At 61.1% G+C, this 42,377-nt stretch carries 38 protein-coding genes and 1 pseudogene; 8 read left to right on the forward strand and 31 right to left on the reverse strand.

The annotated features are described in order from the left end of the window. Positions 1 to 111: 111 nt before the first annotated feature. Positions 112 to 4,005: a phosphoribosylformylglycinamidine synthase gene (gene purL / locus OKB81_RS05400; RefSeq protein ID WP_160837388.1), complete on the reverse strand. Its 3,894-nt coding sequence runs from the start codon at positions 4,003 to 4,005 to the stop codon at positions 112 to 114. A gap of 149 nt (positions 4,006 to 4,154) precedes the next feature. Here purL and mltF point away from each other — a divergent pair, with 149 nt between their 5' ends. Beyond that, complete coding sequence (gene mltF / locus OKB81_RS05405; RefSeq protein ID WP_270805143.1) at positions 4,155 to 5,648, forward strand: membrane-bound lytic murein transglycosylase MltF; 1,494 nt, start codon at positions 4,155 to 4,157, stop codon at positions 5,646 to 5,648. 322 nt (positions 5,649 to 5,970) lie between these two features. On the opposite strand, the gene OKB81_RS05410 is transcribed toward mltF, so the two are convergent. The 21 genes and pseudogenes from OKB81_RS05410 to ubiT form a co-directional block, all read right to left on the reverse strand. Further along, positions 5,971 to 6,201, reverse strand: a complete 231-nt coding sequence (locus tag OKB81_RS05410; protein ID WP_270805145.1) for a zinc ribbon domain-containing protein — start codon at positions 6,199 to 6,201, stop codon at positions 5,971 to 5,973. Positions 6,202 to 6,325: 124 nt separating this feature from the next. After that, positions 6,326 to 7,822, reverse strand: coding sequence for a ribosome biogenesis GTPase Der (gene der / locus OKB81_RS05415; protein WP_010675045.1), 1,497 nt, complete (start codon positions 7,820 to 7,822; stop codon positions 6,326 to 6,328). Positions 7,823 to 7,896: 74 nt separating this feature from the next. Continuing rightward, entirely contained in the window at positions 7,897 to 9,081 is a 1,185-nt protein-coding gene (gene bamB / locus OKB81_RS05420) for an outer membrane protein assembly factor BamB (protein WP_270805147.1), read from the reverse strand. Beyond that, complete coding sequence (locus OKB81_RS05425) at positions 9,074 to 9,724, reverse strand: YfgM family protein (RefSeq protein WP_202041366.1); 651 nt, start codon at positions 9,722 to 9,724, stop codon at positions 9,074 to 9,076. The genes bamB and OKB81_RS05425 overlap by 8 nt, the downstream gene beginning before the upstream one ends. A 3-nt stretch (positions 9,725 to 9,727) precedes the next feature. Further along, positions 9,728 to 11,005 carry a histidine--tRNA ligase gene (hisS, locus tag OKB81_RS05430; RefSeq protein WP_039038721.1) on the reverse strand — a complete coding sequence of 426 codons (1,278 nt, stop codon included), beginning with the start codon at positions 11,003 to 11,005 and terminating at the stop codon, positions 9,728 to 9,730. 138 nt (positions 11,006 to 11,143) lie between these two features. Continuing rightward, positions 11,144 to 12,274, reverse strand: a complete 1,131-nt coding sequence (gene ispG, locus OKB81_RS05435; protein WP_010675049.1) for a flavodoxin-dependent (E)-4-hydroxy-3-methylbut-2-enyl-diphosphate synthase — start codon at positions 12,272 to 12,274, stop codon at positions 11,144 to 11,146. Between the two features lie 10 nt (positions 12,275 to 12,284). Next, a complete protein-coding gene (locus OKB81_RS05440) occupies positions 12,285 to 13,205 on the reverse strand; it encodes a RodZ domain-containing protein (protein WP_104454297.1) in 921 nt (306 codons plus the stop codon). Further along, a pseudogene (gene tapF / locus OKB81_RS05445) lies at positions 13,195 to 13,434 on the reverse strand (PilW family type IVa pilus biogenesis/stability lipoprotein TapF); the annotation flags it as partial. The pseudogene tapF and the gene OKB81_RS05440, both read right to left, overlap by 11 nt. Before the next feature lie 121 nt (positions 13,435 to 13,555). Next, positions 13,556 to 14,659, reverse strand: a complete 1,104-nt coding sequence (locus OKB81_RS05450) for a bifunctional tRNA (adenosine(37)-C2)-methyltransferase TrmG/ribosomal RNA large subunit methyltransferase RlmN (RefSeq protein ID WP_270667796.1) — start codon at positions 14,657 to 14,659, stop codon at positions 13,556 to 13,558. A gap of 167 nt (positions 14,660 to 14,826) precedes the next feature. Then, positions 14,827 to 15,255: a nucleoside-diphosphate kinase gene (gene ndk, locus OKB81_RS05455; RefSeq protein ID WP_270667798.1), complete on the reverse strand. Its 429-nt coding sequence runs from the start codon at positions 15,253 to 15,255 to the stop codon at positions 14,827 to 14,829. 277 nt (positions 15,256 to 15,532) lie between these two features. Beyond that, entirely contained in the window at positions 15,533 to 16,816 is a 1,284-nt protein-coding gene (gene pepB, locus OKB81_RS05460) for an aminopeptidase PepB (RefSeq protein ID WP_160837384.1), read from the reverse strand. Then, positions 16,813 to 18,114 carry an aminopeptidase PepB gene (gene pepB / locus OKB81_RS05465; protein ID WP_109112004.1) on the reverse strand — a complete coding sequence of 434 codons (1,302 nt, stop codon included), beginning with the start codon at positions 18,112 to 18,114 and terminating at the stop codon, positions 16,813 to 16,815. Before pepB (OKB81_RS05465) ends, pepB (OKB81_RS05460) begins: the two co-directional genes overlap by 4 nt. 157 nt (positions 18,115 to 18,271) lie before the next feature. Further along, positions 18,272 to 18,610 (reverse strand): ISC system 2Fe-2S type ferredoxin, encoded by a 339-nt coding sequence (fdx, locus tag OKB81_RS05470; RefSeq protein ID WP_005299781.1) that lies wholly within the window; start codon positions 18,608 to 18,610, stop codon positions 18,272 to 18,274. A 1-nt stretch (position 18,611) separates the two neighbouring features. Next, positions 18,612 to 20,459 carry a Fe-S protein assembly chaperone HscA gene (gene hscA / locus OKB81_RS05475; protein WP_270662725.1) on the reverse strand — a complete coding sequence of 616 codons (1,848 nt, stop codon included), beginning with the start codon at positions 20,457 to 20,459 and terminating at the stop codon, positions 18,612 to 18,614. Positions 20,460 to 20,487: 28 nt separating this feature from the next. Then, positions 20,488 to 21,006: a co-chaperone HscB gene (gene hscB / locus OKB81_RS05480; RefSeq protein WP_010675057.1), complete on the reverse strand. Its 519-nt coding sequence runs from the start codon at positions 21,004 to 21,006 to the stop codon at positions 20,488 to 20,490. A 190-nt stretch (positions 21,007 to 21,196) separates the two neighbouring features. Then, on the reverse strand, positions 21,197 to 21,520 hold the full coding sequence (gene iscA / locus OKB81_RS05485; RefSeq protein ID WP_010675058.1) for an iron-sulfur cluster assembly protein IscA: 324 nt from the start codon (positions 21,518 to 21,520) through the stop codon (positions 21,197 to 21,199). A gap of 15 nt (positions 21,521 to 21,535) precedes the next feature. Continuing rightward, complete coding sequence (gene iscU, locus OKB81_RS05490; RefSeq protein ID WP_010675059.1) at positions 21,536 to 21,919, reverse strand: Fe-S cluster assembly scaffold IscU; 384 nt, start codon at positions 21,917 to 21,919, stop codon at positions 21,536 to 21,538. A gap of 54 nt (positions 21,920 to 21,973) precedes the next feature. Next, a complete protein-coding gene (locus OKB81_RS05495; RefSeq protein ID WP_010675060.1) occupies positions 21,974 to 23,188 on the reverse strand; it encodes an IscS subfamily cysteine desulfurase in 1,215 nt (404 codons plus the stop codon). A 52-nt stretch (positions 23,189 to 23,240) separates the two neighbouring features. Next, positions 23,241 to 23,744 (reverse strand): Fe-S cluster assembly transcriptional regulator IscR, encoded by a 504-nt coding sequence (iscR, locus tag OKB81_RS05500; RefSeq protein ID WP_025327241.1) that lies wholly within the window; start codon positions 23,742 to 23,744, stop codon positions 23,241 to 23,243. Between the two features lie 93 nt (positions 23,745 to 23,837). After that, the gene (trmJ, locus tag OKB81_RS05505) at positions 23,838 to 24,572 is read right to left on the reverse strand and encodes a tRNA (cytosine(32)/uridine(32)-2'-O)-methyltransferase TrmJ (protein ID WP_103857942.1); all 735 of its coding nucleotides are present in this window, start codon (positions 24,570 to 24,572) and stop codon (positions 23,838 to 23,840) included. 190 nt (positions 24,573 to 24,762) lie between these two features. Next, positions 24,763 to 25,275, reverse strand: coding sequence for a ubiquinone anaerobic biosynthesis accessory factor UbiT (gene ubiT, locus OKB81_RS05510; RefSeq protein WP_160837380.1), 513 nt, complete (start codon positions 25,273 to 25,275; stop codon positions 24,763 to 24,765). A 189-nt stretch (positions 25,276 to 25,464) separates the two neighbouring features. Between ubiT and ubiU the strand changes: the two genes are divergently transcribed. Next, positions 25,465 to 26,460 carry a ubiquinone anaerobic biosynthesis protein UbiU gene (ubiU, locus tag OKB81_RS05515; RefSeq protein WP_128271750.1) on the forward strand — a complete coding sequence of 332 codons (996 nt, stop codon included), beginning with the start codon at positions 25,465 to 25,467 and terminating at the stop codon, positions 26,458 to 26,460. A 12-nt stretch (positions 26,461 to 26,472) separates the two neighbouring features. Continuing rightward, entirely contained in the window at positions 26,473 to 27,345 is an 873-nt protein-coding gene (locus tag OKB81_RS05520; RefSeq protein WP_270667801.1) for a U32 family peptidase, read from the forward strand. Between the two features lie 75 nt (positions 27,346 to 27,420). On the opposite strand, the gene nlpI is transcribed toward OKB81_RS05520, so the two are convergent. The 7 genes from nlpI to queA all read right to left on the reverse strand — a co-directional run bounded on the left by nlpI (position 27,421) and on the right by queA (position 34,450). Beyond that, positions 27,421 to 28,353: a lipoprotein NlpI gene (nlpI, locus tag OKB81_RS05525; protein ID WP_333562672.1), complete on the reverse strand. Its 933-nt coding sequence runs from the start codon at positions 28,351 to 28,353 to the stop codon at positions 27,421 to 27,423. A gap of 90 nt (positions 28,354 to 28,443) precedes the next feature. Then, entirely contained in the window at positions 28,444 to 28,812 is a 369-nt protein-coding gene (locus OKB81_RS05530) for a rhodanese-like domain-containing protein (protein ID WP_039038735.1), read from the reverse strand. A gap of 100 nt (positions 28,813 to 28,912) precedes the next feature. Beyond that, positions 28,913 to 29,860 carry a protein translocase subunit SecF gene (secF, locus tag OKB81_RS05535; RefSeq protein ID WP_010675068.1) on the reverse strand — a complete coding sequence of 316 codons (948 nt, stop codon included), beginning with the start codon at positions 29,858 to 29,860 and terminating at the stop codon, positions 28,913 to 28,915. Between the two features lie 9 nt (positions 29,861 to 29,869). After that, positions 29,870 to 31,723 (reverse strand): protein translocase subunit SecD, encoded by a 1,854-nt coding sequence (gene secD / locus OKB81_RS05540; protein WP_160837375.1) that lies wholly within the window; start codon positions 31,721 to 31,723, stop codon positions 29,870 to 29,872. An 18-nt stretch (positions 31,724 to 31,741) separates the two neighbouring features. Continuing rightward, positions 31,742 to 32,077, reverse strand: coding sequence for a preprotein translocase subunit YajC (yajC, locus tag OKB81_RS05545; RefSeq protein ID WP_010675070.1), 336 nt, complete (start codon positions 32,075 to 32,077; stop codon positions 31,742 to 31,744). Between the two features lie 50 nt (positions 32,078 to 32,127). Continuing rightward, on the reverse strand, positions 32,128 to 33,264 hold the full coding sequence (gene tgt / locus OKB81_RS05550) for a tRNA guanosine(34) transglycosylase Tgt (protein ID WP_010675071.1): 1,137 nt from the start codon (positions 33,262 to 33,264) through the stop codon (positions 32,128 to 32,130). A gap of 118 nt (positions 33,265 to 33,382) precedes the next feature. Then, complete coding sequence (queA, locus tag OKB81_RS05555) at positions 33,383 to 34,450, reverse strand: tRNA preQ1(34) S-adenosylmethionine ribosyltransferase-isomerase QueA (RefSeq protein ID WP_160837373.1); 1,068 nt, start codon at positions 34,448 to 34,450, stop codon at positions 33,383 to 33,385. Positions 34,451 to 34,661: 211 nt separating this feature from the next. Here queA and OKB81_RS05560 point away from each other — a divergent pair, with 211 nt between their 5' ends. From OKB81_RS05560 to ahpF, 3 genes are all read left to right on the forward strand, one after another. After that, positions 34,662 to 35,108, forward strand: a complete 447-nt coding sequence (locus tag OKB81_RS05560) for a CBS domain-containing protein (protein ID WP_221365551.1) — start codon at positions 34,662 to 34,664, stop codon at positions 35,106 to 35,108. A gap of 629 nt (positions 35,109 to 35,737) precedes the next feature. Next, positions 35,738 to 36,304, forward strand: coding sequence for an alkyl hydroperoxide reductase subunit C (ahpC, locus tag OKB81_RS05565; RefSeq protein WP_010675074.1), 567 nt, complete (start codon positions 35,738 to 35,740; stop codon positions 36,302 to 36,304). Positions 36,305 to 36,446: 142 nt separating this feature from the next. Further along, positions 36,447 to 38,033, forward strand: coding sequence for an alkyl hydroperoxide reductase subunit F (gene ahpF / locus OKB81_RS05570; protein WP_042016663.1), 1,587 nt, complete (start codon positions 36,447 to 36,449; stop codon positions 38,031 to 38,033). Positions 38,034 to 38,104: 71 nt separating this feature from the next. Here ahpF and OKB81_RS05575 read toward each other — a convergent pair whose 3' ends face one another. Then, positions 38,105 to 39,424 carry an MFS transporter gene (locus tag OKB81_RS05575; RefSeq protein ID WP_160837369.1) on the reverse strand — a complete coding sequence of 440 codons (1,320 nt, stop codon included), beginning with the start codon at positions 39,422 to 39,424 and terminating at the stop codon, positions 38,105 to 38,107. Positions 39,425 to 39,540: 116 nt separating this feature from the next. Between OKB81_RS05575 and OKB81_RS05580 the strand changes: the two genes are divergently transcribed. After that, positions 39,541 to 39,786: a hypothetical protein gene (locus OKB81_RS05580; RefSeq protein ID WP_041215012.1), complete on the forward strand. Its 246-nt coding sequence runs from the start codon at positions 39,541 to 39,543 to the stop codon at positions 39,784 to 39,786. A gap of 124 nt (positions 39,787 to 39,910) precedes the next feature. Here the strand turns inward: OKB81_RS05580 and OKB81_RS05585 are convergent, their stop codons facing one another. Then, positions 39,911 to 40,660 (reverse strand): class I SAM-dependent methyltransferase, encoded by a 750-nt coding sequence (locus OKB81_RS05585; RefSeq protein WP_270667803.1) that lies wholly within the window; start codon positions 40,658 to 40,660, stop codon positions 39,911 to 39,913. Positions 40,661 to 40,888: 228 nt separating this feature from the next. On the opposite strand from OKB81_RS05585, the gene OKB81_RS05590 reads away from it, so the two are divergent. After that, entirely contained in the window at positions 40,889 to 41,374 is a 486-nt protein-coding gene (locus OKB81_RS05590) for a VOC family protein (RefSeq protein ID WP_160837367.1), read from the forward strand. Positions 41,375 to 42,377 lie beyond the last annotated feature (1,003 nt).

Below are 42,377 nucleotides of genomic sequence, written 5' to 3' on the forward strand. Positions count from 1 at the left end.
CCGAAACCCAACAAGGAGTTTCGGATTCTTACACAGCCTGAGGATCGGTCAATGGATCCTTAACTGATCGGCATTAGCCACAAGGGCCGTTTTTTGGTTTCTTGCTGGCGCTTAACCCAGGCGAACCCGAGCATTGCGGAACATGCGCATCCAGGCGCCATCCTCACCCCAGTTGTCCGGGTGCCAGGAGTTGGCCACGGTGCGGAACACCCGCTCCGGGTGCGGCATCATGATGGTGGCGCGACCGTCCGCACTGGTCACCGCGGTGATACCGTCAGGGGAGCCGTTGGGGTTGGCCGGGTATTGCGCGGTGACGTTGCCGCGGTTGTCCACGAAACGCAGCCCCACCAGACCGCTTTGTTGCAGCGCAGCCAGGTGAGCGGCATCGCGCACTTCCACGCGCCCTTCCCCGTGGGAGACGGCAATCGGCATCACGGAGCCCGCCATCCCGGCGAAGAAGGCGGACGGGGAGTCCTGCACTTCCACCAGGCTGAAGCGCGCCTCGAAGCGCTCGGAGCGGTTGCGCACGAAGCGCGGCCAGAGATCGGCCCCCGGGATGAGGTCACGCAGGTTGGACATCATCTGGCAGCCGTTGCACACCCCCAGGGAGAGGGTATCGCCGCGCTCGAAGAAGCGCTGGAACTGCTCACGGGCGTTGTCGTTGAACAGGATGGACTTGGCCCAGCCTTCACCCGCCCCCAGCACGTCGCCGTAGGAGAAGCCGCCACAGGCCACCAGGGTCTGGAAATCTTCCAGCTTGATGCGCCCCTCGAGGATGTCGCTCATGTGCACGTCGACAGCGGTGAAGCCGGCGCGGTCAAAGGCGGCCGCCATCTCCACGTGGGAGTTGACCCCCTGCTCGCGCAGCACCGCCAGACGGGGAGAAACCCCGCGAGCGATATAGGGCGCGGCCACGTCGTCGGACGGGTTGTAGGTGAGCCTGGCCTGCAGACCCGGATCGGTGGCGTCCTGGCGGGCGGCATGCTCCTGATCGGCGCACTCCGGGTTGTCCCGCAGGCGCTGCATCTGCCAGCTGGTCTCGCCCCAGATGGTGCGAAGGGCGGTGCGGCTGGCGCGATAAACCTCGCTGCCGGCACGCTGGAACAGGATGAGGTCGTCTTCGCGCACCGTGCCCAGCACGTGGGAGCAGGCTGCCAGACCGTGACCGGCCAGCAGGGTCAGCACCGCTTCCTTGTCTTCGCGACGAACCTGGATGACGGCACCCAGCTCCTCGTTGAACAGGGCCGGCAGCAGGTCGCCACCCACGCGATCGAGCTGGATGTCAAGGCCGCAGTGACCGGCAAACGCCATCTCGGTCAGGGTGACGAAGAGGCCGCCGTCGGAGCGGTCGTGGTAGGCAATCAGCTTGCGATCCGCCACCAGCGCCTGGATGGCGTTGAAGAAGCCCTTGAGCTGAACCGGGTTGTCCAGATCCGGGGCGCTTTGCCCAAGCTGGCGGTAAACCTGGGCCAGGGCTGAGGCGCCGAGGCGCTGCTTGCCGTTGCCAAGGTCGATGAGGATAAGGTCGGTCTCACCGAGATCGGTGCGCAGTTGCGGGGTCACGGTATTGCGCACGTCCTCGACCCGGGCAAACGCCGAGATAAGCAGGGAGAGCGGCGAGGTGACGCTGCACTCTTCCCCGTCCTGCTGCCAGCGGGTCTTCATGGACATGGAGTCCTTGCCCACCGGGATGGTGATGCCAAGGGTCGGGCAGAGCTCTTCGCCCACCGCTTTCACGGCTTCGTAGAGACCCGCATCTTCCCCCGGGTGGCCGGCTGCGGACATCCAGTTGGCGGAGAGCTTGACCCGCTTGAGGGAGCCGATATTGGCCGGTGCCAGGTTGGTCAAGGCCTCGGCCACCGCCATGCGGGCGGAGGCGGCATGAGAGAGCAGCGCCACCGGGGTGCGCTCGCCCATGGACATGGCTTCACCGTGGTAGCTGTCGTAGGTCGCGGCGGTAACGGCGCAGTCAGCCACCGGGATCTGCCAGGGGCCGACCATCTGATCGCGGTTGACCAGGCCCGTTACAGTGCGATCGCCGATGGTGATGAGGAAGGACTTCTCCGCCACGGTGGGCAGACGCAGCACGCGCTCGGCGGCGTCGCTGAGGGTGATGCCGTCCAGTTGCAGCGCCTTGCCCTGGGCGGGCAGGCTCTGCACGTCGCGGTGCATCTTGGGCGCCTTGCCAAGCAGCACGTCCAGCGGCAGATCGATGGGCTGGTTGTCAAAGTGATCATCAGAGAGAGTGAGATGCTTCTCTTCGGTGGCGGTGCCGATGACGGCATAGGGGGCGCGTTCGCGCTCGCACAGGGCCTTGAACAGAGGCAGCTTGTCTTGGGCCACGGCCAGCACATAGCGCTCCTGGGATTCGTTGCACCAGACTTCCAGCGGGCTCATGCCCGGCTCGTCGTTCGGGATGGCACGCAGGTCGAAGCGACCACCGCGATCCCCGTCGCTCACCAGCTCCGGCATGGCGTTGGAGAGACCACCGGCGCCCACGTCGTGGATGAAGACGATGGGGTTGTCGTCCCCCAGTTGCCAGCAGCGGTCGATCACTTCCTGGCAACGACGCTCCATCTCGGGGTTGTCACGCTGCACGGAGGCGAAGTCGAGATCTTCGGCAGACTGACCGGACGCCATGGAGGAGGCGGCTCCGCCACCCAGGCCGATGTTCATGGCCGGACCACCCAGCACGATGAGGGCCGCCCCCACCGGGATCTCCCCTTTCTGAACGTGCTCGCTGCGGATGTTGCCGATGCCACCCGCCAGCATGATGGGCTTGTGGTAGCCGCGCACCTCGACGCCGTTGTGGCTCGGCACCTGCTCTTCGAAGGTACGGAAGTAACCCAGGATGGCAGGGCGACCGAATTCGTTGTTGAAGGCGGCGCCGCCAAGGGGACCTTCCTGCATGATGTCAAAGGCACTGACGATGCGGCTCGGCTTGCCGAAGTCCTGCTCCCAGGGCTGCTCGAAACCAGGGATGCGCAGGTTGGAGACGGAGAAGCCCACCAGGCCCGCCTTGGGCTTGGCACCGCGGCCTGTCGCACCCTCGTCGCGGATTTCGCCGCCGGAGCCGGTGGCGGCACCCGGGAAGGGAGAGATGGCGGTCGGGTGGTTGTGTGTCTCCACCTTCATCAGGATGTCGACGCGCTCCTGGTGATACTGGTACTCACCATTGGCGGGGCTCGGGAAGAAGCGGCCACCCTGGCTGCCTTCCATCACCGCGGCGTTGTCTTTGTAGGCAGACAGGACATGATCCGGCGTCTGCTCGAAGGTGTTCTTGATCATCTTGAACAGCGACTTGGGCTGCTGCTTGCCGTCGATGGTCCAGTCGGCGTTGAAGATCTTGTGACGGCAGTGCTCAGAGTTCGCCTGGGCAAACATGTAGAGCTCGATGTCGTTGGGATTGCGACCCAGCCGGGTGAAGTTGGTCACCAGGTAATCTATTTCGTCATCGGCCAGGGCCAGACCCAGGGTCACGTTGGCCTCTTCCAGGGCGGCGCGACCACCACCCAGCACATCTACCTGGGTAAAGGGGCGCGGCTCGTGGTGAGCAAACAGGGCGGCGGCCTCGTTCATCTCGGCAAAGACCACTTCCATCATGCGATCGTGCAGCAGGGCCGCGATCTCGCTGCGCTGGGCCACGCTCAGCTCACCCTTGGCCTGCACGTAATAGGCAATGCCGCGCTCCAGCCGCTTGACCTGTTTCAGGCCGCAGTTATGGGCGATGTCGGTTGCTTTGGAAGACCAGGGGGAGATAGTGCCGGGGCGGGGGGTAACGAGGAACAGCTGACCGCTGGGGGTGTGTTCCGGGATGGTCGGGCCGTAGCGCAGAAGCTGGCCCAAGGTCGCTCGCTCGGGGGGCGACAGCGGGCTCGTCAGCTCGGCAAAATGCACGTATTCCGCATAGACGCTTGCTATCTCTACTCCTCTCTGTGCGCAGCTCTGCAGCAGCTTGTGGACACGAAACTCAGACAGTGCTGGGGCACCACGCAAGATTTCCATATACCTTTCTCACCAAGTTTTAGAGTGTGGGGGGATTTGAGACGCGCGTATTATAGGGATCAGGCCCATCCTGAACAAACGTTTTTCTCATCTCGCGCGGTGTGACTCCCTTCATACTCTCTGGTATAAAGGTGCCTCTTTTTTGACAAATGCCGATTTTTTCAACAAGGGTACTCACCTACTTGCGCTGCATTTTTCGACTGTTCATCGGGATGATGTTGACGCTGGCCCTGGCCGGTTGCGACTTCTACCACCCCTCCAGCCAACTGGAGCAGATCCGCCAGCGAGGCGAGATCCGGGTTGGCACCCTCTATGGCCCCACTTCCTATTACCAGCGTGACGACACCGCACTGGGGTTCGACTACGAGCTGGCGCAGCTTTACGCAGACTGGCTGGGGGTCAAGCTGACCATAGTACCGGCCTACAGCACCGCCGAGCTGGTCGAGCAACTGCAAAAGGGCAAGCTGGATCTCGCCGCCGCCGCCATCGTCGTGACCCCGGAGCGGCGCAAGTTGTTCCGCTTCGGCCCCGGCTTCTACCAGGTCTCCCCCAAGCTGGTCTATCGCAACGGCTCCCCCAGGCCCAAGAACCTCGGTGACATCAAGGGCAGCATAGTGGTGCCGGCGGGCTCCACCGGCGAGGACCTGATGAAGGAGCTGGCCAAGCAGTACCCCAACCTGAAGTGGAGCACCAATCGGGATGCGGACGTGGAAGAGCTGCTCAAGCAGGTGGCCGACGGCAAGGTGGACTACACGGTGGTGCAGGACACCATACTGGCCCGTACCCAGCGCTACTACCCCGAACTCACCGATGGCTTGACCCTCGCCAGCAAGCAGACCGTGGCCTGGGCCATGACCAAGCTGCCCGACGACAGCCTCTACGCCAGCATCATCGACTTCTTCGGTCAGCGCTTCATGGATGGCGCCATCGCCAAGCTCGACGAGAAGTACTTCGGCCACGTGCAGAACTTCGACTTCGTCGACACCCGTACCTTCCTGCAACGGGCCAAGAGCCTGCTGCCCAAGTACCAGGCGCTGTTCCAGACCCACGCCAAGGATATCGACTGGCGGCTGCTGGCCGCCATCAGCTATCAGGAATCCCACTGGGATCCCCAGGCACGCTCCTACACCGGGGTGCGCGGCATGATGATGCTCACCGGCCCGACCGCCAAGGCGATGGGGGTAAACGATCGCACCCACCCGGAAGAGAGCATCAAAGGGGGCGCCCGCTACCTGCAGGAGATGATGGCGAAGGTGCCCGACTCGGTCCCGGCGGACGAGAAAGTGTGGTTTGCCCTCACCGCCTACAACATCGGCTACGGCCACATGATGGATGCCCGCCGCCTGACCAAGGAGCTGGGCAAGAATCCGGACGCCTGGAGCGACGTGAAAGAGGTGCTGCCCCTGTTGCAGCAGTCACGCTGGCATCGCAAGGTGCGCTATGGCTATGCCCGTGGCGGCGAGGCGCGCAACTATGTCAACAACGTGCGCCAGTACTACCAGAGCCTGCTCTGGCTCGACAACGAACAGCAGAAGGCCCATCGTCGGGAGGAGCTGGACGAGGACGACAGCAGCGAGCCGGACGTGCCGGCGCAGCGTCCGGCCATCATCGCCGAAGTGGTCAAACAGATCATCACCCCCTAGCCTCGCCGGGGGTGTGTTTTCCTGCCCTGTTCTCTGTTACCATCCTTGGGTATACGAGGGGCGCTGGAGCGAACTTATTGCAATGTATTCATTGCGTTGCAGTTCCTGCCAAGGGCCCTTTCGGCCCCACGCAAGACCAGGGAGGAGAACAGGATGCGAGCACGCAGAAGAGCCATGTTGGCCCGAAAAACCAAATGTGCCTGGAGCCCGAGACGCAAGCTCAAGCTGGCCGACATGAAACGCAAGATCTGGCACAGAAACCGCTCCTTCACGCTGCTGATAGCGGAGCACACAGTATAAACCCGGCATCAGCCGGGTTTTTTTATGCCTTGTCAGGCTGCGCTTCAAACAGAACGGTGCGCTTGGAGGCCAGGGTGTTGCAGTGGTTGCAAAAATAATCCACCGCGCCGCAAGCCCGAAGCCGCTCCAGCTCCTGCCCGCAGGCAGGACACAGGGCCCGGATGCGATAATGGGCCTGACACTGGCCACACGTCGTCTCGCGGCTGCGGCTGTCCAGTTCACCCTGACAGGCAGGGCAGGTCAGCGTGTTCATTCTCTTCTCGACTCCTCTGTTACGTCACTGTGCACCGGCGTCACTCGCAGCCCCTCCCCCGGTTTGTCTGCCCTGAGGAGGGCCACCAATAAAAACGGCTGCCGGTAAGGGCAGCCGCAGGGCTTTATTTCTTCGCTTTGGCCTTGAGCAGGCGCTTGCGCTGGCGTTCCTGGCTCAGGGTCAGGGTGTTCTTCTTGCCCTCGAACGGGTTGACCGACTCCTGGAACTCCACCCGGATCGGGGTCCCCATGATCTTCAACGACTTGCGGAAGTAGTTGATGAGGTAGCGCTTGTAGGAGTCAGGCAGGTCGTTCAACTGGTTGCCGTGGATCACGATGCGCGGCGGGTTGTAACCACCGGCGTGGGCATACTTCAGCTTGACCCGGCGACCGTTCACCATGGGCGGCTGGTGATCTTCCTGGGCCATCTGCATGATGCGGGTCAGCATGGCGGTGCTGGTGCGGCGAGTCGCGGACTCGTAAGCCTCGTTGATGGATTCGAACAGGTGACCGACGCCACTGCCGTGCAAGGCGGAGATGAAGTGCACCCGGGCGAAGTCGATGAAGCCCAGGCGTCTGTCCAGCTCGTTCTTGACGTCCTCTTTCACCTTCTGATCCAGGCCGTCCCACTTGTTGACCACCAGTACCACGGAGCGGCCGCTGTTGAGCACGAAGCCGAGGATGCTCAAGTCCTGATCCGTGATGGTCTCCCGGGCGTCAATGACCAGCAGGCAGACGTTGGCATCTTCAATCGCCTTGAGCGTCTTGATGACGGAGAACTTCTCCACCGTCTCGTGCACCTTGCCACGGCGACGCACGCCGGCGGTGTCGATGACCACGTATTTCTGATCGTCGCGCTCCATGGGGATGTAGACGGAGTCGCGGGTGGTACCCGGCATGTCGTAGACGATGACCCGATCTTCACCCAGCATGCGGTTGGTCAGGGTCGACTTGCCGACGTTGGGACGACCGACGATGGCGAACTTGATGGGCAGGTCGGCGAACGGCGTCTCCTTGGTGTCTTCCCGGGTGTCGAGCTCACCGGCAGCCACCATGCGCAGCAGGGCCTCTTCGTCGAACTCCTCCAGCTCCTCTTCCTCTTGTGCCTCGGTGGCAGAGCCGACCAGGGTCTCGAGGTGAGGGGCCAGGGCCAGCTCCAGCAGGCTCAGTACGCCACGGCCGTGGGCGGCCGCCATCTGGTAGACCTCGCCCAGGGCCAGACCGTAGAACTCGGACACCGCGGAATCGCCGTCGATGCCGTCGGTCTTGTTGGCCACCAGAAACACCTTCTTGTGGGTCTTGCGCAGGTGCTCGGCGATGGCCTGATCCGCCGCAGTCAGACCGGCGCGCGCATCCACCATGAAGAGCACCACATCGGCCTCTTCGATGGCCAGCAGGGACTGCTCAGCCATCTTCAGCTCGATCCCCTCCTCGGTGCCATCGATACCGCCGGTATCGACCACGATAAATTCCAGCTCGCCCAGCTTCGCCTGGCCATATTTGCGGTCCCGGGTCAGGCCGGGGAAGTCGGCAACCAGGGCATCCCGGGTACGGGTCAGGCGGTTAAACAGGGTGGATTTCCCCACGTTGGGGCGGCCCACCAGGGCAACTACAGGAGTCATAAAAGCCTCATTCTCAAGACGACAAAGGCTCCGGGTCCGAAGACCAGGAGCCGGATATTCACATTATCGGACGATCAAGGACGCTTGAGGGCGTACAACTTGCCGTCACGGCTCTGCACATACAGGGTGTCACCCTCCACCAGCGGAGCGGCATAGAGACCACTGCTGTCGAGCTGCTGCATGGCCTTGATGGTCCCGTCGGTACGGTCCAGCCAATACAGGTAACCTTCCACATCGCCGACCACCACATAGTCACCCAGGATGACGGGGGCGGTCACGGTGCGGTTTTCCAGCTGGGTGTTGGACCACAGCTCGAGACCGTTGCGACGATCGACCGCAAACAGATGGCTGCGGCTGTCGGTCAGCACGATGGCATTGCCGGTCACCGCCATGTCGCGATAACCGGAATACTTGCGCTTCCACACTTCGTCGCCGCTCATCAGCTTGCGCGCCATCAACTGGCCGTTGTAGGCGATGGCGTAGAGCTCATCACCGGCAATCAGCGGGCTGGTATCGACGTCCACCATCCGATCCAGCTCGGTGGCGCCGCGCGGGTCAGCCACCTTGGATTGACGCACCGGCTGGCCGTTGCTCAGCAGGGCGATGCCAACCTTGCCATCGGCGCGGCCATAGATGACGGCACCGTTGGTGATGATGGGGGCGCCGGCACTGCGCAGGGTCAGGGGCGGCTGCTCTTCGGACAGGGTCCACTGCAGCTTGCCCTCGTCGGTATCGAGCGCCACCAGGCGACCGGAGGTGGTCAGCACCACCACGCGGCCATCCTCGACGGCGGGGCTCGCCACCACTTCCCCCGGCACCGTGGTCTGCCACAGCACTTCGCCGTTGGCCTCGTTCAGGGCGTAGACCACCCCGTTTTCGGACCCGAGGAACAGCTTGCCGTAGCGGGAAACCAGGCCGCCGGAGAGACGGGCACTGCGCTTGTCGGCGTTGATGGGCAGATCTGCCAGATCCACGCTCCACAGCTCCTTGCCGCTCTCGCGCTCGAAGGCGGTCACATCGCCATCGCGGGCCGCTGCATAGATGCGGTCCTCTTCCACCACCGGCTTGAGCTGGGAGTAGAAGTCGCCGATGCCATCCCCAACCGAGGAGGACCATGCCGTATCGGCAGTGAACGCGGACTCGACCTTGGGCAGGGGTGCCATGGGGTTGAGATCTTCTTCCGAACTGAACAGGGAGCAGCCCTGCAAGGCGAAGGAGACAGCCACCCCCAGCGCCATTCGCTTGTACAGATTACGCATCCGGAGCCTCGCCCGCAGTGACGGCTGGCAGCGCCAGATCATCCATCTTCAGCTTGAGTTCGGCGCTGCTCTGCAGGCCGCCGGCATCCGCCGCCGCCTGATAGGCATCGCGCGCTTCTTCGGCCTTGCCCTGCTTTTGCAGGATGTCGCCGCGCACTTCCGCCACCTGGGCCTTGAAGGCGTCGTTGTTGATCTTGCCAAGCTGGGCCAGGGCCTCGTCTGCCTTGCCCTGATCGCTCAGGACCCGGGCCAGACGCAGGGCGGCGATGGGCTTGATGCTGTCGTCGCCACTGGCGGCCACCTGGGTCAGCTGCTCGGCAGCCAAATCCAGCTTGCCCGCCTTGACGGCGGCCGCAGCCAGTTGCAGAGCGGCCAGCTCGGCATAGGCGTCACCCTTGTGAGCGGTAATGAAGCTCTTTGCCAGCTCCAGGGCGGCGTCGTCCCCCTTGGCGAGCTGGGCGGTCATCTCGTTGTAAGCCTGGGAGGCGGCTTCCTGGTTGTTCTGCTGCATCTCGTTGTAGTAGCGCCAGCCAAAGAGGCCGACCAAACCGATCACGGTCCCGGCGATCACCGAGGTACCGTTCTCTTTCCACCAGCTCTTGATGACCTCAACCTGTTGTTCTTCAGTGGTATACACTTCCACAGCTTACTCTCCTTTCGCTGCCAGCAGGGCGATGGCGGCATCGACCGAGACGGTCTGTTGCTCGGCCTGGCCACGCAGATATTTGATGGTGATCTCCCCGCTTTGCACCTCGGTCTCCCCAAGGATCAGGGCAATGGCCGCGCCGCTCTTGTCGGCACGCTTGAGTTGTTTCTTGAAGTTGCCGCCGCCGCAGTGGCTCATGAGGCGCAAGTCCGGCAGGGCATCGCGCAGGCGCTCTGCCAGGGCAAAGCCAGCCTGTTCAGTCCCCTCACCCACCATGCAGAGATAGACATCCACCGCCGGGCGGATGTCAGCATTGAGCTCGAGGGTTTCAAGCATCAGCACCAGACGCTCCATGCCCATGGCGAAACCCACTGCCGGGGTCGGCTGGCCACCGAGCTGCTCCACTAGGCCGTCGTAGCGACCACCGGCACAGACGGTGCCCTGGGCCCCCAGGCTGTTGGTCACCCACTCGAACACGGTCAGGTTGTAGTAGTCGAGGCCGCGCACAAGACGCTCGTTCACCTCGAACTGGATGCCGGCCGCCGTGAGCAGGCGCTTGAGCCCTTCGAAGTGAGCCAGGCTCTCTTCGCCCAGGTGGTCGAACAAACGGGGAGCACCTGCCAGGATGGCCTGCACTTTTTCGTCTTTGGAGTCGAGCACCCGCAGGGGGTTGCTGTACATGCGGCGCTGGCTCTCTTCGTCCAGCTCGCTCTTGTACTGTTCCAGATAGGCGACCAGGGCATCGCGATAGGCGGCACGTTCGCTGCTCTGGCCGAGGGTGTTGAGCTGCAAGGTGACGTGATCGCTGATGCCGAACAGACGCCACAGGCGGTGAGTCAGCATGATGAGCTCGGCATCGATGTCCGGCCCGTTGATGCCGAACAGCTCGACCCCGAACTGGTGGAACTGGCGATAGCGACCTTTCTGGGGACGCTCGTGACGGAACATGGGGCCCATGTACCACATCCGGCGTTCCTGGTTGTAAAGCAGACCGTGCTCGATGCCGGCACGCACGCAACTGGCGGTCCCTTCCGGACGCAGGCTCAGGCTGTCGCCGTTGCGGTCTTCAAAGGTGTACATCTCTTTTTCGACCACGTCGGTCACTTCACCGATGGCACGCTTGAACAGATGGGTCTGCTCGACGATGGGCATGCGCACTTCGCTGTAGCCATAGCTGGCCACGACCTGGCGCAGGATCTGTTCTACTTTCTGCCATACCGGGCTCTGCTCCGGCAGGCAATCATTCATACCGCGAATAGCTTGGATCTGTTTTGCCACGTTGATACTCGAGAAAAAGAGGTAAAATTTGGCCGCATTATAGGGATTTTCGACCCCGAGGTAAAATCGGGTGCCCGGATGCGGGATGTAAAATCAACAACCTAAAGCCGGGGCCACCCCAGGTGGCCCCGTCATGGTTCAACCTTTGTCCACCTGGATCTGGTTGGCCGGATCCAGCATGGCGGCCCGGGCACGGATGCGACGCTCCAGGGTCGGGATCAAATCCTTGTTGTCGAGCCGGTCGACCCGCTGGCCCCCCTCGTAGAAGGCACTCTTGTTGGCGGCCCCCGCAAGGCCGAGATCGGAAACCAGCGCCTCCCCCGGACCGTTCACCACACAGCCGATGATGGAGACATCCATCGGGGTGATGATGTCTTCGAGCCGCTCTTCCAGGGCGTTGACCGTGCCGATGACGTCGAACTCCTGACGGGAGCAGGAGGGACAGGCGATGAAGTTGATGCCGCGGGAACGGATGCGCAGGGATTTGAGGATGTCGAAGCCCACCTTCACCTCTTCCACCGGATCGGCGGCCAGGGAGATGCGCAGGGTGTCGCCAATCCCCTCGCTCAGCAACATGCCAAGGCCGATGGCGGACTTGACCGCGCCGGCGCGAAAACCGCCCGCTTCCGTGATGCCCAGATGCAGGGGTTGATCGATCTGCTTGGCCAGCAGGCGATAGGCACCGACTGCCAGGAAGACATCGGACGCCTTCACGCTCACCTTGAAGTTCTGGAAGTCGAGGCGATCCAGGTAATCCACGTGGCGCATGGCGGACTCCAGCAGCGCCTCCGGGGTCGGTTCGCCATATTTCTCCTGGAGATCACGCTCAAGGGAACCGCCGTTGACACCGATGCGGATGGGGATGTTGTAGTGACGGGCGCAATCCACCACCGCACGCACCCGCTCTTCGTTGCCGATGTTGCCCGGGTTGATGCGCAGGCAGTCGGCCCCGTACTCGGCCACTTTGAGGGCGATGCGGTAGTCGAAGTGAATGTCGGCCACGATGGGGATGCGGGTCTGCTGCTTGATGAGCTTGAACGCTTCCGCCGCCTCCATGGTGGGGACGGAGACCCGGACGATGTCGGCGCCGACCCGCTCGATCCGCTGGATCTGCTCGACGGTAGCGGCCACGTCCGTGGTCTTGGTGTTGGTCATGGTCTGTACCGTGATGGGGGCATCGCCCCCAACCGGCACGTTGCCGACCATGATCTGTCTGGATTTGCGACGAACGATGGGTGATTCGTGTGCGGGCTTTTCGTGAACAGACATGGCGGACTGATTACTCCTGCGGCAGTGAGAAGCGGGCAGTCCGGCCGTTGTTGTAACGGCTCATGTCGAAGGACTTGCCCTGATATTCGAGATTGACCGCCATGGGCGCGCCAATGATGAATCTGAGTGGCTCGGGTCCTTCCAGCACAAGCTCGTCGTTCGCCTTCTTCAGACCACTGAACAGGGTCTTGCCGTTGGCATCCTTGACATCCAGCCAGCAATCGGCGGTGAAGCTCATCTTGAGCTGGGGCGCCTTGGCGGGCTCGGTGGTCGTGCTCTCGGCAGTCGAGACCGCACCGGAAACGTCCGTCGGGACGGCTGCGCTGGCATCCGTAGCGACCACAGGCAGGGTTGCGGTGGCACCGCTCACCACAACCTGGGTGGACACGGCATCGGACGCTACGGGCAGCACGGGCTCGGCGACCTCCACGGCGGGGGCAACATTCGCTTCCGGCGTATTGACGGTCGCGCTCATCTCGGTCGCCGCCAGGGCGTCGTCACCGGCAGAGCGGCGCGCCGTGCTCTGCCACCACCAGGCGACGGAGAGCCCGATCAGCACCAGGATCACCAGCCAGGTCACCACCTTGAGCCGGCTGTCATTGGCCTGCTGGCGGGAGCGACGGGAGAAGCTCTGCATGTCGATGTTGTCGGGGGGAGTCAGCCCCAGCTTTTCGTAGGCGGCGAGGATGGTCTCCTCGGGGATGCCCACGAGCTTGGCATAGGCCCGCAGATAGCCACGAATGAAGGTATGGGACGTGTGCTTGTCATAGGTATCCGCTTCGATGGCGGCGATCAGGGTCAGACGAAGGTGAATGCGGGACGCAACCTGTTCCCGGGTCCAGCCGAGCTGTTCACGGGCGTTGCGCAGCAGCTGGCCTGGGCCCGCTGCCTGGGAGTCGTCTTGGAAATCGTGTGGCTGTTCAGTAGTCATTGGCTAAGTAACGCTTGGCTTGTTGCGAAGTGGGATATTGCCTTACCAGCTCAGTCCCGAATTGGTGAAGTAATGCCGGTTTGTCCATGGCCTGGGCCAGCCGCAGCCGGAGCCAGAGGCTCTCCTCGTTCTCCTCTGCCACATCGGCAAAGCGCGCGAGGTAAGACTGGACATCAGGAAGCTTGCCATCTTTCATGGAAAGCTCGGCCATGTCCAGCAATAACCTAGGGAAAGGGAAGGTGCTAACAAGTCACTTGGCACAAAAACACACCATTCTAAATTATTGATATTAAATGGCTAAACTTTTTAGTTTTGGCACATAGGGTACTTATTCGCACCTTCCTTAGGAGTTAAACCATTTTGACGGAAATCCCATCCTGTTGCATCCGATTTTTCATGGTGCGCTTGGTGCGGTCGATCACCTCTCCCACCAGCTGCCCACAGGCGGCGTCGATGTCGTCACCACGGGTCTTGCGCACGATGACGGTCAGGCCGTATTCCATCAACACCTTGGAGAAACGGTCGATACGGCTGTTGCTCGGCTTGCCAAACGGGTTGCCCGGGAAGGGGTTGAACGGGATCAGGTTGATCTTGCAAGGAGTTTCCTTGAGAACCTTGGCCAGCTCATGGGCATGCTGCATGTCGTCGTTGATGTGATCGAGCAGCACATACTCCACGGTCACCCGGCCGCCGTTGGCGTTGGACTTGGCCAGATAGCGGCGTACCCCGGCAAGGAAGGACTCGATGTTGTACTTGTCGTTGATCGGCATGATCTCGGAACGCAACTGGTCATTCGGCGCATGCAGAGAGATGGCCAGGGCCACGTCGATCTGGTCGCCCAGCATGTCCAGCGCCGGCACCACACCGGAGGTGGAGAGAGTGACGCGGCGCTTGGAGATGCTGAAGCCGAAGTCATCCATCATCAGCTTCATGGCAGGTACCACGTTGGCGAGGTTGAGCAGCGGCTCACCCATGCCCATCATCACCACGTTGGTGATGGGGCGCTTGCCACCCACCACTTTGGCGGCACGCCATATCTGACCGATGATCTCGGAGACTTTCAGGTTGCGGTTGAACCCTTGCTGGGCGGTGGAGCAGAAGGTGCACGCCAGGGCGCAGCCCACCTGGGAGGAGACGCACAGGGTCGCGCGGTCCGCTTCCGGAATGTAGACGGTCTCCACCTCCTGATCGCCCACCTGCAGCGCCCATTTGATGGTGCCATCGGCGGAGCGCTGTTCACGGCTGATCTCGGGGGCACGGATCTCGGCAATGGCCTTGAGCCGCTCGCGCAGCGCCTTGTTGACGTTGCTCATCTGATCGAAATCATCACAACCGAAGTGATAGATCCACTTCATTATCTGGTCTGCCCGGAACGGCTTCTCGCCCAACTCGACGAAGAAGGCACGCATGGCATCCCGGTCGAGATCCAGCAGGTTGGTTTTTGTTTCGCTCATCAGGGGCCTCAGCTCACACACTTCATAAATTATCGGCTGACCTACGTCAGGGGGCGGCATTGTACAAATAATGGGTCTAGCTTTCCACCTGGAGAATAAGTGGATATTGGTAGGATGACCAAAAAACAAAAGGGAGCCGAAGCTCCCTTGGTCACCAGCAGACAACATCAGCCGCGCGGGCAGATCTCGTCGTCGGAGAAGAAGTAGGCGATTTCACGGGCGGCAGAGGCCGGGGCATCGGAGCCGTGGACGACGTTGCGATCGATGCTCTCGGCGTAGCAGGCGCGCAGGGTGCCGGCCAGGGCCTCTTTCGGGTTGGTGGCGCCCATGATTTCACGGTGACGACGGATGGCGTCTTCACCTTCCAGCACCTGTACCATGACGGGGCCAGAGGTCATGAAGCCGACCAGACCATCATAAAACGGCTTGCCCTGGTGCTCGGCGTAGAAACCGGCGGCCTGTTCGCTGGTCAGGTGCAGCATCTTGGCGGCGATGACTTTCAGGCCGGCGCTTTCGAAGCGGCTGTAAATGGCACCAATCAGGTTCTTGCTGACCGCATCCGGCTTGACGATGGAGAAGGTACGTTCGATAGCCATTGAGTTCTTTCCTTAACTACAGAGTTTTATTGTAGGAATCCATGTTCGGCGGCGATTATACGTAAACAAAAAACGAAATAACATACAAAAAATCAACTTTTTGTTAAACAAAAGAATCCTTGAAACAACATGGTGACTCATCTTGTGCCAGGGCAGAGAGAAAAAATGTGCGCTTGCGCACGATCGGCATGCTAATGCCTCAAAACCGTATCAATTGCTCAGCAAAGCAGCACTGGAAAGGGCACCCTGAGGTGCCCTTGTGATGCCGTTCACTGACTCAGCGCGTCTCCGCCATCAGGGTATGGGCGATGGTGCGCATCCCCAGGGTATTGGCCCCGGGCGCCCACAGACTGTCGCCGTTTTCGCTGAAGCAGGCGGCGAGATCGACATGCAGCCAGCCTCTTCCCTCATCAGGGACAAAGCGGGAGAGGAAGCCTGCCGCATTGGAGGCCCCCCCCGGTCCGCCGCCCGGCACGGGGCGGCTGTTGGCGGTGTCGGCATAGTGGGACGGGCACTGCTGGCGATGCCAGGGCTCCAGCGGCAGCGGCCATGCTGGCTCCTGCTCCGCATCCGAATAGGCCATGGCGCGGCTCACCAGCCCCTTGTCCAGTCCAAACAGGGCGTTGTAACGCCCCCCCAGCGCCATCACGGCCGCCCCGGTGAGGGTGGCAGCGTCGATGATGAGCGGCGCACCAGACTCGCCGGCCAGTTGCAAGCCGTCGGCCAGGATCAGACGCCCTTCGGCGTCGGTATTGACCACCTCCACCGTGGTGCCGTTCTTGTAGGTAAGGATGTCACCCAGCTTGTAGGCATGGCCGGATACCAGGTTCTCGGCGCAGCAGAGGATGAGCTTCACCCGCTTGTCGAGGCCACGCAGAATGGCCAGCGCCAGCGCGCCGGTGACGATGGCGGCACCGCCCATGTCGTGTTTCATGGTCAGCATGCCCTGGGAGGTCTTCATGGAGTAGCCGCCGGAATCGAAGGTGATCCCCTTGCCCACCAGGGCGGCAGCTACCGGCGCCTTGGGATCCTTGCCCGGATTGAAATCCAGCTCCAGCATCACGGGCTCGCGGTCACTGCCACGACCCACTTGATAGAGACCGACCCAGCCCGCCTGTTGCAGCGCCTCTCCCTTGAGGATGCGATGGCTGATCCGGTCCGGTGCCAGCTCGGTGAGGAAGGCAGCGGCTTCGACCGCCAACTCCAGCGGCCCCAGCTGCTCCGGAGTGGCGTTGGTCATCTCCCGCACCCAACGCCCGCACAGCCAGCGCGCCTCCAGCTCCTCCCTGTCCTCCTCGGACGAAGTGGCCCACTGCAACCCCACTTCCGCCTTGGGCGTCTGCATCCCCTGGGCAAAGGCCCACTGCTGCTCCCGCTCCCAGTGGCCAGCCAGGACCACCTGCTGGATCCCCTGGCTGCACAGGCGCCGCGCCGCCTGCTGGATATCCAGCAAGGGAGTGGCGCTCACCAGATGGATCACCATGCCGTCGGCACGGTGGGAGAGCAGTGCCCCCTCCCCCCACTCGGCCGGTGCAAACTCTCGGCTCAACCAGACGTTCATGCGCACACCTCCTGCAGCCAGCGGGCAATCGTGCGAAGACCATGGCCCTTGGCCCCGGTCGCCCAGAGCTCATTGCCCGACTTCTGATAGGAAGCGGCCAGGTCCAGGTGCACCCAGCCCTTGCCTTCGTCACGGACGAAGCGCGACAGGAACGCCGCTGCCGTGGTGGCGCCGGCAGTACCTTCTGCGGACGCCACGTTGCCCAGCTCGGCAAAGGCCGAGGTGAGCTGGCCTGCGTGCCAGGGTTCGAGCGGCAGCGGCCAGGCCTTCTCGTTTTCGGCGTTGGCGGCCGCCAGCGCGCGCACCTGCTCCGCCTCATCAAGGGCAAACACGGCATTGTAGTCGCGGCCCAGCGCGGTCTTGGCGGCGCCGGTCAGGGTGGCAGCGTCGAGGATGTAGGCAGCCCCGCTTTCGCTCGCAGCCAGCAGGCCGTCTGCCAGCACCAAGCGACCTTCCGCATCGGTGTTCTGGATCTCGACCGAGATGCCGTTGCGATAGGTGAGGATGTCGCCGAGCTTGAAGGCGTGGCCGGAGACCAGGTTCTCGGCGCAGCAGAGGATGAGCTTAACCCGCTTGTTCAGGCCACGGCTGATGGCCAGTGCCAGGGCGCCGGTCACCATGGCGGCGCCGCCCATGTCGGACTTCATCGGCAGCATGTTGTCGGAGGACTTCATGGAGTAGCCGCCGGAATCGAAGGTGATCCCCTTGCCCACCAGCGCCGCGACCACAGGGGCGTTGGCATCCCCGGTCGGGTTGTAGTCGAGCTCCAGCAGCACCGGCTCGCGCTCACTGCCACGGCCCACCGACCAGATCCCGATATGACCCGATTCACGCAAGGCCTCGCCAGCGGTGATGCGGGCGGTCACCTTGTCACCGCCGAGGCTGCGAATGAGCAGCAGAGCGGACTCCGCCAGGCTCATGGGGTAGATGGCTTCCGGGCAGCCGTTGGTCACCTCGCGCACCCAGTGGGTCGCTTTGAGCAAGGCGGCGAGTTCGGCCGCTTCCTGCTCGCTCTGTTCACCAAAATCGAGCTCGCGAACCCCCTTGGCGGCATAGAAGCCCTGGGCAAAGGCGTAACGACGCTCCCCATTCCACCCCTCGCCCACCAGCTTGATGCGCTTGATGCCGCTCGACTCGAGGCGTCTGGCACCGCGCTGGATGGCGCGCAGCGCCTCCTTCTCCTGGCCAGCGGCCAGATGGAGATGGGCCTCGTCCCCGTTGAAACTGAGCAGGGCACCCTCGCCCCACTGGGCGGCGGCAGCCTGGGACGACAACCTTACGTTCATCATGTCAGCCATGTTCTCTTGCTTCCTTTTTATTGGCACTTTCATCAACGAATAGGGAAATCACGGGCACAAAAAAGGCCGCTCCCTCAAGGGTCACGGCCTTCACCATATCATTACTGCACCATGAGATGCTGCACGCGCAATTCACTCATGTGTAATTAAGGGGTCATCAGTGGCGCTCGGACGCCAGATTCAGGGTGTACTTGGGCAGTTCCACCACCAGATCCTCGTCCGCCAGTCTGGCCTGGCAGCTGAGACGGGATTCCGGCTCCAGCCCCCACGCCTTGTCCAGCATGTCGTCTTCCAGCTCGTCGCTCGGCTCGAGGGAGTCGAACCCTTCCCGCACCACGCAGTGGCAGGTGGTGCAGGCACAGGACTTCTCGCAAGCGTGCTCGATCTCGATGCCATTGCGCAGCGCGATATCCAGAATGGTTTCACCGGTCGCACCTTCGAGGGCCGCGCCGTCCGGACAGAGCTCGGGATGGGGCAGAATAATCAGTTTTGGCATATCACACCTTGTTGACGTTTTGTCCGGTCAGCACCTTGCGGATGGAGGCATCCATCCGGCGGGCTGCAAATTCGCCACTGGCAGCATCCGCTGCCTCGATGGCCTCTTTGATCTGGTTGGTGGTGCCCGTGCTGCGCATGGTCAGCAGATGGGCGATGGCGGCATCCAGCTCGGCCCGCTCGGCGGGGCTCAATAAGGCCTCGCCATCGGCGGCCAGCGCGGCGTTGAGACTCTCGACCACCCGGTCGGCCTCGACCTGTTGCTCCGCCAACATGCGGGCGTCCATGTCCTGCTGGGCATTGGCGATGGAGGCGCTCAGCATGTTGAGGATGTCATCTTCCCCCAGCCCGTAGGAGGGCTTGACCTGGATCTCGGCCTGCACGCCGGAGGATTTCTCCATGGCGCTGACCGACAGTAGACCGTCCGCATCCACCTGGAAGGTGACGCGAATGTGGGCGGCGCCGGCCGCCATGGGCGGAATGCCGGTCAGGGTGAAGCGGGCCAGGGAGCGGCAATCCGCCACCAGCTCGCGCTCCCCCTGCACCACATGGATGGCCATCGCGGTCTGGCCATCCTTGAAGGTGGTGAACTCCTGGGCGCGGGCCACCGGAATGGTGGTATTGCGCGGGATCACCTTCTCAGCAAGGCCGCCCATGGTCTCTAACCCTAAGGAAAGCGGGATGACGTCCAGCAGCAGCATCTCGGCATCAGGCTTGTTGCCCACCAGGATGTCGGCTTGGATGGCGGCACCGATGGCCACCACCTTGTCAGGGTCGATGCTGGTCAATGGCGTGCGGCCGAAGAACTCACCCACCCGCTCGCGCACCAGCGGCACCCGGGTCGAGCCGCCGACCATCACCACTTCCAGTACCTCTTCCTGCTCGAGACCCGCATCGCGCAGGGCGCGCCGACAGGCCTGCAGGGTGCGTTTGACCAGGGGCTGGATCAGCTCGTCAAACTGGCTGCGGGTGACGGTACCCTGCCAGCCGGCAAAGGCGCAGACAACGGCATCGGCATCGGTGAGGCCGTGCTTGATGCTGGCCGCCGCATCCAGCAACTCGCGCTGGGTACGGGCATCGAGTTGACCGGATAACCCGGCTTGCTCTTTGAGCCAGTCCGCCAGCAGATGGTCGAAATCGTCACCACCGAGTGCCGAGTCGCCACCGGTGGCCATCACCTCAAACACCCCGCGATGCAGGCGCAGGATGGAGATATCGAAGGTTCCGCCACCCAGGTCATAGACGGCGATCACCCCTTCCTGGCCTGAGTCGAGGCCATAGGCGATGGCGGCCGCCGTGGGTTCGTTGAGCAACCGCAGTACGTGCAGACCGGCCAGTCTGGCCGCGTCCTTGGTACCCTGACGCTGGGCATCGTCAAAATAGGCTGGCACCGTGATGACCACGCCCTCGAGGTCTCCCCCGAGGGACGCGGCACCGCGCTCGGCCAGTTTTTTCAGGATCTCGGCCGAGACCTGCACCGGATTGACCAGCCCCTGGCGGGTCCGCAACTGGGGCATGCCCGTCTCGGTAGCCACGAACTCGTAAGTCTGCTGGCGGGTATCGATGTCGGTCAGCGCCTTGCCCATCATCCGCTTGACCGAGACGATGGTGTTGTGGGGATCGAGGGCCGCCTCACGTTTGGCATCGAAGCCAACCCGGATGGTATCGGCCTGGTAATGGACCACGGAAGGCAGCAGATCACGCCCCTGCTCGTCACAGAGGGTGTCGGCCTGGCCGCTGCGCACGGCGGCGACCAAGGAGTTGGTGGTGCCAAGATCGATGCCGACGGCACGTTTATGCTGGTGAGGTGCGGCGCTCTGGCCTGGCTCGGCAATTTGCAGTAATGCCATGGGTAATCACAATTCCTGCGTTAGAGGGTCAAGACTCGAACAGCGAGTCTTCGAATCGTTCCAGCTCCTCGAGGAGCTTGTCGACAAATTTGAGCTTGCGAACGCAATCCGCCGCCTGCAGATCCTCACCCCTGGTGAGAGAGTCGGTCAGCCGTTGCATCAACGCCTGGTGATCATGCCTGATCTCCTGGCGAAAATCCTTGATGGCCCCCTCAGGGTCGGCGTCGCCCTTGAGATCAGCCAGCCGCTCTCGCCACTCCAGCTGTTGCATCAGAAAGGCAGGATCTTGTAGTGTCTGCTGCTCGCCGCGAATATCGGTGCCCCGCAAGGAGAGCAGATACTCGGCTCGGCGCAAGGGGGCCTTGAGGGTGGTAAAGGCATCGTTGATCTGGGCAGCACGCTGCACGGCAGCAAGCTGCTCCCGCTCGGGGGCAGTCGCAAAACGATCGGGATGGAACTGGGTCTGCAGCTGACGATAGGTGTCAGCCAGTTGGCGAGTATCGAGCTCGAAGCCCTCAGCCAGCCCGAACAGCTCGAAATGATTCATCCTTCGTCCTCAGACAATAGCGCTGGGAGTGCAACCACACTCGTCTTGAAATTGAAAGCAGTGGCATGGACTGGCGTCCACACCACTGTGTTGATGAGCAAGGTGTTGATCACAAGAGACTCGCCGCAACAGGGCTCACCCTTGGGGCTACGAGGCGTTGCAAACATGGGCGATCTGTCAATCGAACCACTTACACGCTGAAGCTTTCGCCACAACCACATTCGCCCTTGGCATTCGGGTTGTTGAACTGGAAGCCCTCGTTGAGGCCTTCCTTCACGAAGTCCAGCTCGGTGCCATCCAGGTGGATCAGGCTCTTGGCATCCACGATGATCTTGACGCCTTTCTGCTCAAATACCTGATCCTCGGCAGCCAGCTCATCCACGAACTCGAGCACATAGGCAAGGCCAGAACAGCCGGTCGTCTTGACGCCGAGGCGCAGGCCGATGCCCTTGCCCCGGTTGATCATGAAGGAGGAAACCCGCGCCGCTGCGGCATCTGTCATGGTTATGGCCATACTGCTCTCCGGACCTTAAAGACCTTTCTTCTGCTTGTAATCGGCGATGGCGGCCTTGATGGCATCCTCCGCCAGAATGGAGCAGTGGATCTTCACCGGCGGCAGCGCCAGCTCTTCGGCGATGTCGGTGTTCTTGATACCGGCCGCTTCGTCCAGGGTCTTGCCCTTGACCCACTCGGTCACCAGGGAGCTGGAGGCGATAGCGGAACCACAGCCGTAGGTCTTGAACTTGGCATCTTCGATGATGCCATCGTCGCTGATCTTCAGTTGCAGCTTCATGACGTCACCACAGGCCGGTGCACCGACCATGCCGGTGGCGACGCTGGGATCGTTCTTGTCAAAACCACCGACGTTGCGGGGATTCTCGTAGTGGTCGATTACTTTTTCACTGTAAGCCATATCTAACTCCTGCTAATTCCGTTGTTCACCAAACCCTTGCCATGCTGGCAAGGATCAGTGATGTGCCCATTCGACCGTGTTCAGATCGACGCCATCCTTGAACATCTCCCACAGGGGGGACATCTCGCGCAGACGACCGATGGAGTCGCAGATGAGCTTGATTGCGTAGTCGATCTCTTCTTCGGTGGTGAAGCGACCGATGCTGAAACGGATGGAGCTGTGTGCCAGCTCGTCGTTCAGGCCCAGGGCGCGCAGCACGTAGGAAGGTTCCAGGCTGGCCGAGGTACAGGCAGAACCGGAAGAGACCGCCAGATCCTTCAGTGCCATGATGAGGGATTCCCCTTCCACATAGGCGAAGCTGACGTTCAGGTTACCCGGTACACGCTGATCCAGATCCCCGTTGATATAGACTTCTTCGATGTTCTTGATGCCATCCCACAGACGCTGGCGCAGGGCCATGATGTGCTGGCTCTCGCTCGCCATCTCTTCCTTGGCGATGCGGAAGGCTTCCCCCATGCCGACGATCTGGTGGGTTGCCAGGGTGCCGGAGCGCATGCCGCGCTCGTGACCACCGCCGTGCATCTGGGCTTCCAGACGAACACGGGGCTTGCGGCGCACATACAGGGCGCCAATGCCTTTCGGGCCGTATACCTTGTGGGCGGACATGGAGAGCAGATCAACCTTGAGTGCTTCCACGTCGACCGGGATCTTGCCCACGCTCTGGACGGCGTCCACGTGCAGCAGGATCTTGCGGGAACGGCACAGCTCGCCGATGGCAGCGATGTCTTGCACCACCCCGATCTCGTTGTTGGCGTGCATGATGCTGACCAAGATGGTGTCATCACGCAGGGCGCCTTCGATCTGCTCAAGGGTGAACAGGCCGTTGGGCATGGGCTCGAGGTAGGTCACCTCATAGCCTTCCCGCTCCAGTTGGCGGCAGGTATCCAGCACAGCTTTGTGCTCGGTCTTGGAGGTGACGATGTGCTTGCCCTTGCCGGCGTAGAAATGGGCGATGCCCTTGATGGCCAGGTTGTTGGACTCGGTCGCACCGGAGGTAAAGACGATCTCGCGCGGGTCCGCGCCGATCAGCTCTGCCACTTGATTACGGGCCAGATCCACCGCCTCTTCGGCCTGCCAGCCGAAACGGTGGGAACGGGAGGCTGGGTTGCCGAACAGGCCGTCCATGGTGAGGCACTGCATCATTTTTTCTGCGACACGCGGGTCCACCGGACAGGTTGCCGAATAATCAAGGTAAATAGGCAGTTTCATCTTTTTCTCCGTTACGACGGTGTCACACAGCGACTCGTCGTGGAAAGCACGTTTATAGTTGGACTTTCAAGCTCACATCACCGCGTTCGGCCCGATCAACCAGGGACAACACGGTCTTCATTTGTTCATCTTGCTTGCCGGCGATACGGCGCACATCGGCCTGACCAACCAGCTCGGCCAGGGTGATATCCCCCAGGAAACTGGAGATGCGTTCGCTCAGATCCCGCCACAAGGAGTGGGTCAGGCACTGGGTACCACCGTGGCAGCCCCCTTTGCCGAGGCACTTGGTCGCATCGACCGATTCATCGACCGCGGTGATCACCTGACCGACCGAGATCTCGCCAGGGGCCAGACCGAGGCGATAGCCGCCACCGGGGCCACGTACGCTGCTCACCAGACCATGCTTGCGCAGACGGGCAAACAGTTGTTCCAGATAGGACAAGGAGATGCCCTGGCGCTCTGAAATATCAGCCAGGGGCACGGGCCCCTGCTCTGCATGCAACGCCACGTCGAGCATGGCTGTCACCGCGTAACGTCCTTTTGAGGTCAGTCTCATATGCCTTACCGTTTGCGAACCAATCAATATGTGGCATATGGTCACATACCCGACTAAATCAGTCAAGTATATGCTTGAGTAAATCAGTCGGGATTAATCCTGTGCCCTGGACTTCTGGACAGAGGTGAGAATGCCCCGCAGGATGTTCAACTCCACCGCTTCGGGTCTGGCCCGGTTGAATAGACGACGCAGTTTGCTCATCACATGGCCTGGATGGTCATCGGCAATGAATCCCGTCTTTTGCAACGTCTGCTCCAGATGCTGATAAAACCCTTCCAGTTGCTGGGCGCTGGGGTACTCGACCCGCTCATCCTCCGGGGCCGAATGCTCCTGGTTCTGTACTTCCAGCCAGCGCATCCGCACCTCGTAACAAAGGGTCTGCACTGCCATGGCCAGATTGAGGGAGCTGTATTCTGGATTGGCGGGAATGGCCACATGGAAGTGGCATTTTTGCAGTTCGTCATTGGTGAGGCCGGTGCGTTCACGGCCAAACACCAGCGCGACCGGGTGCTCCATGCCCTCGGCAACCAGCTTCTCGCCCGCTTCACGGGGATCCAGCATGGGCCAGCTCAAGGTGCGGGAACGGGCACTGGTGCCGATGACCAGACCACAGTTGGCAATGGCTTCATCCAGGGTCGGCACGATACGGGCGCGAGCCAGGATATCGCTGGCCCCCGCCGCCAGGGCGACGGCCTCCTCATCCGGCTGGGCCTGGGGATCGACCAGCACCAGTTGAGTCAGCCCCATGGTCTTCATGGCCCGCGCCGCGGATCCCATGTTGCCGGTGTGAGAGGTGTTTACCAACACGATACGAATCTGATCCAACATGCCCAGTCAATCTTCAGTCAAAAATGGCGCGCAATTGTAACATAACCAATCGCTATTTTGGCACCGCTTCCGACCAGGCATTTCTGCACAAACAGACAGATGATACATCCCCACCCTGCGTGGTCACGCTGACAGTGGGGTACTGCGGCTCAAGTTCACTTGTTCCGCAGCACTCGGGCAAGAAAACGGCTCAGCTCATTGTCGCGGCAGTGGGCACGTGCGTCTCGCGGGCCCGCTCGATAAAGGTCGCCAGATCCATCAGGGGGTATTTCATCAATCCCAGCCCGTCCAGATCCAGGCTGTCCATCAGATTTTTCACCTCCAGGCCCAACTCTGTATCCCCCTCTATCTTCAGTCGGCGCTGGAAGAAGAGGGAATCCGGGTCTTCACGGCGCCCGGCGATCAGAATAAGATCCTGGCTATTGCCGCTGAAACAGACATCGGCGCGCTCACACTTCCTCGCCACTACCAATTTGCCCTCCTGCTCGCTGATAAACCAGCATAGCCCCAGATCGCTGACTTCCACTTTCAGCCACTTGCCCGCAAGAAACGCAAATTCCCCCTCTTCGATGGCCTCCCGGAACACCCTGCCCAGCAGGGCCTCCATCAGGTTTTGTTGCAAAGGGAAGGGCACCAGCTTGAGGGGGTGGCGCAAGAGACGGGGTGCCTGTTCGACCAGGCGACGTTGCAGATGTTGAAACACGATAAACTCCCAGTTTTTTGCGCATTCAAGCACAGCCCCTTCGGCAAGATCCTGTTGAAAATCAAACTTGTGCCCACTTACCTCAAGAAGGGTAAAGCCACCTAAAGCTGCCTCAGGTCAAAAAGCGGGAGGGCAAGCATGAATACAATCGGGCCACTTTTGCATTTTTGCCCTCTCGGAGCGTACCCGATGGAATTACTCTGCCCGGCAGGCAGCCTGCCGGCACTGAAGACAGCCGTGGATAACGGGGCCGATGCGGTCTACATCGGCTTCAAGGATGACACCAATGCCCGCCACTTCGCCGGGCTCAACTTCACCGACAGCAAGCTGGAAAGAGCGGTTGACTATGTCCACCAGCATGGCCGCAAGCTGCACATCGCCATCAATACCTTTGCCCACCCGGGCTCCGATGCCCGTTGGAAGCAGGCCGTGGACAAAGGGGTGGCGCTCGGTGCCGATGCCCTGATCATCGCCGATCTCGCCGTGCTCGATTATGCCAGCCGCCGCCATCCCGACATGGAGCTACATGTCTCGGTCCAGGCCAGCGCCACCAACGCCGCTGCCATCCGCTTCTACCAGCAGCACTTCAACGTCGGCCGGGTGGTGCTGCCGAGGGTGCTCTCCATGCATCAGGTGAAGCAGCTTGCCCGCGAGACCGACGTCGGCCTCGAGGTGTTCGCCTTCGGCAGCCTCTGCATCATGGCGGAGGGGCGCTGCTACCTCTCCTCCTACATGACAGGCGAGAGCCCCAACACCGTCGGCGCCTGTTCACCGGCCAAGTTCGTGCGCTGGGAAGAGACCCCGAGCGGCCTCGAATCCCGCCTCAACGAGGTGCTGATCGATCGTTACGGCCCGGGGGAAAACGCCGGCTACCCGACCCTGTGCAAGGGGCGCTTCGAGGTGGATGGCCAGACCTATCACGCGCTGGAGGAGCCCACCAGCCTCAACACCCTCGGCCTCCTGCCCGAGCTGTTCCAGACCGGCATCCAGTCGGTCAAGATCGAGGGACGCCAGCGCAGCCCCGCCTATGTGGAGCAGGTGACCCGGGTCTGGCGCGCCGCCATCGACGCCTATCAGGCCAACCCCGAGGCCTATCAAGTCAAGGCTGAGTGGGATGCCCAGCTCGCCCGCGTCTCCGAGGGGAGCCAGACCACCCTCGGTGCCTATCATCGCCAGTGGCAATAAGGAGCACTGCTCATGAAATTCTCTCTCGGCCCCCTGCTCTTCTACTGGCCCAAGGCCGACACCCAGGCCTTCTATCAGGCGGCGGCCGCCAGCCAGGCCGACATCGTCTATCTGGGGGAAACCGTCTGCAGCAAGCGGCGCGAACTGAAAGTGGATGACTGGATTGCCCTCGCCCGTCAGGTGGCAGGCTCCGGCAAGCAGGCGGTACTCTCCACGCTGGCGCTGATCTCAGCTCCCTCCGAGCTCAAGGAGGTAAAGCGGCTGGTCGACAACGGCGAGCTGATGATCGAGGCCAACGATCTGGGGGCGGTCCAGCTCGCCAGTGAAGCCGGGCTGCCGTACGTCTGCGGCCCCGCCATCAACGCCTACAACGCCGACGTGCTGCGCATGCTGCTTAAACAGGGGATGCAGCGCTGGGTGATGCCGGTGGAGCTCTCCCGTGACTGGCTGATGCAGCTCAATCAGGATCTGGGCAGGGAGCGCCAGCAGTTCGAGGTGGAGGTGTTCGCCTATGGTCATCTGCCGCTCGCCTACTCGGCACGCTGCTTCACCGCCCGCTCCCTCGACCGGCCCAAGGACAACTGCGAACTAGCCTGCATCGACTACCCCACCGGGCGACTTGCCAGCAGTCGCGAGGGGCAGAAGGTGTTCAACCTCAACGGCATCCAGACCCAGTCCGGTTACTGCTACAACCTGGGTAACGAGCTCAAGGGGATGGAGGGTCTGGTGGATGTGGTGCGCCTCTCGCCCGAAGGCATGGAGACCCTGACGATGCTGGAGCGCTTCAAGGCCAACGAACAGGGGATGGCCCCCCTGCCCCTGCAGCAGGAGCGGGACTGCAACGGTTACTGGCGCCAGATCCCCGGCATGAGCCTGGTGGAGTAGCGGTACACCCCGTGTCACCAGACAGCAAAAAGGCCTCGTCAAGAGGCCTTTTTCATGGGGTTCAAACCCGTTTAGTCACGCTTTGCCGCTCTTGCCCTGGGCTACGGGTGGCTGGGGCTTGCGCGCCATCAGTTCCAGCTCCAGCAAGGCATAGCGATGCTCGATGAAGTCATAGACGTTGTTGGCCAGCGCCAGCTTGAAGTAGCTGATGGCTTCCTTGCGGTTACCCTTGGCCAGCTCGAACTTGCCGAGGTAGAAGTAGGTCTCGCACAGGCGCTCGGCGAGCTCCCTGTTGTCCTTGACCCCTTTCACCACGTTGCTCATCAACTGGGTGGCATTGATGTCGCCCGTATAGAGGCGCACCAGATCCCAGTTCCAGGCGTCGTCGTCATACTTGTTGAGCCGCTCGCGCATCCGGCTCATGGCCGCCGGTCCGTTGAGCTTCTGCTCGGCCAGATAGAGCCAGATCACCCGATAAGGGTCTTCTGGTTGCGCCTCGTAGAAGCGCTTCATATCCGCCGCGGCAAGCTCGGGGCGATTGCCGTAATAGAGCGCGATTCCCCGGTTGAGATAGGCGTAGTCGTAATCCGGGGCGAGCTCCAGGGCGGAGTCGAACGCCTCATAGGCCTCGTCGTAGTTCTGCTGTTGAACCAGATAGACACCGATGAAGTTGTAGGCCTCGGCAAAATCCGGCTTCTCCCGCAGGGCGCGGTTGAAGTCGAGTCGCGCCAGGGAACGCAAGCCCACCCGGTCAAACACCACGGCACGCTCATAGAAGAGTTCTGCCCGCTGTTCGGTCGTCAATTCCATTTCACTGAGCATCTGCCCGAGTCGCGCCAACGCCAACTCGCTCTGGTAGGAGACCTGCAAGGGGGTCGCCAATACCAGTGAAGCGGGTTGCGGCTTGGGAACTTGAGGCGCTTTTACCTGACTGCTACTGCTGCAACCCCACAAGGGGAGCAACAACAGGATACCCGTGAGGTATCCAATCCCTATCCTGACGTTCAATGAACACTCCGACGCTTACGCTTGACCCCGCATATGGTAAAGATCACGGGGCCGTTTGTCATGTGGCGCAGCCCCTCTCCCTCAAATAAATCAGGATTCGACAGGGTATCCGGCATCGCTCCAGCCGCGAAAGCCTCCATCGACGCTGACGACCCGGGAATAACCCATCTTCTGCAGGTTATCCGCCACCAGGATGGAGCGAAATCCCCCACCACAATAGAGGTAGAGTTCGGTGTCGGGATCCGGATACCGGGTCTCGATGTCACGCTCTATCACCCCGCGCCCGAGATAGGTGGCCCCCGGCAGATGGCCCCTGGCCCACTCGCTCTCTTCGCGCACGTCGATCAGATGAAATGCTCGGCCCTCATCCTGCCAGCGCTTGATCTGATGCACATCGGTTTCCTGCACCTGCGGGCGGATGGCCTCTACCAGGGCCAGAAAACGGGGATTGTGTTGCATGGGCTTGCTCCTTGCTTTGGGTAATGGATGCTGGGTTGTGGGGAGCATCATGACTCACCCCGGCCACAAGAGAAAGGGCGCCTTGCGGCGCCCTTGTCTGTTACGGCAGGATCTCTTGCTGATCCGCGCCCTCTTTTTCCACCTGGGTCGGCAGCATGTGCTCCCGCTTGATCCCGAGGAACATGGCTGAGGCGCTCGCCACATAGATGGAGGAGTAGGTACCGAAAGCCACCCCGATCACCATGGCGATGGAGAAACCGTGGATCAGAGGCCCGCCTTTGAGCAGCAGTGCCACCACCACCACGAAGGTCAACCCCGAGGTGATGATGGTCCGGCTCAGGGTCTCGGTCATGGAGAGATCCATGATCTCCGCGGTGTCCCCACGGCGTACCTTGCGGAAATTCTCCCGCACCCGGTCGAACACAACGATGGTGTCGTTCAGGGAGTACCCCACCAGCGTCATCAGCGCCGCCAGCACGGTCAGGTCGAACTCGTACTGGAAGTAGGCGAAGATGCCGAGGGTGATGATCACGTCGTGAGCCAGGGAGAGGATGCCCCCCGTGGCCAGACGCCACTCGAAGCGCACCGCCACGTAGATCAGGATACAGATGATGGAGGCCAGCATGGCCAGGGCACCGTCGGTGGCCAGCTCGTCACCCACGGAGGGACCGACGAACTCGACACGCTTGAGCACAGCGCTCTCGTCGACCAGCTTGGCGGCCGCCAGGACCTCGTTGCCCTGCTGCTCGACCTTGACGCCCTCTTGCGGGGCCATGCGCACCAGCACATCACGGCTGGAGCCGAAGAACTGCAGGGTCGCCCCGTCAATCTTCTGCTGATCCAGCGCCTCGTGCATCTTGTCCAGGCTCACCGACTGCTGGAACCCCACCTCGATGGTGGTACCGCCGGTGAAGTCCAGCCCCCAGTTCAAGCCACGATCGTACAGAACGTAGAGGGCGAGCACCGTCACCAGAGCAGAGAGGACCATACCCAGCTTGGCGAAACGCATGAAGGGGATGGGCTTTTCAAAATGTAGAATTTGAAACATGTCTCTTCCTTAGATCGGCAGCTTGTCGATGCGCCGTCCACCCCAGGCCAGGTTGATGATGGCGCGGGATACCGTGATGGCAGTGAACATGGACGCCGTCAGGCCGATCCCGAGGGTCAGGGCGAAGCCCTTGATGGCACCGGTACCGATACCGAACAGGATCACGCAGGTGATGAGCGAGGTGATGTTGGAGTCGGCGATGGTGGAGAAGGCGCGGTCAAAGCCCAGGTGAATGGCTTGCTGCACCCCGCGACCATTGCGGATCTCTTCACGAATACGCTCGTAGATCAGCACGTTCGCATCCACCGCCATCCCCAGCGTCAACACGATACCGGCGATGCCCGGCAGGGTCATGGTGGCCCCCGGGATCATCGACATGATACCGACGATGAGCACCAGGTTCATGGTCAGCGCCAGATTGGCCACCCAGCCGAAGGCACGGTAGTAGATCCCCATGAAGAGCACGATCACCAGCATGGCCCAGCCGATGGCTTCCATCCCGCTGTCGATGTTCTGCTGACCCAGGCTCGGGCCTATGGTGCGCTCTTCGACGATCTGGATGGGGGCAATCAGGGCACCGGCACGCAGCAGCAGCGCCAGGTTGTGGGCTTCGTTGGCGTTGTCGATCCCGGTTATGCGGAACTGGCTACCCAGGCGAGACTGGATGGTGGCGACGTTGATCACCTCCTCCTGCTTGCGGAACTTACGCTTGCCGTCCAGACCAGGCTGCCCCACCGGCTTGTACTCGATGAAGACGGTCGCCATGCCCTTGCCAACGTTGTCCTTGGTAAAGTTGGCCATCTTGTTGCCACCCTGACCATCGAGCTTGATGTTGACCTGGGGGCGGCTGTATTCATCGAAACCGGACTGGGCACCCACGATGTGGTCACCGGTCAGGATCACGCGCTTTTGCAGTACCACGGGACGACCGTTGCGATCGTTGTAGACCTTGGAGCTCGGCGGCACGCGGCCTGCGGCAGCGGCCTGGATATCGGCAGCCTCATCGACCATATGGAACTCCAGGGTCGCGGTGGCCCCCAGGATCTCCTTGGCACGGGCGGTGTCCTGGATCCCCGGCAGCTCGACGATGATACGCTCGCCGCCCTGCTGCTGGACCAGCGGCTCGGCCACACCCAGTTCGTTCACCCGGTTGCGGATGATGGTGATGTTCTGCTCGAGGGCATACTTCTTCACCTCTTTGACCTTGGCTTCGCTCAGACTGGCCAGCAGGATGAAGTCATCCCCTTTCTGGTCTGTGGTGAAGACAAGATCCGCATTCTGGCGACGCAGGAAGGAGAGTGCCTTGGCCTGGTCGGCCTCGTCACGGAAGACCACCTGCACCTGATCCCCGACCCGGCGTACACCGGAGTAGCGGATCTTCTGGGTGCGCAGTTCGGCGCGGAAATCCTGCACCATCTGTTCCTGCTGCTTGGCCAGCGCTTCGGCCATGTCCACTTCCATCAGGAAGTGCACACCGCCCCGCAGGTCAAGACCGAGCTTCAGGGGCGCCGCGCCGATGGCCTCGAGCCAGGCGGGGGTGGACGGTGCCAGGTTGAGGGCGGTGATGAAATTGTCGCCCAGCTTGTTGGCCACGATGTCGCGCGCCTTGAGCTGGTCTTCGGTGTTGTTGAAACGGATCAGGATGAAGCCGTGCTCGAACGCCGCATGCTTGACAGGGATCTTCGCCTCGTCGAGGGTTTCCTTCACCTGATCGAGGGTTTCTAGTTTGACTTCGGCACCACGGCTGGCAGAGACCTGCAAGGCCGGGTCTTCGCCGTAAAGATTGGGGGCTGCATATAGAAAACCGATGGCGATCACGACGATCACCATCAGGTATTTCCACAGCGGATAGCGATTTAACACGCTGTGCTCCTCGGGAGATTAGAGGGACTGGATAGAACCCTTGGGCAGAACGGCAGAGACGAAGTCACGCTTGATGGTGACCTGAGTCTGATCGTTCAGGGCCAGCACAATGTAGTCGCTGTCGGCGGAAACCTTGGCGATCTTGCCGACCAGGCCACCGGAAGTGAGCACTTCGTCGCCCTTGGAGAGGGAGCTCATCAGATTGCGATGCTCCTTGGCACGCTTGGCCTGGGGACGGTAGATCATGAAGTAGAAGATGAGACCGAACACGGCCAGCATGATGATCATTTCCATGCCACCACCCTGTGCTGCCGGAGCCGCGCCTTCTGCATACGCCTTGGAGATAATGCTCATTTAACAACCTCTTATTGATGTAGATTTGAATACTAACTTATATGTCGTTGTTATTTCACGTCATTTTCAGCCAGTGGAGGCACAGGCTTCCCTTGCCGACGGTAAAACTCAGTTACAAAGTCGTCTAATTTACCCTGCTCGATCGCGTCCCGCAAACCCTGCATCACGCGCTGGTAATAACGCAGGTTGTGGATGGTATTCAGACGGGCACCGAGGATCTCGTTGCACTTGTCCAGATGGTACAGATAGCTGCGGGTGTAGTTCTTGCAGGTGTAGCAATCGCAGTCCGCATCCAGGGTGCTGGTGTCTTCCCGGTACTTGGCGTTGCGGATCTTGACCACCCCATCGGTGGTAAAGAGATGACCGTTGCGGGCGTTGCGGGTCGGCATCACGCAGTCGAACATATCGATACCGCGGCGCACCCCTTCCACCAGATCCTCCGGCTTGCCCACCCCCATCAGGTAGCGCGGCTTGTCGGCTGGAATTTTCGGGCAGACATGGTCAAGGATGCGATGCATGTCCTCTTTGGGCTCACCCACGGCGAGACCACCGACCGCGTAACCGTCGAAGCCGATCTCAAGGAGACCGTCCAGCGACACATCCCGCAGCGGTTCGTAGACAGAACCCTGGATGATGCCGAACAGGGCGTTCTTGTTACCGAGCGCATCGAACTTGTCACGGGAGCGCTTGGCCCAGCGCAGGGACATCTCCATGGACTTGCGCGCTTCCTCGTAAGTGGCCGGGTACGGTGTGCACTCGTCGAAGATCATCACGATGTCGGAACCCAGATCGTACTGGATCTCCATGGACTTCTCGGGGTCGAGGAAGATCTTCTCGCCGTTGATGGGATGACGGAAGTGCACCCCCTCCTCGGTGATCTTGCGGATGTGCCCCAGACTGAACACCTGGAAACCACCGGAGTCGGTCAGGATCGGCCCCTGCCAGTTCATGAAGTCGTGCAGATCGCCGTGGGCGCGCATCACTTCCTGACCCGGGCGCAGCCAGAGGTGGAAGGTGTTGCCAAGCAGGATCTGGGCACCAGTCTCACGCACCTCTTCCGGTGTCATCCCCTTGACGGTGCCGTAGGTGCCGACCGGCATGAAGGCCGGGGTCTGGACCACGCCACGCTCGAACACCAGTTGACCGCGACGGGCACGCCCATCGGTGGTTTTCAATTCAAATTTCATTGCTACCTCTATTCAGTCAGAGAAACAGTCTGACAACAAAGGGCCCGAGGGGCCCGGTAATATGAAGCCGGCCGGCATACTGACAAGCAGAGCCTGAACGACTTCTGAAGGGCAAGGCTTAACCCTGCACCCGGCGACGGGTGACGAGCATGGCGTCCCCGTAGCTGAAGAAACGGTACTGTCCCGCCACGGCGGCCTGATAGGCGGCCATCACGTTGTCGTAGCCTGCAAAGGCGCTGACCAGCATGATCAGGGTGGATTCGGGCAGGTGGAAGTTGGTGATCATGGCATCGACCACCTGGAACTCGTAACCGGGGAAGATGAAGATGTCGGTGTCATTGAAGAAGGGCGCCAGCGGCTTGCCCTGGGCCAGGGTCGCCTTGGCTGCGCTCTCGAGGGATCGCACCGACGTGGTGCCCACCGCAACCACCCGACCGCCGCGGGCGCGGGTCGCCGCGATGGCATCCACCACCTCCTGGGGCACTTCGGCGTATTCCGAGTGCATGTGGTGATCTTCAATCTTGTCGACGCGCACCGGCTGGAAGGTGCCCGCCCCCACGTGCAGGGTCACGAAGGCCATCTCCACGCCCTTGGCACGGATCTGCTCGAGCAGCGGCTCGTCGAAGTGCAGACCGGCGGTCGGCGCCGCCACGGCACCCGGCTTCTGGTTGTAGACGGTCTGGTAGCGCTCCTTGTCGGCATCCTCGTCGGGACGGTCGATGTAAGGGGGCAGCGGCATGTGGCCGATGGCATCCAGAATGGTCAGCACAGGGCGCGGGTCCAGGAAGTGGATCTCGAACAGAGCGTCGTGGCGGGCACGCATCTCGGCCTCGACGGGCACACCGTCGGCACCGCCATCCAGAAGGAGACGGGTACCTGGCTTGGGGGACTTGGACGAGCGGACGTGCGCCAGCACGCTGTGCTCGTCCAGAATGCGCTCCACCAGCACCTCCAGCTTGCCGCCGCTGGCCTTCTGGCCAAACATGCGGGCCGGAATGACCCGGGTATTGTTGAACACCAGCAGATCGCCGGGGTTGAGCTGGTCAAGCACATCGACAAAATGACCGTGGCGCAGGGCGCCGGTTTGACCATCGAGCTGCAGCAGGCGGCTAGCGGTACGCTCCGCCATGGGATAGCGGGCAATCAGCTCGTCTGGCAGATCAAAATGAAAATCGGATACTTGCATCTTTCACCTCGGGGGAATCGGCGGCTAGTCTAGTTATCCCCCTCTTCCAAGGCAACCCAAAAGACTAAAAACCCAAGGAAGACAAGGGATAGCGGGCCATTTTGTGAGGCTGGGCCCGTTAAAAAACCTTTAAGGTCTTGTATTGACCCCGATCATGTTCTGGCGACGGGGGCTGGGCTAGGGTGGAAGCAGACACACAAGGAGGCCCACCATGATGACCCTCTCCGAGATCATGACTGAACACCCCTTTACCCTGGGTCCGGAAAACAGCGTCAAGCAGGCGATGGAGCTGATGCAGCAGGAGCGGATCCGTCACGTTCCCATCGTCGATGAACACCAGCATCTGCTTGGTCTGGTCACCCTCTCGGACATCCTGGCCACCCGCGAATCCAAGCTGCTGCTGATCAACCCCGAGCGAGAGGCGGAGTTCACCGACAACGTCCAGCTCGACGAGATCATGACTCGTCAGGTGGCGAGCGTGGATCCCCACGCCGGCATCAAGGAGGCGGCCCTGTATCTGCAGCGCCACAAATATGGCTGTCTGCCGGTACTCAAGGGGCGCAAGCTGGTTGGCATCGTCACCGAGTCGGACTTCATCGCCGTGGCCATCAATCTGCTGGAGCTGATGGAGGAGCAGGAGCCCCCAACCGACTTTTGATCTTAAAATTCTGTAATAAAATTACAGCAAAAGCGTTTTCAGCCTAATTTTACGGCTATTTAAGTGAAACTCCTTCAATTTGACTGTAAAATTACACCACAAAACTTGCATTGTGACATTCATCACACTATGATGCCCACCATGCAATGGTTGCCGAAGAGGAGATGAGGATTGTGCACCCGCCATCTTCTCTTCATATGTCTGCAAGTTTGCACACCCCGTAGTTAGTCTTTGCTGTAAAGCATATTTATCGCCATTCCTTGTTTGATGACCCGGCCCTGTCTGTGCGACGGCGCCGGGATTTTTTTATCCCTCTTTTTTCTACTGCGCCGCCTCGTCTGCCCCCTTCTCTGCTCACGCAATGGAAACAAATCCGGCCCAGCCCTTGAAAATGTGACATACAGGACAGAAATTGAACTTCGACAATGAGTTATCTCCGAAGGCCTGAGATATTCATGTTAGGTACAGTTGTGATGGTCTATCTAATAAATAGATTTATGTGATTCAAAATTGTGGCTTTGACCGATTAGAAAAAGTCACTATGATGACTCCATCGAAAGTTAAGCGCCTCGTCTGGCACGACTCTTCAACACCAGACAGGCATATGTACATCACCAAGGAGCAAATACATGTCTACCTACATCAACACTGAAATCAAGCCGTTCAACGCCACCGCCTACCACAATGGCAAATTCGTTCAGGTGTCTGACGCTGACCTGAAAGGCAAGTGGTCCGTGGTGTTCTTCTACCCGGCTGATTTCACCTTCGTCTGCCCGACCGAGCTGGGCGACCTGGCCGACAACTACGCCGAATTCCAGAAGCTGGGCGTCGAGATCTACGCCGTCTCCACCGACACCCACTTCACCCACAAGGCCTGGCACGACACTTCTGACACCATCCAGAAGATCCAGTACCCGATGATCGGCGACCCCACCGGTACCATCACCCGCAACTTCGGCGTGATGATCGAAGAAGCTGGCCTGGCTGACCGCGGTACCTTCGTCATCGACCCGCAAGGCGTCATCCAGATCGTTGAAATCAACGCTGGCGGCATCGGCCGTGACGCACTGGAACTGCTGCGCAAGGTCAAGGCTGCCCAGTACGTTGCTTCCCACCCGGGTGAAGTGTGCCCGGCCAAGTGGAAAGAAGGCGACGCCACCCTGGCCCCGTCCCTGGATCTGGTAGGCAAAATCTAAGCCTCCCCGCTCTGAAGGCCGGCCCGTTCAAGGGCCGGTCTTGTTTACGGCCCTCAGAAAATGCGCCGGTCTGCTGTGTGGACCTCTGTTTTCTGTATCCGGTCATCGTGCCGACCCGCATTCAGCAAGAAGGAATTCGACCATGTTAGATACCAACCTCAAACAACAACTCAACGGTTACTTGCAGTACATCGTCAATCCCATCGAGATCAGCGTGTCCGGCAATGACAGCGACAAATCCGCCGAACTCCTGGCATTGGCCAGCGAGATCGCCGAGATGTCCCCCAAAATTTCCCTGACCGATGGCACCAATGCCCGCAAGCCTTCCATGAGCATCGCGCCCCAGGGCCAGGCCCCGCGCGTGCACTTTGCCGGCATTCCCATGGGTCATGAATTCACCTCGCTGGTGCTCGCCCTGCTGCAAAGCGGCGGTCACCCCTCCAAGGCCGATCCGGCCGTGCTGGAGCAGGTGAAGAACCTCAAGGGCGAGTTCCACTTCGAGACCTATATTTCCCTCTCCTGCCACAACTGTCCGGACGTGGTACAGGCCCTGAACCTGATGTCCACCCTGAACCCCGGCATCACCCACACCATGATCGACGGTGCCCTGTTCCAGGATGAGGTGAACGAGCGTCAAATCATGGCGGTCCCGAACGTCTACCTGAACGGTCAGCCGTTCAGCCAGGGCCGTATTTCGCTGGAAGAGATCGTCGCCAAACTCGACACCGGCGCTGCCGAGCGCAAGGCGCAAGAGCTGAGCGAAAAAGCGCCTTATGACGTGCTGGTGGTGGGCGGTGGTCCGGCCGGCGCCGCCGCGGCCATCTATGCCGCCCGCAAAGGCATTCGCACCGCCATTGTCGCCGAACGTTTCGGTGGCCAGGTGATGGACACCGTCGGCATCGAGAACTTCATCTCCGTGCCCTACACCGAGGGCCCCAAGCTGGCCGCCAGCCTGGAGCAGCACGTCAAGCAGTACGGCGTGGAAGTGATCACCGAGCAGCGTGCCGCCGCCATCAGCAAGGATGGTTACGTCAACGTGGACCTCGCCTCCGGTGCCACCTTGAAGAGCCGCGCCGTGATCCTGGCGACCGGTGCCCGCTGGCGCGACCTGAACGTGCCGGGTGAACTCGAGTACCGTACCAAGGGTGTGGCCTACTGCCCCCACTGTGACGGCCCCTTCTTCAAGGGCAAGCGCGTGGCGGTGATCGGTGGCGGCAACTCCGGCATCGAGGCGGCCATCGATCTGGCCGGCATCGTCGAGCACGTCACCGTGGTGGAGTTCGCCGATACTCTGCGTGCCGACGACGTGCTGCAGAAGAAGGCCCGCTCCATGGGCAACATTGACATCATCATGAGCGCCCGCACCACCGAAGTGATCGGCGACGGCAGCAAGGTGGTGGGCATGGACTACGAAGATCGCACCACCGGCGAGATCAAGCATCTGGCGGTGGCCGGCATCTTCGTCCAGATAGGCCTGGTGCCGAACACCGAGTTCCTCAAAGGAAGCGAGATTGCCCTGACCCGCTTTGGCGAAATCGAGATCGACACCAAGGGTGCCACCTCCCTGCCCGGCGTCTATGCCGCAGGGGATGCCACCACGGTACCGTTCAAGCAGATCATCATCTCCATGGGGGCAGGTGCCACCGCCGCCCTGGGTGCGTTTGATTACCTCATTCGCAACCCGGCGCCGGAAGCACAAGCTACCCAGGCCGATGCCGTGACCGCCTGATAACCGTCACCCAACAAAAAACCGACTCCCTGGAGTCGGTTTTTTTATCCCTGTCATTGGGTCGTCAGCCTTCAGTGCCCCTGCGGCGCGTCCCTCTCCTGCCCCTCTTCACTCACCGCTCTCTCTTCTGCATCAGGCGCGGCATAGCTCGCCGGCACTGCCTCCCCTTCCAGATCCGTTCTTGGCTCCAGCTCCGCCGTCATGGGGGTGTTGGGGGGCACCGGCATGAAGACCTGATGCTCCGTCAGCGGAATGGGGGCTCGCTTACGCCTGCGCCAGCCGAGATAGGCCGACAGCAGCAGACCGCACAGGGCAAAGTAGACGAACAGCCCCTGTGGTCCGAACGTTGCCATGGTAAAGGGGGCCAGCAGCGGACCCGTCATGGCCCCCAGGCTGTAGGCAAGCAGCAACCCCTGGTTTGCCCCCAGCACCTGATCCGGGCGCAGTTCATCGCAGGCATGGCTGAGGCTCAAGGGATAGATGGAGAACGCCATGCCCCCCAGCAGGAAGACAAGAGTCCCCTCGACTGGCTCACGCCAGGGCTCCGGCAGCAGCACCATCCACAACGCGATCAGGGTCAGCAGGGCGCAGAGCAGCAGGATCACCAACCGTCTGTCGTAACGATCAGATGCACGTCCGATAGGATATTGCAGACACATCCCCCCCAGGATCACCAGCGCCATCATGTCCGCCACCTGGGAGAGGGAGGCGCCGCTGTCGGTGAAATAGAGCGGCAACAGCCCATAGATGGCCCCGAGGATGAGGCCCGAGGTAAAGCTGCTGCCCATCCCCGCCGGAGTGAGGCGCACCAGCTCCAGCACTCCCACCGGCTGGGGTGCCACCATGGCCGGCGTCGCCACTCGGGAGAGAGCCAGAGGCACCACGGAGAGAGTCGCCGCCATGGCGCACAGGGCGAACGGCGTCAACACCATGGGGTCCACCTGCTTGAGCAGCAGCTGGCCCAGGGCGAGTGAACCGTACAGCAGGATCATGTAGAGGGACATCAACCGCCCCCGGTTCGCCGGGGTGCTTGAGACCAGCATCCAGGACTCCAGCACCACGAACAGGCCGCCGGTGGCAAACCCCCCGATCAGCCGCAGCGCCGCCCAGGTGACAGGCTCCACCACCATGCCGTGCAGCAGAAACAGAAAACAGAGCAGGGAGGCATAAGCCGCATAGGCCCGGATATGCCCCACCCGGATGATGAGGCGGGCATTGATGAAGGTCCCCAGCACCAGGCCGCCGAAATAGGCAGCCGACACCAGACCGATGGCCTGGGCGGACACCTGCTCGGCGGAGAGACGCACCGTCAGCAGGGTATTGAACAGACCGTGACCCAGAATCAAGATCACCAGACTGGTCAGGGGGGACAGCAACCTTGTCAGTGCCATGGAGCCTCCTCGCAATAAAAGGATCATGGTAGCCCCTGCCTCCCGCCCCCTTCAACCCGAATGCCCTCCCCCTGCGGGGCTATGCTTGACGGGAACCCCACATGGAGATCCGAAAGATGAGACTCATGCTGTTGTTGGCCGCCCTGCTCTTTTGCGGCAGCGCCCTCGCCTTCCACTGCCCCATGGACATGAAGAAGATAGACGACGCCCTGGCCGCAGGCCCCGCCCTCAGTGCCGAGCAACTGGCCGAGGTGAAGCAGTTGAGGGCGGACGGAGAGACCTTGCACAACGCGGGCAAGCATCAGGAATCGGTCGATACCCTGGCCAAGGCCATGGCCATTCTCGGCATCGATCAGGGCTGATACCGCCCCTTCGCCGCGCGACGGTCTCTTTCGCATCGCCCGGATACAGACCGCCAAAATGAAACAAGGCCCTCGCCATCACTGGCGGGGGCCTTTTCACTGCGGATGTCAGCGCTGAACGGGGCTACACCCGGCCACTGTAGACCAGGGTGCAATAGTTGAAGGCTATCTTGCCGTCAACGGCATGGCGAGCAAACTCGTGGCGAACGAGCGCCGTCATCTGATCGTGGGCCGGCGTGCCCGCCACAGGCGCATAGGAGGAGGAGTTGAGCCGTCCAAGCACCCCGTCAAGATCGAACAGCTGACTGTTCTCGAAGCGATCGAGCCGGTACTCCCCGGTGAAGAAGGCGCGAAAATGCGCCTCACCGAGGTTGCGATGATTGACCTCCTCGTAATCCCCCGAGTAGGCGTGCAGCCCCTCTTCATAGGCCTTGAGAAACGGGGTGTTCGTCAGCCTGTCATTCCAGATGAGGGCGACCTGGCCACCGGGCTTGAGCAGCCGCTGGCACTCCTGCCGAAAAGCCGCGCGATCGAACCAGTGAAACGCCTGGGCGACCGTCACCAGATCCATCGCCCCCGTGGGCAGCCCGTGGCTTCCGCACTGCCGTGCAGCCAGCCGATGTTCCCCACCTGGGCGAGCAGCCGTTTGGCGGCTGCCCGCATATCCTCGTTGGGCTCCACCGCCCAGACCCGCGCGACCCGGGGGGCCAGCAGGGCTGGTCAGGATGCCGGTGCCCGCGCCGATGTCCGCCACCTGGGCCTCTGGCCCCATGGCCAGCTCCCTTGCCAGAAAATCCAGCATGGCGCCGGGATAACCGGGTCGATATTTCACATAGGCCTCGACCCGGGTCGAGAATCGCTGGGTACTGTCCATGGCAGACTCCTCTCTTGCTGCGGCCTTCATGCCAGCTCCCGGCCTGGTGACCAGGATCCCCATGCCACTACACTTGACCCCATCATGCAAGCCCCAAGCGGGTGGCAAACGGCGTACAGGCTGGCTTGTCACCCAGCGAAGCAGCAGGCGCTGCGGGCGGCAGGATACCCATCGGGGCGCCCGCTCACGGGCGTCGAAGGACAAACACCAGGATGGAGCTGCGACACAATGAGACCAGTCAAGAACAGGATTTGCCTCTGGTATAACGGGAATGCCGAGGAGGCCGCACGGTTTTACGCCAGCCTCTTCCCCGACTCCGCCGTCGGTGCCGTACACCGGGCCCCGGCCGACTATCCCGCTGGCAAGGAAGGAGACGTGCTGACGGTCGAGTTCAGGGTGATGGGGATCCCCTGCCTCGGCCTCAACGGCGGGCCCGGGGTCAGCCACAACTGGGCGTTCTCGTTTCAGGTGGCTACCCAGGACCAGGCCGAGACGGATCGCTACTGGCACGCCATCATCGACCATGGCGGTCAGGCGAGCGAGTGCGGCTGGTGTCAGGACAAGTGGGGCATCTCCTGGCAGATCACCCCTCAGGTCCTCACCGAGGCGATCACCGATCCCGACCCCGAGGCTGCGAGGCGCGCCTTCGAGGCCATGATGCAGATGGACAAGATTGACATTGCCACCATCGAGGCGGCGCGCCGGGGCGAGTAGCCCGTTCGCACGGGCGCCACACACAACAAGGCCACCCCTGGGGGTGGCCTTGTGCATATTGGCTGTCGCCCTTCACGGCGCTGATCACAACCATTTAAGTTGGAAACTTGTGAGTCAATAATTTCAAGATCTTAGCGACATCCAATGTGACAATTAAGTTAGAAACTCAAAAACGATTCTCCACCAGTTCCACCAGCAAATAGGACATTGAAGCTGGAAACTAAGCTCTGCTTGACACGTCCTATTCAAGCAGCCCTTGCGCTTTTCCTACCTCACATTGCAGGGTGAGCCGGCGAACATTTTTTGAACATGTTCGTCAAGTTTGACCAGTCTCTCGCGCTATGACCTTATGCTCCCTTTTCCTGAGCCATTTGATGTCAATCGATGTGTTCTCTGAATACTTCACAGAGCTTCAAGACCCTAGACAGATCATCAAACGTCCTGTTCCTGACGCTCTTCGCCGTGATCGGTGACGCCGAAGGATGGCAGAATATTGAGGACTTTGGTGAGACACACCTTATCTGGTTTCAAAAACGCTGGCTCTTTCTCCATTGACTACCAGTTCATGGCCCCATTGCTAGTGTCATTGTTCACTCATCCCGTTGCAGTCTCAGTAATCCACGTAGTCAGTGCTGTTGCCTATGCCAATGGTATGGTGCTGGGTCAGGTCAAAACCGATGCCAAATAAAACGAAACCATCACTACCCCAACTCTACTGTCGATGCTGAAAAACAACGGCTGTCTGATATCCATCGATGTAATGGAATAACAAACCAACGATAGCCAGCCAGATAGTCAAGTAGGTGGTCATTGGCCGTTAAAGGCAACCAAGAATGCTGTTAGCCGGGTTGCACATCTTACATCTAGGGAAAGTGCGAACAAGTATCCCAAGAACAAAAAATGAAAATTTTAGTCATTTAATATCAACCTGATTACCCATGATTAGCAGTCAGTTACCACGAACTATACTGATCTTACGTACAGTTATCGAGGTGCGAGATCA

This window comes from Aeromonas sp. QDB56 (genome assembly GCF_027705505.1).
Taxonomy (GTDB): Bacteria; Pseudomonadota; Gammaproteobacteria; order Enterobacterales; family Aeromonadaceae; genus Aeromonas; species Aeromonas caviae.

Excerpts from the sequence above, each read along its gene's own strand:
- purL (WP_160837388.1), bottom strand. The coding sequence starts at position 4,005 with ATGGAAATCTTGCGTGGTGCCCCAGCACTGTCTGAGTTTCGTGTCCAC.
- mltF (WP_270805143.1), top strand. The coding sequence starts at position 4,155 with ATGCCGATTTTTTCAACAAGGGTACTCACCTACTTGCGCTGCATTTTT.
- OKB81_RS05410 (WP_270805145.1), bottom strand. The coding sequence starts at position 6,201 with ATGAACACGCTGACCTGCCCTGCCTGTCAGGGTGAACTGGACAGCCGC.
- der (WP_010675045.1), bottom strand. The coding sequence starts at position 7,822 with ATGACTCCTGTAGTTGCCCTGGTGGGCCGCCCCAACGTGGGGAAATCC.
- bamB (WP_270805147.1), bottom strand. The coding sequence starts at position 9,081 with ATGCGTAATCTGTACAAGCGAATGGCGCTGGGGGTGGCTGTCTCCTTC.
- ispG (WP_010675049.1), bottom strand. The coding sequence starts at position 12,274 with ATGTCTGTTCACGAAAAGCCCGCACACGAATCACCCATCGTTCGTCGC.
- OKB81_RS05440 (WP_104454297.1), bottom strand. The coding sequence starts at position 13,205 with ATGACTACTGAACAGCCACACGATTTCCAAGACGACTCCCAGGCAGCG.
- OKB81_RS05450 (WP_270667796.1), bottom strand. The coding sequence starts at position 14,659 with ATGAGCGAAACAAAAACCAACCTGCTGGATCTCGACCGGGATGCCATG.
- ndk (WP_270667798.1), bottom strand. The coding sequence starts at position 15,255 with ATGGCTATCGAACGTACCTTCTCCATCGTCAAGCCGGATGCGGTCAGC.
- pepB (WP_160837384.1), bottom strand. The coding sequence starts at position 16,816 with ATGAACGTCTGGTTGAGCCGAGAGTTTGCACCGGCCGAGTGGGGGGAG.
- pepB (WP_109112004.1), bottom strand. The coding sequence starts at position 18,114 with ATGGCTGACATGATGAACGTAAGGTTGTCGTCCCAGGCTGCCGCCGCC.
- fdx (WP_005299781.1), bottom strand. The coding sequence starts at position 18,610 with ATGCCAAAACTGATTATTCTGCCCCATCCCGAGCTCTGTCCGGACGGC.
- hscA (WP_270662725.1), bottom strand. The coding sequence starts at position 20,459 with ATGGCATTACTGCAAATTGCCGAGCCAGGCCAGAGCGCCGCACCTCAC.
- hscB (WP_010675057.1), bottom strand. The coding sequence starts at position 21,006 with ATGAATCATTTCGAGCTGTTCGGGCTGGCTGAGGGCTTCGAGCTCGAT.
- iscA (WP_010675058.1), bottom strand. The coding sequence starts at position 21,520 with ATGGCCATAACCATGACAGATGCCGCAGCGGCGCGGGTTTCCTCCTTC.
- iscU (WP_010675059.1), bottom strand. The coding sequence starts at position 21,919 with ATGGCTTACAGTGAAAAAGTAATCGACCACTACGAGAATCCCCGCAAC.
- OKB81_RS05495 (WP_010675060.1), bottom strand. The coding sequence starts at position 23,188 with ATGAAACTGCCTATTTACCTTGATTATTCGGCAACCTGTCCGGTGGAC.
- iscR (WP_025327241.1), bottom strand. The coding sequence starts at position 23,744 with ATGAGACTGACCTCAAAAGGACGTTACGCGGTGACAGCCATGCTCGAC.
- trmJ (WP_103857942.1), bottom strand. The coding sequence starts at position 24,572 with ATGTTGGATCAGATTCGTATCGTGTTGGTAAACACCTCTCACACCGGC.
- ubiU (WP_128271750.1), top strand. The coding sequence starts at position 25,465 with ATGGAATTACTCTGCCCGGCAGGCAGCCTGCCGGCACTGAAGACAGCC.
- OKB81_RS05520 (WP_270667801.1), top strand. The coding sequence starts at position 26,473 with ATGAAATTCTCTCTCGGCCCCCTGCTCTTCTACTGGCCCAAGGCCGAC.
- OKB81_RS05530 (WP_039038735.1), bottom strand. The coding sequence starts at position 28,812 with ATGCAACACAATCCCCGTTTTCTGGCCCTGGTAGAGGCCATCCGCCCG.
- secF (WP_010675068.1), bottom strand. The coding sequence starts at position 29,860 with ATGTTTCAAATTCTACATTTTGAAAAGCCCATCCCCTTCATGCGTTTC.
- yajC (WP_010675070.1), bottom strand. The coding sequence starts at position 32,077 with ATGAGCATTATCTCCAAGGCGTATGCAGAAGGCGCGGCTCCGGCAGCA.
- tgt (WP_010675071.1), bottom strand. The coding sequence starts at position 33,264 with ATGAAATTTGAATTGAAAACCACCGATGGGCGTGCCCGTCGCGGTCAA.
- queA (WP_160837373.1), bottom strand. The coding sequence starts at position 34,450 with ATGCAAGTATCCGATTTTCATTTTGATCTGCCAGACGAGCTGATTGCC.
- OKB81_RS05560 (WP_221365551.1), top strand. The coding sequence starts at position 34,662 with ATGATGACCCTCTCCGAGATCATGACTGAACACCCCTTTACCCTGGGT.
- ahpC (WP_010675074.1), top strand. The coding sequence starts at position 35,738 with ATGTCTACCTACATCAACACTGAAATCAAGCCGTTCAACGCCACCGCC.
- ahpF (WP_042016663.1), top strand. The coding sequence starts at position 36,447 with ATGTTAGATACCAACCTCAAACAACAACTCAACGGTTACTTGCAGTAC.
- OKB81_RS05575 (WP_160837369.1), bottom strand. The coding sequence starts at position 39,424 with ATGGCACTGACAAGGTTGCTGTCCCCCCTGACCAGTCTGGTGATCTTG.
- OKB81_RS05580 (WP_041215012.1), top strand. The coding sequence starts at position 39,541 with ATGAGACTCATGCTGTTGTTGGCCGCCCTGCTCTTTTGCGGCAGCGCC.
- OKB81_RS05585 (WP_270667803.1), bottom strand. The coding sequence starts at position 40,660 with ATGGACAGTACCCAGCGATTCTCGACCCGGGTCGAGGCCTATGTGAAA.
- OKB81_RS05590 (WP_160837367.1), top strand. The coding sequence starts at position 40,889 with ATGAGACCAGTCAAGAACAGGATTTGCCTCTGGTATAACGGGAATGCC.